General features: G+C 38.6%; 54 protein-coding genes and 1 tRNA gene (1 of these 55 running past the window's edge). 36 read left to right on the top strand and 19 right to left on the bottom strand.

From position 1 onward, the window contains the following. The 8 genes from ACN0TV_RS00275 to clpX all read left to right on the top strand — a co-directional run. Positions 1-1,829: the 3' portion of a M3 family metallopeptidase gene (locus ACN0TV_RS00275; RefSeq protein ID WP_417358953.1), read on the top strand. The gene continues 205 nt to the left of window position 1, outside the view; the window shows 1,829 of its 2,034 coding nt (coding positions 206-2,034); its start codon lies beyond the left edge, outside the window; it ends in the stop codon at positions 1,827-1,829. A 26-nt stretch (positions 1,830-1,855) separates the two neighbouring features. Next, positions 1,856-2,626, top strand: a complete 771-nt coding sequence (locus tag ACN0TV_RS00270) for an alpha/beta fold hydrolase (protein ID WP_417358951.1) — start codon at positions 1,856-1,858, stop codon at positions 2,624-2,626. Between the two features lie 111 nt (positions 2,627-2,737). Further along, positions 2,738-3,988: an OmpP1/FadL family transporter gene (locus ACN0TV_RS00265; protein WP_417358950.1), complete on the top strand. Its 1,251-nt coding sequence runs from the start codon at positions 2,738-2,740 to the stop codon at positions 3,986-3,988. Between the two features lie 21 nt (positions 3,989-4,009). Continuing rightward, positions 4,010-5,482 carry a G-D-S-L family lipolytic protein gene (locus tag ACN0TV_RS00260; RefSeq protein WP_417358948.1) on the top strand — a complete coding sequence of 491 codons (1,473 nt, stop codon included), beginning with the start codon at positions 4,010-4,012 and terminating at the stop codon, positions 5,480-5,482. A 92-nt stretch (positions 5,483-5,574) separates the two neighbouring features. After that, a complete protein-coding gene (locus tag ACN0TV_RS00255) occupies positions 5,575-5,916 on the top strand; it encodes a phage holin family protein (protein WP_417359936.1) in 342 nt (113 codons plus the stop codon). A gap of 186 nt (positions 5,917-6,102) precedes the next feature. Then, positions 6,103-7,425, top strand: a complete 1,323-nt coding sequence (tig, locus tag ACN0TV_RS00250; protein WP_417358946.1) for a trigger factor — start codon at positions 6,103-6,105, stop codon at positions 7,423-7,425. Between the two features lie 88 nt (positions 7,426-7,513). Beyond that, complete coding sequence (gene clpP / locus ACN0TV_RS00245) at positions 7,514-8,191, top strand: ATP-dependent Clp endopeptidase proteolytic subunit ClpP (protein WP_417358944.1); 678 nt, start codon at positions 7,514-7,516, stop codon at positions 8,189-8,191. An 86-nt stretch (positions 8,192-8,277) separates the two neighbouring features. Further along, positions 8,278-9,507, top strand: coding sequence for an ATP-dependent Clp protease ATP-binding subunit ClpX (clpX, locus tag ACN0TV_RS00240; RefSeq protein WP_417358942.1), 1,230 nt, complete (start codon positions 8,278-8,280; stop codon positions 9,505-9,507). A 168-nt stretch (positions 9,508-9,675) separates the two neighbouring features. Here clpX and ACN0TV_RS00235 read toward each other — a convergent pair whose 3' ends face one another. Continuing rightward, positions 9,676-10,074 carry an ankyrin repeat domain-containing protein gene (locus tag ACN0TV_RS00235; RefSeq protein ID WP_417358940.1) on the bottom strand — a complete coding sequence of 133 codons (399 nt, stop codon included), beginning with the start codon at positions 10,072-10,074 and terminating at the stop codon, positions 9,676-9,678. A 251-nt stretch (positions 10,075-10,325) separates the two neighbouring features. On the opposite strand from ACN0TV_RS00235, the gene gpmI reads away from it, so the two are divergent. The 4 genes from gpmI (at position 10,326) to ACN0TV_RS00215 (ending at position 13,524) form a co-directional block, all read left to right on the top strand. Continuing rightward, the gene (gpmI, locus tag ACN0TV_RS00230; protein WP_417358938.1) at positions 10,326-11,846 is read left to right on the top strand and encodes a 2,3-bisphosphoglycerate-independent phosphoglycerate mutase; all 1,521 of its coding nucleotides are present in this window, start codon (positions 10,326-10,328) and stop codon (positions 11,844-11,846) included. Positions 11,847-11,944: 98 nt separating this feature from the next. Further along, a complete protein-coding gene (locus tag ACN0TV_RS00225) occupies positions 11,945-12,532 on the top strand; it encodes a thioredoxin family protein (RefSeq protein WP_417358936.1) in 588 nt (195 codons plus the stop codon). Positions 12,533-12,700: 168 nt separating this feature from the next. Continuing rightward, positions 12,701-12,973 (top strand): Sec-independent protein translocase subunit TatA/TatB, encoded by a 273-nt coding sequence (locus ACN0TV_RS00220; protein WP_417358934.1) that lies wholly within the window; start codon positions 12,701-12,703, stop codon positions 12,971-12,973. Next, positions 12,973-13,524, top strand: coding sequence for a phosphatase PAP2 family protein (locus ACN0TV_RS00215; protein WP_417358933.1), 552 nt, complete (start codon positions 12,973-12,975; stop codon positions 13,522-13,524). The genes ACN0TV_RS00220 and ACN0TV_RS00215 overlap by 1 nt, the downstream gene beginning before the upstream one ends. 10 nt (positions 13,525-13,534) lie before the next feature. Here the strand turns inward: ACN0TV_RS00215 and ACN0TV_RS00210 are convergent, their stop codons facing one another. Together ACN0TV_RS00210 and ACN0TV_RS00205 are read right to left on the bottom strand one after the other, a co-directional pair. After that, positions 13,535-14,176 (bottom strand): O-methyltransferase, encoded by a 642-nt coding sequence (locus tag ACN0TV_RS00210; RefSeq protein ID WP_417358931.1) that lies wholly within the window; start codon positions 14,174-14,176, stop codon positions 13,535-13,537. A gap of 77 nt (positions 14,177-14,253) precedes the next feature. Further along, positions 14,254-14,544 (bottom strand): GNAT family N-acetyltransferase, encoded by a 291-nt coding sequence (locus ACN0TV_RS00205; protein ID WP_417358929.1) that lies wholly within the window; start codon positions 14,542-14,544, stop codon positions 14,254-14,256. A 125-nt stretch (positions 14,545-14,669) separates the two neighbouring features. On the opposite strand from ACN0TV_RS00205, the gene ACN0TV_RS00200 reads away from it, so the two are divergent. Then, a tRNA-Gly gene (locus tag ACN0TV_RS00200) sits at positions 14,670-14,742 on the top strand. Between the two features lie 60 nt (positions 14,743-14,802). Beyond that, complete coding sequence (gene rluF, locus ACN0TV_RS00195) at positions 14,803-15,534, top strand: 23S rRNA pseudouridine(2604) synthase RluF (protein ID WP_417358926.1); 732 nt, start codon at positions 14,803-14,805, stop codon at positions 15,532-15,534. Between the two features lie 8 nt (positions 15,535-15,542). On the opposite strand, the gene pepE is transcribed toward rluF, so the two are convergent. Continuing rightward, positions 15,543-16,244, bottom strand: a complete 702-nt coding sequence (gene pepE, locus ACN0TV_RS00190) for a dipeptidase PepE (RefSeq protein WP_417358925.1) — start codon at positions 16,242-16,244, stop codon at positions 15,543-15,545. Positions 16,245-16,354: 110 nt separating this feature from the next. On the opposite strand from pepE, the gene ACN0TV_RS00185 reads away from it, so the two are divergent. From ACN0TV_RS00185 to ACN0TV_RS00165, 5 genes are all read left to right on the top strand, one after another. Next, a complete protein-coding gene (locus tag ACN0TV_RS00185) occupies positions 16,355-17,107 on the top strand; it encodes a hypothetical protein (RefSeq protein WP_417358923.1) in 753 nt (250 codons plus the stop codon). Positions 17,108-17,225: 118 nt separating this feature from the next. Beyond that, a complete protein-coding gene (locus ACN0TV_RS00180; protein WP_417358921.1) occupies positions 17,226-17,777 on the top strand; it encodes a DUF6702 family protein in 552 nt (183 codons plus the stop codon). Between the two features lie 56 nt (positions 17,778-17,833). Continuing rightward, on the top strand, positions 17,834-20,131 hold the full coding sequence (locus ACN0TV_RS00175) for a M1 family metallopeptidase (protein WP_417359934.1): 2,298 nt from the start codon (positions 17,834-17,836) through the stop codon (positions 20,129-20,131). Between the two features lie 183 nt (positions 20,132-20,314). Continuing rightward, positions 20,315-21,130, top strand: a complete 816-nt coding sequence (gene map / locus ACN0TV_RS00170; RefSeq protein WP_417358919.1) for a type I methionyl aminopeptidase — start codon at positions 20,315-20,317, stop codon at positions 21,128-21,130. A gap of 6 nt (positions 21,131-21,136) precedes the next feature. Next, the gene (locus tag ACN0TV_RS00165; RefSeq protein WP_417358917.1) at positions 21,137-21,910 is read left to right on the top strand and encodes a class I SAM-dependent methyltransferase; all 774 of its coding nucleotides are present in this window, start codon (positions 21,137-21,139) and stop codon (positions 21,908-21,910) included. On the opposite strand, the gene ACN0TV_RS00160 is transcribed toward ACN0TV_RS00165, so the two are convergent. Beyond that, positions 21,907-22,944, bottom strand: a complete 1,038-nt coding sequence (locus ACN0TV_RS00160) for an FAD:protein FMN transferase (RefSeq protein ID WP_417358915.1) — start codon at positions 22,942-22,944, stop codon at positions 21,907-21,909. The genes ACN0TV_RS00165 and ACN0TV_RS00160 overlap by 4 nt on opposite strands. Beyond that, a complete protein-coding gene (locus tag ACN0TV_RS00155; protein ID WP_417359932.1) occupies positions 22,925-23,284 on the bottom strand; it encodes a Na(+)-translocating NADH-quinone reductase subunit F in 360 nt (119 codons plus the stop codon). Before ACN0TV_RS00155 ends, ACN0TV_RS00160 begins: the two co-directional genes overlap by 20 nt. Positions 23,285-23,454: 170 nt before the next feature. Between ACN0TV_RS00155 and ACN0TV_RS00150 the strand changes: the two genes are divergently transcribed. Then, a complete protein-coding gene (locus ACN0TV_RS00150) occupies positions 23,455-25,284 on the top strand; it encodes a YfbK domain-containing protein (protein WP_417358913.1) in 1,830 nt (609 codons plus the stop codon). Between the two features lie 82 nt (positions 25,285-25,366). On the opposite strand, the gene nqrF is transcribed toward ACN0TV_RS00150, so the two are convergent. The 6 genes from nqrF to ACN0TV_RS00120 are packed head-to-tail and all read right to left on the bottom strand — an operon-like array spanning position 25,367 to position 31,294. Further along, complete coding sequence (nqrF, locus tag ACN0TV_RS00145; RefSeq protein ID WP_417358911.1) at positions 25,367-26,659, bottom strand: NADH:ubiquinone reductase (Na(+)-transporting) subunit F; 1,293 nt, start codon at positions 26,657-26,659, stop codon at positions 25,367-25,369. Positions 26,660-26,685: 26 nt separating this feature from the next. After that, positions 26,686-27,300, bottom strand: a complete 615-nt coding sequence (nqrE, locus tag ACN0TV_RS00140) for an NADH:ubiquinone reductase (Na(+)-transporting) subunit E (protein ID WP_417358909.1) — start codon at positions 27,298-27,300, stop codon at positions 26,686-26,688. Between the two features lie 25 nt (positions 27,301-27,325). Next, positions 27,326-28,045 (bottom strand): NADH:ubiquinone reductase (Na(+)-transporting) subunit D, encoded by a 720-nt coding sequence (locus tag ACN0TV_RS00135; protein ID WP_417358907.1) that lies wholly within the window; start codon positions 28,043-28,045, stop codon positions 27,326-27,328. A gap of 6 nt (positions 28,046-28,051) precedes the next feature. Continuing rightward, the gene (nqrC, locus tag ACN0TV_RS00130) at positions 28,052-28,777 is read right to left on the bottom strand and encodes an NADH:ubiquinone reductase (Na(+)-transporting) subunit C (protein WP_417358905.1); all 726 of its coding nucleotides are present in this window, start codon (positions 28,775-28,777) and stop codon (positions 28,052-28,054) included. Positions 28,778-28,779: 2 nt separating this feature from the next. Then, positions 28,780-29,937, bottom strand: coding sequence for an NADH:ubiquinone reductase (Na(+)-transporting) subunit B (locus tag ACN0TV_RS00125; protein ID WP_417358903.1), 1,158 nt, complete (start codon positions 29,935-29,937; stop codon positions 28,780-28,782). Positions 29,938-29,950: 13 nt separating this feature from the next. After that, positions 29,951-31,294 (bottom strand): Na(+)-translocating NADH-quinone reductase subunit A, encoded by a 1,344-nt coding sequence (locus ACN0TV_RS00120; RefSeq protein WP_417358901.1) that lies wholly within the window; start codon positions 31,292-31,294, stop codon positions 29,951-29,953. A gap of 167 nt (positions 31,295-31,461) precedes the next feature. Between ACN0TV_RS00120 and ACN0TV_RS00115 the strand changes: the two genes are divergently transcribed. The 4 genes from ACN0TV_RS00115 (at position 31,462) to ACN0TV_RS00100 (ending at position 35,526) form a co-directional block, all read left to right on the top strand. Next, on the top strand, positions 31,462-32,715 hold the full coding sequence (locus tag ACN0TV_RS00115; RefSeq protein ID WP_417358899.1) for a DUF5103 domain-containing protein: 1,254 nt from the start codon (positions 31,462-31,464) through the stop codon (positions 32,713-32,715). Between the two features lie 251 nt (positions 32,716-32,966). Next, a complete protein-coding gene (apaG, locus tag ACN0TV_RS00110) occupies positions 32,967-33,353 on the top strand; it encodes a Co2+/Mg2+ efflux protein ApaG (protein WP_417358898.1) in 387 nt (128 codons plus the stop codon). Positions 33,354-33,442: 89 nt separating this feature from the next. Further along, entirely contained in the window at positions 33,443-35,074 is a 1,632-nt protein-coding gene (gene pruA / locus ACN0TV_RS00105; RefSeq protein ID WP_417358896.1) for an L-glutamate gamma-semialdehyde dehydrogenase, read from the top strand. A gap of 191 nt (positions 35,075-35,265) precedes the next feature. Next, on the top strand, positions 35,266-35,526 hold the full coding sequence (locus ACN0TV_RS00100) for a hypothetical protein (RefSeq protein ID WP_417358894.1): 261 nt from the start codon (positions 35,266-35,268) through the stop codon (positions 35,524-35,526). Here the strand turns inward: ACN0TV_RS00100 and rsmG are convergent. After that, complete coding sequence (gene rsmG / locus ACN0TV_RS00095) at positions 35,523-36,158, bottom strand: 16S rRNA (guanine(527)-N(7))-methyltransferase RsmG (protein ID WP_417358892.1); 636 nt, start codon at positions 36,156-36,158, stop codon at positions 35,523-35,525. The genes ACN0TV_RS00100 and rsmG overlap by 4 nt on opposite strands. Before the next feature lie 132 nt (positions 36,159-36,290). Between rsmG and ACN0TV_RS00090 the strand changes: the two genes are divergently transcribed. Next, complete coding sequence (locus ACN0TV_RS00090) at positions 36,291-37,397, top strand: fatty acid desaturase family protein (protein ID WP_417358890.1); 1,107 nt, start codon at positions 36,291-36,293, stop codon at positions 37,395-37,397. Between the two features lie 15 nt (positions 37,398-37,412). Beyond that, the gene (locus ACN0TV_RS00085) at positions 37,413-38,606 is read left to right on the top strand and encodes a pyridoxal phosphate-dependent aminotransferase (RefSeq protein ID WP_417358888.1); all 1,194 of its coding nucleotides are present in this window, start codon (positions 37,413-37,415) and stop codon (positions 38,604-38,606) included. Positions 38,607-38,675: 69 nt separating this feature from the next. On the opposite strand, the gene ACN0TV_RS00080 is transcribed toward ACN0TV_RS00085, so the two are convergent. The 3 genes from ACN0TV_RS00080 to ACN0TV_RS00070 all read right to left on the bottom strand — a co-directional run bounded on the left by ACN0TV_RS00080 (position 38,676) and on the right by ACN0TV_RS00070 (position 42,544). Continuing rightward, positions 38,676-40,169 (bottom strand): TrkH family potassium uptake protein, encoded by a 1,494-nt coding sequence (locus ACN0TV_RS00080; RefSeq protein WP_417358886.1) that lies wholly within the window; start codon positions 40,167-40,169, stop codon positions 38,676-38,678. A 3-nt stretch (positions 40,170-40,172) separates the two neighbouring features. Then, complete coding sequence (gene trkA, locus ACN0TV_RS00075) at positions 40,173-41,522, bottom strand: Trk system potassium transporter TrkA (RefSeq protein ID WP_417358884.1); 1,350 nt, start codon at positions 41,520-41,522, stop codon at positions 40,173-40,175. A 113-nt stretch (positions 41,523-41,635) separates the two neighbouring features. After that, positions 41,636-42,544 (bottom strand): DUF4231 domain-containing protein, encoded by a 909-nt coding sequence (locus tag ACN0TV_RS00070; protein ID WP_417358882.1) that lies wholly within the window; start codon positions 42,542-42,544, stop codon positions 41,636-41,638. Between the two features lie 335 nt (positions 42,545-42,879). On the opposite strand from ACN0TV_RS00070, the gene ubiE reads away from it, so the two are divergent. Together ubiE and ACN0TV_RS00060 are read left to right on the top strand one after the other, a co-directional pair. Then, entirely contained in the window at positions 42,880-43,611 is a 732-nt protein-coding gene (gene ubiE / locus ACN0TV_RS00065; RefSeq protein ID WP_417358881.1) for a bifunctional demethylmenaquinone methyltransferase/2-methoxy-6-polyprenyl-1,4-benzoquinol methylase UbiE, read from the top strand. Between the two features lie 33 nt (positions 43,612-43,644). Next, positions 43,645-44,370, top strand: a complete 726-nt coding sequence (locus ACN0TV_RS00060) for a porin family protein (RefSeq protein WP_417358879.1) — start codon at positions 43,645-43,647, stop codon at positions 44,368-44,370. Positions 44,371-44,388: 18 nt separating this feature from the next. Here the strand turns inward: ACN0TV_RS00060 and ACN0TV_RS00055 are convergent, their stop codons facing one another. Then, the gene (locus ACN0TV_RS00055) at positions 44,389-45,108 is read right to left on the bottom strand and encodes a TrmH family RNA methyltransferase (protein ID WP_417358877.1); all 720 of its coding nucleotides are present in this window, start codon (positions 45,106-45,108) and stop codon (positions 44,389-44,391) included. A 43-nt stretch (positions 45,109-45,151) separates the two neighbouring features. On the opposite strand from ACN0TV_RS00055, the gene ACN0TV_RS00050 reads away from it, so the two are divergent. The 6 genes from ACN0TV_RS00050 (at position 45,152) to ACN0TV_RS00025 (ending at position 53,952) form a co-directional block, all read left to right on the top strand. Beyond that, positions 45,152-47,689, top strand: coding sequence for a BamA/TamA family outer membrane protein (locus ACN0TV_RS00050; RefSeq protein ID WP_417358875.1), 2,538 nt, complete (start codon positions 45,152-45,154; stop codon positions 47,687-47,689). A 151-nt stretch (positions 47,690-47,840) separates the two neighbouring features. Next, the gene (gene fbaA / locus ACN0TV_RS00045) at positions 47,841-48,908 is read left to right on the top strand and encodes a class II fructose-bisphosphate aldolase (protein WP_417358873.1); all 1,068 of its coding nucleotides are present in this window, start codon (positions 47,841-47,843) and stop codon (positions 48,906-48,908) included. Positions 48,909-48,971: 63 nt separating this feature from the next. After that, entirely contained in the window at positions 48,972-49,832 is an 861-nt protein-coding gene (gene accD / locus ACN0TV_RS00040) for an acetyl-CoA carboxylase, carboxyltransferase subunit beta (RefSeq protein ID WP_417358871.1), read from the top strand. 310 nt (positions 49,833-50,142) lie between these two features. Next, complete coding sequence (rpsO, locus tag ACN0TV_RS00035; protein ID WP_417358869.1) at positions 50,143-50,412, top strand: 30S ribosomal protein S15; 270 nt, start codon at positions 50,143-50,145, stop codon at positions 50,410-50,412. A gap of 287 nt (positions 50,413-50,699) precedes the next feature. Then, positions 50,700-52,910, top strand: a complete 2,211-nt coding sequence (locus tag ACN0TV_RS00030; protein WP_417358867.1) for a polyribonucleotide nucleotidyltransferase — start codon at positions 50,700-50,702, stop codon at positions 52,908-52,910. Between the two features lie 136 nt (positions 52,911-53,046). Beyond that, complete coding sequence (locus tag ACN0TV_RS00025; RefSeq protein WP_417358866.1) at positions 53,047-53,952, top strand: NAD(P)-dependent oxidoreductase; 906 nt, start codon at positions 53,047-53,049, stop codon at positions 53,950-53,952. On the opposite strand, the gene ACN0TV_RS00020 is transcribed toward ACN0TV_RS00025, so the two are convergent. Together ACN0TV_RS00020 and ACN0TV_RS00015 are read right to left on the bottom strand one after the other, a co-directional pair. Beyond that, positions 53,935-54,735: an aspartate dehydrogenase domain-containing protein gene (locus tag ACN0TV_RS00020; protein ID WP_417358864.1), complete on the bottom strand. Its 801-nt coding sequence runs from the start codon at positions 54,733-54,735 to the stop codon at positions 53,935-53,937. The two genes, ACN0TV_RS00025 and ACN0TV_RS00020, sit on opposite strands and share 18 nt — an antisense overlap. A 174-nt stretch (positions 54,736-54,909) precedes the next feature. Beyond that, positions 54,910-55,899, bottom strand: a complete 990-nt coding sequence (locus tag ACN0TV_RS00015) for a GlxA family transcriptional regulator (protein WP_417358862.1) — start codon at positions 55,897-55,899, stop codon at positions 54,910-54,912. Between the two features lie 120 nt (positions 55,900-56,019). Between ACN0TV_RS00015 and ACN0TV_RS00010 the strand changes: the two genes are divergently transcribed. Then, positions 56,020-56,457 carry an SRPBCC family protein gene (locus ACN0TV_RS00010; protein WP_417358860.1) on the top strand — a complete coding sequence of 146 codons (438 nt, stop codon included), beginning with the start codon at positions 56,020-56,022 and terminating at the stop codon, positions 56,455-56,457. Between the two features lie 58 nt (positions 56,458-56,515). After that, the gene (locus ACN0TV_RS00005) at positions 56,516-57,283 is read left to right on the top strand and encodes a hypothetical protein (protein WP_417358858.1); all 768 of its coding nucleotides are present in this window, start codon (positions 56,516-56,518) and stop codon (positions 57,281-57,283) included. Positions 57,284-57,671: the final 388 nt, after the last annotated feature.

Below are 57,671 nucleotides of genomic sequence, written 5' to 3'. Positions count from 1 at the left end.
GAATCACCTCAATTTTCTTCAATTTGAATAGTGCTGAAACCAATGAAGAGATTCAAAAATTGGCTCAGAAAATATCTCCACTACTCTCAGAATTTGGAAATGACATTCGCTTAAATGAGGTTTTGTTTGACCGCATAAAGAAAGTGTGGGATAGCAAAGATGAACTCTCACTCAATGGAGAGCAAAGTATGCTTTTAGAAAAAACCTATAAGAGTTTTTCCAGAAATGGAGCCAACCTCCCGGAAGATAAAAAAGTAACCCTTAGAGAGATTGACGCTAAGCTTTCGAAATTAAGTCTGACATTTGGCGAAAATGTATTGGCAGAAACCAACGCCTACACCCTTCATATCACGGACAAGGCGAAGCTGAAAGGCTTACCTGAGAGCGCAATAGAAACGGCGCTTGAGGAGGCAAAATCTCAAGATAAAGAAGGCTGGGTGTTTACACTGAACTACCCTAGTTATATTCCTATGATCACCTATGTAGATGACAGGAACCTACGAAAAGAGATGGCTTTAGCCTTTGGTAGTAAAGCTTTCAAAGGTGGAGAACATGACAACCAAGAAATCATCAAACAAATAGTACAGCTTCGTCAGCAAAGAGCAGCATTATTAGGTTTTAAAACCCATGCTGATTTTGTGCTTGAAGAGCGTATGGCTAAAAGTCCTGAAAAGGTAAACAACTTCTTAGAGGATTTGCTTGAAAAGGCAAAGCCAGCAGCGCAAAGAGAATTCAATGAATTACAGAATTTTGCCAAAGAAACTCACGGAATCGAGCAATTGCAGAAATGGGACTCTGCCTATTATACTGAAAAACTAAAACAACAACGCTTTGATCTGGACGATGAAAAGTTGAAACCTTATTTTAAACTTGAAAATGTTATCCAGGGTGTTTTTACCATAGCCGGAAAATTATACGGACTTCAGTTTGAACAAAGCTCAGAAATAGATGCTTATCATACAGATGTAAAAACCTATAAGGTCTTGGACGAAAACGGTGAGCTTAAGGCCATCTTTTATGCCGACTTCCATCCCCGACCAGGTAAACGAAATGGCGCTTGGATGACGGTTTACAAACGACAGTTCCGAAAACATGGAATCGATTCCAGACCTCATATCTCCATAGTGTGTAACTTCACAAAACCGACAGCGACCAAGCCATCCTTACTTACCTTCAATGAGGTAACAACTTTATTCCATGAATTCGGTCATGCCCTTCACGGAATGCTTGCCAACACCACCTACCCTAGTTTGAGTGGCACCAGTGTATACTGGGACTTTGTGGAGCTTCCTTCTCAGGTCATGGAGAATTGGTGTTTTGAAAAAGAAGCCTTAGAACTGTTCGCCAAACATTATCAAACAGGGGAGGTTATCCCTATGGAATACGTCAAAAAGATCAAAGAGTCGTCAACCTTTATGGAGGGTATGCAAACGGTGAGACAGTTAAGCTTCGGTATCTTGGATATGAGCTGGCATGGCATTGATCCAAAAGGTATTGAAGATGTAAAATCATACGAGGAAAAGGCGTTCCAATCCACCAACCTATTCCCGCAAATTGAACAAACCTGTATGAGTACTTCATTCTCCCATATTTTCCAAGGAGGCTACTCTTCCGGGTATTACAGTTATAAATGGGCAGAGGTATTGGATGCTGATGCTTTTGAATTCTTCAAAGAAAAAGGCATCTTTAGCAAAGAGGTAGCGACAAAGTTTAAGAATACCGTTCTCTCTCAAGGCGGAACACAGAATCCAATGGACTTGTACAAACAGTTTAGAGGACAGGAACCTCAGCCTGAGGCATTGCTAAGAAGAGCGGGATTATTAAAATAATCCCATAATCTAAAACTATTGAAACTATGGAGTTACTACATTCAAAAATACTAGGTCAAGGATCCCCGTTAATTATAGTACATGGATATTTAGGCATGGCAGACAATTGGAAAACCCTAGGCTCAAAATATGCCGATGAAGGTTTCGAAGTTCACCTATTGGACATGAGAAACCACGGTCGAAGTTTTCATGCTGATGAATTCACCTATGAACTCATGGTAGAAGACGTCTTAAGGTATGTCAACTCCAAAAACTTAGATAAGATCAATATCTTAGGACATTCTATGGGCGGGAAGGTTGCTATGCTTTTTGCAACAAGCCATCCTGATATGGTGGACCACTTATTGGTTGCCGACATTGCTCCAAAATTCTACCCCGCTCACCATCATCGTATCCTCGAGGGATTAAACGCTCTTGACTTTTCAACAATTTCTTCCCGCTCTCAAGCGGATGAAAAACTCGCTGAATATCTTTCAGATTGGGGAGTGCGTCAATTTTTACTGAAGAACCTCTACTGGAAAACCAAGGAACAATTAGATTTAAGAATCAACCTTGAGGTGTTGAGCAATGCTCAAGAAGAAGTTGGGGAGCCTTTACCTTCGACAAACTCCTTTGACGGGAAAACATTATTTTTGAGAGGCTCAAAGTCGGAGTATATACATCCGGATGACAAAACCGAAATACTGCGCTATTTCCCCAATGCAAGTATTGAAACCATTGATAATGCCGGGCACTGGCTGCATGCCGAAAATCCAAAACAATTTTTTGAAAAATCTATGGCTTTCCTTAATGCATAATGCAAGATTTAAAGGCTTTTTTGTAGTAATTTGTTAAGTATTGTGTGCTTTTTGAGGATTAATGTTATATTTTTGGAAGTACAAAGTGCTAAATCAAACATTTTAATGCCCATGAAAAAAATAATGCCATTAGTCATTGCATTGCTATGCTTTTCGCTGAGCTATGCCGGAGGATATCGAATTGCTCTGCAAGGGCAAAAACAACTTGCTATGGGACACACCGGAGTGGCCGTTATCAACTCTTCAGAATTGGTTTTTTTCAACCCTTCCGGACTTACGTTTCTAAACGAAAAATTCACCGTCAGTGTCGGTGCTAATTTAGTTTTCGCCAATATTAGTTTTCAAAACGAAACCTATGGCTGGCACACCGAGGATAAGAATGGTGCCGCCACTCCTTTTAATGTTTATGCCGCCTATAAAATCAACGAGTGGTTAAGTGTTGGTTTAGGAATTTACACACCTTACGGAAGCGGAGTGGAATATCCAAAAGACTGGGAAGGATCACATTTGATCAACGACATCAGTCTTGCTTCGATATTTGTACAACCCACAGTGGCATTCAAAATCAATGACAAAATCAGTATTGGCGGTGGGCCTATTTTTGCCACCGGTAATGTAAATTTTAACCGAAATATTGACCGGACAACTTCAGATGTCAATGGAAACCGAACCAATGTCACCATTGATAAGAAGGGAATTACAGCTTGGGGTTATAACCTGGGTTTAACTGTAAAACCGGATGAGAAACTAACGTTAGGTATAAATTATCGCTCCAAAATACAAATGGACGCTAAAAATGGAGAAGCAGATTTTCAAAATGTTCCGGAAGCCGGAAACCTTCAGGGGCAATTCGACCATGTCACCTTCAATGCTTCTTTACCACTCCCTGCAGAATTAACAGTTGGTGCTTCATATGCAATCAACGAAAAATGGCTTGTTGCCTTTGATTACAATAGAGTGTATTGGAATGCATATGAGAACTTGGATGTTGAATTCAGCAATGGACAATCTTCCATTAACCCTAGAAACTACAAAAACTCTTCTACTTACCGCCTGGGGGTCCAGTACAATGCTACACCAAGATTGGTATTAAGAGGGGGTTATTATTTTGACGAATCACCTGTTCAATCTGGTTATTTTGCACCGGAAACACCTCGAAATGATTCCAATAACTTCACGGGCGGATTTAGTTTTAAGGTCAGCGATCGATTGGCCATTGATGCTTCGTTCCTTTACATCCATTTTGATGAAATTGAAGAGTCTTATGACTACTACCAAGAAAACGGTCAAAACGTTCCCTTTGGCGGCATCTATAAGAACAATGGTTTTGTACCCGGACTCGGTTTAACCTACGGATTTTAAGCACTCAAAAAAGCGATACAAATGAAAAAATATTTATATACAATCCTTACTGTAAGTTTGATTGTCGGATGTCAACCTGAATTTAACGACCCCGTAAATGAAGTTGATTTCTACACCAGTGGCCAGGCCGATTTCTCGAACTATGTGGCTGTCGGAAATTCATTGACCTCAGGATATGCTGACAATGCGCTTTACCTGGAAGGACAATTAAACTCATTCCCCTCCATGCTGGCAGTTAAATTTGCTTTAGCAGGCGGAGGCGATTTTGTTCAGCCCTTAGTCAATGATAATCTAGGTGGCCTTTTAGCTAATGGACAACAGATACAAGCTAACCGTCTCGTATTGCAGGTTAGTACCAACGAGCAGAATCCTGTTCCTATCGAAGGAACACCGACTACGGACATTGCCAATCATCTCGAAGGTAATTTTAATAATATGGGAATTCCCGGTGCTAAAAGTTTTCACCTTTTAGCAGACACCTATGGGAATATTGGTAATTTACCAGCAGCTAATCCTTACTTTATTAGAATAGCTTCTTCTAACGAAGCTACAGTAATTGGTGATGCAGTGGCTCAAAACCCAACATTTTTCACTTTGTGGATAGGTAATAACGACATTTTAGGTTTTGCTACCTCAGGGGGTGTTGGTGTGGATCAAACAGGAAATCTTCAACCATCAACCTATGGAAGTTCAGATATCACAGATCCTAACGTCTTTGCAAATGTCTATAATGAGCTACTTAAAGCCCTTACGGCTAATGGCGCTAAAGGAGCTGTTGCCAATATCCCTGATGTGACTTCCATACCATTTTTCACAACAGTACCATATAACGCTATTCCCTTAGATGAAGCTACCGCATCTACGCTTAACCAGGCCTATGCCCCGTATAATGGCGGTTTACAACAAGCGGTTTTGTTTGGGGCAATCACCCCTGAAGAAGCGGCTCAACGTACCATAACATTTGCAGCAGGACAAAACCCTGTTGTTTTACTGGACGAGGAGCTGACAGATTTAACCTCTATAAATCCAGGGCTAACCAATATGCGTCAAGCCACAAGTCAGGATCTTATTCCACTTCCGGTTTCTTCGGTACTCGGTACCCTGGCAGATCCTTCAAATCCAAGCTCTGTAATTGGAGTTGGGGTGCCTTTAAATGACAGCCAATTACTTACAGCTTCTGAAATCGAATTGGTAGTTACAGCGCAAACAGCATACAACACTGCCATCAAAGCCTTGGCCCAAGAATATGAACTCGCTTTTGTTGACATTCAAGCTCTGATGAACACTTTAGCCCAAGGGGGCGTGTCTTTTGATGGAGGCACCATCACCAATACCTTTGGAACCGGAGGTGCATTTTCTTTAGACGGTGTTCACCCAACCCAACGTGGATATGCCGTAGTTGCAAATAACTTTATTAACGCTATTAATGCTACATATCAGGCTGATATTCCAATGGTAAATCCGGGAAGTTATCCGACCATATTTGTGAAATAGTAAGGTACACACCTTAGGATATTTAAGCGTCTATATTGATATAGGCGCTTTTTTTGTATCTTTAAGTACAAACCAATAATAAAGTTTTAATGATGAAAATGATTATCAAACTACTTTTGACTGCCGTAGCGGTGGTAATTCTGGCTAATGTACTGTCGGGAATCCAGGTTGACGGTTATGTCACAGCCATTATTGTGGCCGTGGTCTTGGCGTTATTAAATTTGCTGGTAAAACCGCTTCTGGTTATTTTGACCCTACCGGTAACCATACTAACACTGGGGCTGTTTTTACTGGTGATTAACGCCGTGGTTGTTTTAATTGTGGACTTTTTAGTCCAAGGATTTTCAGCGGATAGTTTTTGGTGGGCACTTATTTTTAGTGTTCTTCTCACTATCTTACAATCCATTTTTAACGCATTAATCACGACAGATTAACGGCAAAGCTAGCGATAATAGCACCGCTATATTGTTAGTGAACTTCACGCGCAACCAATATTACTAATAGGCTGAAAAACAAAAAATAAGAATTTGTTTTTCAGCCTTTTAAAAAACTTGGTTAACTTTCTAAAATGTATTACTTTTGCCTGCCCGTTTACAGGGCTATTAAATTTTTTACAGCGCATGGATATTACTAGAGAGCAAATAGACAATTTAAATGCAATAGTTAAGGTTGCAATTACAAAAGATGATTATAGCGACAAAGTTGCTAAGATACTGAACGATTACCGTAGAACGGCAAACATTCCCGGATTCAGAAAAGGGCACGTTCCTATGGGGTTGGTGAAGAAACAATACGGTAAGGCTGTATTGGTTGATGAGGTTAACAAATTACTTCAGGAATCTTTAAACAAGTATCTTACTGAAGAGAAACTTGATGTTCTTGGAAATCCACTTCCAAAGGCTCAAGAAGATTTGGATTGGGATAATGAAGATTTTTCTTTTGAATTTGAATTAGGTCTTGCTCCGGAATTCGATGTGGAGTTAAAAACCAAAAAGCCAATCACTCATTACAAGCTAATTGCTGATGATAAGATGATTGATGAGCAAATCGACAGCATCGCTAAGCAATATGGGAAACTTATTTCTCAAGACGAAGTAAGCGAAGATAGCGAGGTTACCGGAACATTCAGCAATGAAGAGGAAGGAATCGAAAACAAAGCTACATTGAGCTTGGATAAACTTAAAGGAAAGAGAAATCTAAATAAATTTGTAGGCGCTAAAGTTGGAGACACTCTAGAGCTTAAAACTAAAAATCTTTTTGAGGATGATCACGATTTGATGAACTTCCTTAAAGTAGATCACGATAAGGCACACGACTTAGAAATCGATGTGAAATTCACCATCGAAGAAGCGAACAAGAGAGAAGCTGCTGAGTTAAATCAAGAGCTTTTTGACAAACTTTTTGGAGAAGGTGTAGTTACTTCTGTTGAAGAGTTACGCGCTAAGATCAAAGAAGATGCAGAAAAACAGTTTATTCAACAAGCGGATCAGAAACTCTTGAATGATATCACTGAGCAATTGATCGAAGATACTAAATTTGACCTTCCGGCTGAGTTCCTTAAAAAATGGATCCAAGCTACAGGAGAGAATGAATTGAGCAACGAAGAGGCTAGTGAGGAATACGAAAAATCTGAAAAAGGATTGCGTTACCAACTTATCGAAGGTAAAATCATTAAAGACAATGATGTTCAAATCACTTATGAAGAGCTTAAGGATTATGCTAAGAAATACGTAGGTTCGCAAATGGCGCAATTCGGGCAAATGAATCCGGAAGAAAGCGTATTAGAAGATATCGCATCACGTGTGTTGTCAAACCAAGATGAGGCTAAGAGATTATCTGAACAGTTGATGAGCGAGAAGCTAATCAACGTATATAAAGAAAAAGCCAACTTAAAGTTGAAGGAAATGAGCTTTGAAAACTTTGTTAAAGAAGTATACAGCTAATTCCAAGTAAAATATTTTTAAGTATCTTTAAGGCGTTAAAAAGTAAGTTTTAACGCCTTTTTACGTCTTAAAATATTAATAGAATCATATGAATTTAGATAAAGAATTTAAGGCATTTGCCATAAAAGATCAAGGAATCAACAGTATGTATTACGACAAGATCGTAAGTGCAATGACTCCTGTTGGTCTTACACCAAATATTATAGAGGAGCGTCAGATGAACGCGGTTGCCATGGATGTATTTTCCAGACTCATGATGGATCGTATCATATTTATGGGTACCGGAATCAATGATCAGGTAGCCAACATCATCCAGGCACAGTTGTTGTTTTTAGAAAGCACCGATGCCTCTAAAGACATTCAGATCTATATTAACTCTCCCGGAGGGAGCGTTTATGCAGGTCTGGGAATTTATGACACCATGCAGTACATCAAGCCTGATGTAGCTACAATCTGTACAGGTATGGCCGCTTCTATGTCTGCTGTTCTACTATGTGCAGGTGAAAAAGGTAAACGCTCTGCCCTACCACACAGTAGAGTTATGATTCATCAGCCACTTGGTGGTGCCCAAGGTCAGGCCAGTGATATTGAAATCACTGCTAGAGAGATCTTGAAATTAAAGGATGAACTATATCAAATCATTTCAAATCACTCCGGGCAAACGATGGAAAAAGTGATCGAGGATTCTGATCGTGATTTCTGGATGAAGGCTGAAGAGGCCAAATCCTACGGTATGATCGATGAGATCCTTGCTCGAACCAAATAACACCCCATAACTAACCACCACAACAGCGACTTAAAATCTATTTTTAATAGAAAGTGCAGTCATTGCGCTTTCACAAAAAAGGAAAAATGGCGAAAGAAGATTTAGAATGCTCCTTCTGTGGACGAAAGAAACCAGAAACCAACTTGCTTATTGCAGGACTGGATGCTCATATTTGTGATCGATGTATCGAACAAGCTCACGGTATTGTACTAGAAGAATTACAACAATCAAAGAGCCAAGAATTATCTGCGGAACTGGTCTTGAAAAAACCAGCGGAGATCAAAGCTTATTTGGATGAGTATGTCATTGGTCAGGACGTCACTAAAAAAGTAATGTCTGTGGCTGTTTACAATCACTATAAGCGATTGTTACAACCCACATCAAAAGATGATATCGAAATACAAAAAAGTAACATCATCATGGTTGGGCAAACCGGTACAGGTAAAACCCTAATTGCTAAAACAATTGCTAAGATGCTCAATGTACCACTTGCTATTGTTGATGCTACGGTATTAACCGAAGCTGGTTATGTCGGCGAAGATGTAGAGAGCATATTAACACGCTTGCTACAAGCAGCGGATTACAATTTAGAAAAGGCTGAGCGCGGTATTGTCTTTATTGATGAAATTGATAAGATTGCACGTAAAAGCGATAATCCTTCTATAACTAGAGACGTCTCCGGAGAAGGGGTTCAACAGGCCTTGCTGAAATTACTTGAAGGGACCACGGTAAACGTACCACCAAAAGGTGGGAGAAAACATCCCGATCAGAAATTTATCGAGGTGAATACCGAGAATATACTGTTTGTAGCAGGAGGTGCTTTTGACGGTATTAATAGACATATTTCCAAGAGACTCAACATGCAGGCTGTTGGATATAACATCGATAAAAAGGAATTGATTGACCGTGAGAACCTCTTACAGTACATCATCCCTAAGGATTTAAAGGAATTTGGCTTGATCCCCGAAATCATTGGACGATTACCAGTTCTTACCTATATGGATCCTTTGGATGCTAAGACATTGCGCTCCATTTTGACAGAACCAAAGAATGCCATCATTAAACAATACACCAAATTGTTTGAAATGGATGATATCAAGTTTGAGATTAAGGATGCGGCTTTGAACTATATCGTTGAAAAGGCTGTTGAATATGGACTAGGTGCTAGAGGATTGCGTTCACTCTGTGAAACGGTACTTACCGATGCCATGTTTGATTTACCAAGTAGTAAGGAAACTGAGCTCATCGTTGACAGACAATATGTTGAAGAAAAGCTTACTAAAGCTACTGTCAATAAACTTAAGGCTGTTTCTTAATAAGAATAGCTTCATTTTAATAAAAACACAAACAGCAGGGAGATTAAACTTCCTGCTGTTTGTGTTTTAAGGTGTTAAAAGGAATCTCCTATAAAGATCAAAATCCCGCATTACTGCAGGATTTTGACGATCGCTAAATCAAATAATTTTAATACAACGTAGTCCTCTTTAAGAATGCAAGGCTTGCTCGATAATCTGAGCTGCTTCGGTCGCATTGGCATGTTGCGCATACTCCAGGGCAGTAAACTTTTTACCAGTGCATTTAACCTTGAGATTAGCATCATACTTAATTAATAACTTTAAGATTTCTACTTTGTTGTAACGGGCAGCATACATAGCTGGTGTTCTTCCAAGAGATTTTTCATTAACATCTGCGCCTAAAGCGAGTAAACTTTGTACGGTTTCCAAATCACCTTGGACTATAGCCTTACAAAAAGGAGACAGTTCATTTGTTTTTTGGACATGCATTGATTGGATGCATTCAAGATTTTTTTCGTTTTTTGATGAATTTGCGAATGAACTCCCTACTGTAAGTACAAGGATCATAATTAAAAATGCTTTTTTCATAAGTTTATTATTTAGTGGTTTACTATTAAAGGACGCCGGGCGACAAGAATTGTTTCAGTTTAAATCAGCTTTAACGTATCTTTAACACAGCAAAGGCCAACAATAACCCATTCTAACTCAAATTGTTACAAGGAGTTTAATTTTTGTGGTATTTTGTATGATTCAGCACTGCCGTGCACAAAGCTTTATATACTTTTTTTTTAAAAAGTTATTATAGTAGTATCTTTGAGGTATCATAATTTTTAAGAACGATGAATAAAAAAGTAATATTGATGATTTTGGATGGTTGGGGAAAATCTCCTGATCCAAAAATATCAGCGATAGAGAATGCAAATACTCCATTTATAGATTCATTATACACCAAATACCCCAGCGCCGACCTGCTAACAGACGGAATGAATGTTGGACTACCTGAAGGCCAAATGGGAAATAGTGAGGTAGGACATATGAATTTGGGAGCCGGTAGGATCGTATACCAGGACTTGGCTAAAATTAATATGGCGGTGAAAAATAAGACCTTGGCTCAAGAAAAGGAGCTAAAGGATGCCTTTACCTATGCAAAAGAGAATAATAAGAAAGTTCATTTGTTAGGACTCGTTAGTGACGGTGGGGTTCACTCTCATATCAACCACCTCAAAGGTCTTATGACGGCTGCCCATAATTTTGGATTAAAAGAACAGGTGTTTATCCACGCATTTACCGATGGTCGTGATGTGGATCCACACAGTGGTAAAGACTTTATTGATGACTTACTAAAACACTGCGCTCAAACGCATTCTCGTCTTGCATCCGTAATCGGACGCTATTACGCCATGGATAGGGATCAACGTTGGGAACGTGTTAAACTGGCTTACGATCTAATTGTTAATGGCGATGGCGCTCCGCATAAGAATGCACTAGAGGCTATTCAAGAAAGCTACAATCAAGGAGTAACCGACGAGTTTATCAAACCTATTGTACTTCAGGGAGCGGATAGTCACTCACTCGCTAAGGTTGAAAAAGACGATGTTGTCATCTTCTTTAATTTTAGAACCGATAGAGGTCGTCAACTTACTCAGGCACTTTCACAACGAGATTTCCACGAACAAAACATGCACAAATTACCGTTGTACTTTGTAACCTTGACCAACTATGATGAGTCTTTCGAAAATGTTCATGTAGTTTACAAAAAAGACAATATTACCGCGACCCTGGGTGAGACCTTATCAAAGGCTGGAAAACACCAGATCAGAATAGCAGAAACCGAAAAATACCCTCACGTCACCTTCTTCTTTAACGGTGGTAGAGAGGAGCCTTTTGAAAATGAGAGCCGGATTCTTTGTCCTTCTCCAAAGGTAGCGACTTATGATCTACAGCCTGAAATGAGCGCTTATGATATCAGAGATAAAATCATTCCTGAATTGAAGAAAGGAGCTGTAGACTTCGTTTGTTTAAACTTTGCTAACCCGGACATGGTAGGTCATACTGGTGTTATGGAGGCTGCAATCAAAGCTTGCGAAACAGTGGATAGCTGCGCTAAAGATGTGATCACTACAGCTACCGAGAATGGTTATACAACCATTGTCATTGCGGATCACGGCAACTGTGATACCATGATAAATCCTGATGGAACTCCAAACACAGCACATACCACAAACCCGGTACCGCTTATATTAGTGGACCAGGAATTAAAGAACATCAAAAACGGCGTGTTAGGAGATATCGCTCCAACCATTCTACATTTAATGGGCGTAGAACAGCCTGAAGAAATGACAAGACATTCCTTGGTATAATTTCCTTTGAGTACTAAAATAAACAACTTCGCTTTTAAGTCAATCGTTATCCTGATGGCTGATTTAAAAGTGAAGTTAAATGATTAAATTAAACAACTATGAAGCTATTAAAGGGCCAGATAACTCCCCTAAGAACAACAATATTAATCATAGCACTTGGATTTGGTCTTATGGCATGCCAAAGCGGGGCTTCAAAATCTAATAAGCTCGATTATACCAAACAAGCATCAGTAGATCAAGATAAAGACTCTATCTTGGTCGGAAAGCACAGCAGAAAACAGCTTGAACAGGCACCTTATAATCAATGGTTTGATGCTAACTACAAAGAATATCAAGCAAACGCAGAAGTAGTAGCAGAATTAGAACCATTACTAGATGGGATTACTGTCAAAATTTTTATGGGTACTTGGTGTAGTGATAGCCAACACAATGTACCGGCGTTTTTCAAAATCATGGATCAGGCAGGTTATGAATACAACGATTTTGAACTGTATTCGATGACGGAACAAAAAGTAACTCCTGAAAATTTCGAAGAAGGACTTGACGTTATAAATGTTCCTACTATTATTATCTACAAAGATGACAAAGAGGTAAACAGACTCGTAGAATACCCTATTAACAGTATTGAAAAAGACCTTCTGGATATTCTTCAGGGCAAGGATTATAAAAACCCCTATGCGCTTTAATTGCATTAGATTTTAAACTTAATAATATTACTCTGAGTTTAGATATCCACAAGAATTTGTAAAATTTGATACGTTAAAACGTATTATTAAGACTTAAGTATTTCAAATTTACATCTAAACTTCATTATATTTGTGCTGGTGGATTCACCAGGCTAAATAACAAGGTATATGTTTTTATTTATTAGTGGAGTTGAGATTGTCTTCATACTCTTTATAGTCGTTATGATATTTGGTTCAGATAAACTCCCTGGAATTGCAAGAGAATTAGGCAAAGGTATGCGTCAATTAAAAAACGCTACTAATGAAGTCAAATCCGAGATTCAAAAGAGTGCAGAAAAAAACGGGTTAGACTCAGATTTCACAAAAGGAATAGGAGATGAAGTAACCAAAGTTAAAGATGACTTGGAAAATTTTACAGGTTCGGTTAAACGTAAGCTCTGATGCTTGAAAAACTACACGAACTCGATCGCGAGTTCTTGTTATATATCAACAATTTTGGCCTTGTTAATCACGATGGGTTTTGGCTTTTTGTCACCAATCCGATTAGTTGGCTACCCCTGTATTTAGCCATTTTAATTGTGCTGTGGTTTCGTTTCACCCCTTCTAAATTCTATTCCATATTTCTTCAAATACTTCTTGTACTGTTCGCCTGTGGATTCGTAACTTATTTGGTAAAAATCTCAGTAGGACGACTACGACCGGAACATATCGAAAGTTTTAAAGATCAGTTGCGGGTTTTGAGTCACCCGGTCTCCTATAGTTTCTTTTCCGGCCATACTGCAATTTCTTTTGCTGTGACTACTTTTGTGGTTCTGGTACTTGGTGAGAAAACCAAATGGTCCTATCTTTTTTTCGTCTGGCCAATACTGTTTTCTTACAGTAGAATGTACCTCGGGGTACATTACCCGTCAGACATCATCGCAGGAGCGCTTGTAGGTGTCTCCATCGCATTGCTAGTCTATAAATTTGTATACATAGGGAAAAAAGAGTAGCTAAAAGGATCTAACGTTTTCTGCTCAGCGTTAAACCATCTCGAATAGGAAGCAAGATTGTTTCCACCCTAGGATCCTCTTTTAGTTTCCTGTTGAATTCCAACAATACTGGCGTGCTTTTGTCTTTTGGATCCACCGGTTCGACAACCTTACCGCTCCAAAGCACATTATCGGAGAGAATGATTCCCTTTGGCGCTACCTTATCGATAACCAAATCAAAATAGGTTGGGTAATTTTCTTTATCGGCATCTATAAAAACCAAATCAAAGCTCATATCCAGTGTTGGGATAATATCAATAGCACTACCCACATGCTGAAAGATCTGTGATCCATAATCACTTTTATCAAAAAAGCTTCTCTGAAAATCGTAGAGTTCTTCGTTAATATCAATGGTGTGTAATGCTCCTCCTTCAACAAGACCTTCAGCCATACAAAGCGCTGAATATCCGGTATAGGTCCCGATCTCAAGAATATTTTTTGGTTGAAGTATTTTTGACAAAAGACTCAAGAGTCGTCCTTGAAAGTGACCGCTTAACATTCGTGGTCGCAGCACTTGCAGATGCGTTTCCCTAGAAAGTTGTTGAAGTAATTCAGGTTCATCTTCGCTGTGATTTTCCACGTAGGACTCTATGGCTTGAGATATAAAATGCATGTTTGACTTTTTTTCAAATTTACATATTCTTGGCACTTTTAGTTACACCTAATGCCAGTATTTCAGCGATGCGCGAATTAGGGAAGCAACACATCCCTATACTCCTGATGCCTGTCAAATTGTGCCTTGGCAAAAGGACATAGTGGAAGCACTTTTTTTTCAGCCTCTCTAGCGTAATTGACAGCCGCTAAGAAGAGATTAAACCCAACCTTCTTCCCCTTCAAAGATTCGTCCACCTCAGTATGATCAATAATTATTTTATGTGGCCCTGCAATAGAATAAGTCATCTCTGCCAAAGTTTTACCATCGTCTTCAACGTAAAATCGCCCTTTACTAACAGATTCTTCGTGTTCAATTAATATATCCATAATGTGTGTAGTATCTTGATTAAAGGTACTCTAATTTCTACAATTTTACTAATCCAAAAATTAGCGTAAAAAATATTTGGAAAGACTTTAAGACTTTCTGTATATTTGCCCAGCGTAACGTATACGCGGGAGTAGCTCAGTTGGTAGAGCGTCAGCCTTCCAAGCTGAATGTCGCGAGTTCGACCCTCGTCTCCCGCTCTTTGAAGCCCAACCTTTGTTGGGCTTTTTTTTTGAATATGTTGTATCTTGTACATTACAATGGAAAAAGAACTTACCAGAATAAATAAATACTTAAGTGAAGCAGGGTATTGCTCACGAAGAGCGGCTGATAAACTCATTCAACAAAAGCGAATCACGGTTAATGGTCAACTTCCAGAAATGGGAACCAAAGTGAGTAGTGAGGATGAAATCCGCGTAGACGGAAAGCTTATTAACGCACCACAGGAAGATTTTGTATATATGGCTTTCAACAAGCCGATCGGTATTGTATGCACCACAGACACCAAGGTTGAAAAAGACAACATCATAGATTACATCAATTATCCTAAACGTATTTTCCCTATCGGGCGATTGGATAAACCCAGTGAAGGATTGATATTCCTTACCAATGATGGTGATATCGTCAATAAGATTCTAAGGGCGAAAAATGGTCACGAGAAGGAGTACATCGTCGGGGTAAATAAACCCCTGACGGATGAATTTTTAAATCGTATGCGTAATGGTATTCCAATACTGGATACATTAACAAAAAAGTGCAAGGTTGAAAAAATTGACAGTCATACTTTTAAAATCATTCTAACCCAAGGACTCAACAGGCAAATTCGAAGAATGTGTGAATATCTGGATTACAGGGTTACTTCCTTAAAACGAATCCGAATCATGAATGTAAACTTAGACGTTCCGGTAGGAGAATGGCGTTATTTAACAGAACAGGAGCTCGAGGTCATTAACTCCTTATCCGCAGGGTCAAAAAAAACACATTCGAAATAACTACCAGCTCAAAACTTAATCAAACTTTCCGGGTCAATTTCATAGGCATCTTTACCTTGTTCGAATATCCTGGCTGACAAGCTTCCTTTTAATGTAATTTGATCCCCTTGAACTGCTAGCCAGCTCCCCTCTCTAAGTCCGACAACTGGAATGGTGTTGTAGGTATGGAACTCTTGGATGCGGGTCTCTCTAGTTTCCCCCATATGTTTTGAGCCTTCGATGGGATCTAAGTAATGCGGATTGATATTAAAGGGGATTGTACCCAAAGTTTTAAAACTTGGAGGATATATAATTGGCATATCATTGGTGGTTTGCATAGTCACCCCTGTAATGTTGGATCCTGCACTGGTTCCAAAATAATGCATCCCTTCAAAAATACGCTCTCTTAGCACCGGAAGCGTCTTGAAATTATAGAGCTGTGAGACCAGTAAAAATGTATTTCCACCACCTGTAAACACCGCTTTTGCTTCTTTTAATGCACCTATCTGATCATCAAAACGGTGTAAGCCTACCACCTTTTTACCTATACGCTCAAAAGCTTTTTTGGCGTTTGCTGTATAAGCCTCATGTGAAATTCCTCCTGGTCGTGCATAAGGAATAAATACAATCTCGTCTATCCCTTTATAGAACTCTTCTAAATCACTTAATAAATAATCGAGATATGCACCTTGGTACAACGTAGAAGTACTTGCAATTAACATTTTTTTCATAATGCTCAACGTTTATTTTTTTGTAAATTTATAATATATATCACAAAGCAACTATTGAACTACTACTGTAGTTCGGTGTGTTTTGAGACTAAAATCTTGATTATAACTCCATGGAAAAATATCTCATTTTAATATGCATCGCCTTATTTGGAACACAAATATCGAAGGCTCAGTCAGATAACGCTCAACTCATCCGGGGTGTGGTATTGTATAAAAACACTCCTGTGCCTGCTGAAAATGTTATTAACATCAATACTGAAGATGCTACCACAACCAATGAAAAGGGCGAATTCCTAATTCTAGTCAGCGAAGGTGATAAAGTTGCCTTCACCGCACTTAATTTTGAATTAAAAACCGTGACAATTACCGATGAGATTATTGAAAACAAAAGGCTGGTAGTTGAAGTCGATGAAAAAATTACTGAACTAGACGAGGTAATCATTACTCCTGAAGACAGAGAAGCTTGGATACAGAATAAAAATGCACAGTTCAAAGAATACGTATTTGAAAAAGACCACTCTACCCCAATACAAGGGAATATGGCCATCCCGGTGAGCCAAAGAGGGATGGTAAACGGAATAAATTTCGTCAATATTTTCAAAGCACTATTTAAATCAAATTCTGACAAAGATCAGGGTACCCCAATTTTACCAAGCCAAGTACTGCGTCAAGTGTATAATGATGAGTTTTTTGTGATCGATCTAAAAATTCCTCAGGACAAGATTAATGCTTTTTTATACTATGTGGACGACAAGCTGCCGTCCCAGCAGCTCATGAAAAGAGATCACGAATTTGAACTAATTGACTTTCTGGTTGAACAAAGCAGAAACTTTATTGCTGTTCAGAGGACAGAAAATCCATAACAGTTTTCGTTTCCCTTGGCTTGTAATTGAATTTTAAGAGTTTGTGCAACTAAAATTTGTAAAGCAATATGTACATTTGCTTTTCTAAGGACTTCGGTGTAATTTAATATTGAATCAATTGACTTTAACGTTCACTTCTAATAGTACCTTAAATTGGTTTTGTAAACACAAATACCTTCTATTGGTATTCCTTATTCCATTGCTGAGCTTTACGGCATATCACAAATTTTACCTTAGTGTAACTGATGTGAATTACCGAGAAAAGGATCAGGCGATTCAAATGATTTCCAGGTATTTTGTAGACGATATGGAAAAGCTGCTCGTAGAGCGGTATGGGATAGAACCAAGGCTTATGTCCGATGAAGAGCTCGAAGATGTCGACTCCTATATAGAACACTACCTCAGGGATAAATTCATTATATTTATCGATCAGAAAAGAGTGGAGTGGAATTTCATTGGCAAGCAATACGATGTTGATGTAATGAAAATCTATTTAGAAGTTCCACGTATAGCTAAGGATACATTCCATAGTATTGGGGTGAAGAGCACTGTACTTTACGGGGTTTATCCCGAACAGAAAAATGTTATACATATCAAGGTGGACGAACTAAAGAAAAGTTATGTACTAATCAAAGAAAGTGACAAAGCCGTATTAGAATTAGAAGATTAACCGCCCAAAATCTAGTTTATATTTATATTTACAACCTAATTTATTTACAATTCATGATGCAAAAAATTAAACTTTTACTAACAAGCTTAGGGCTACTGGTTTTTGGACTTGCAATTGCGCAGGAAGAGAACAGTGGCAGCCATCAAGGCCATGAAAACAACAACAAGTTCAGACAAATGTATCAGGAGTTTTCTACTCCTAATTTATTTAGAACTGGTTCTGGTGCACCCGGTTCTGCGTACTACCAACAACAGGCAGATTATAAGATGGATATCACACTAAATGATGATACCAAAGAAATTAGCGGTGAACAAACCATCACTTACACCAACAATGCACCTGAATCCCTAGATTACCTTTGGCTGCAGTTAGATCAAAACATAAGAACCAAAGATTCTAAAGCACTGATCAAAGACGGTGAAGGAATGCCTCCGGCCGAGGAAACCGGTAGTTTTGTAAGTAAGCATTACTTACCTGCCTTTGACGGTGGATTTAATATCACACATGTAAAAGACGAAAAAGGAAGAAACCTTCCCTACACCATCAATCAGACAATGATGCGCGTAGAAATGGACGAGCCTTTAAAATCAGGAGAGCAATTTGTTCTTCAAATCAAATGGTGGTATAAGGTGAACAATCATATAACTGACCGCGCGAGAAGCGGATATGAAGAATTTCCTGATGGAAACAGAAATTATGTCATCGCTCAATTTTACCCACGAATGGCAGTTTATAACAATGCGGAAGGTTGGCAAAATCATCAATTCTGGGGTGATGGAGAATTTGCACTTCCATTTGGAAACTTCGAGGTAAATATCACAGTACCTTCAGATCACATCATGGAAGCTACAGGTACGCTAGAGAATCCAGAAGAGGTATTGACAGAGGAGCAGCTTCAAGAATATGAAAGATCTAAATTTTCGTATAAAAGCCCTGTATTTATCGTTACAGAGGAACAAGCAATTGAAAATGAGAAAGGATATTCAACTGATACCGCAACTTGGACCTATAAGGCTGAGAATGTTCGCGACTTCGCGTTTACCACTTCTAGAAAGTATATTTGGGAACGTCAGGCAGTAAAAATGGAAGATGGAAGCACCGTTATGGCTGTATCTATGTATCCTAAAGAAGGGAACCCACTTTGGGAAGAATACTCAACTAGAGCAGTGATTCAAACCCTTAAAACCTATTCAAAACACACCTTCTCCTACCCTTATCCTAAGGCAGTTTCTGTTCATGCTAAAAATCAGGGAATGGAATATCCTATGATTTGCTGGAACTACGGAAGACCTGAAGAAGATGGGAGCTATAGCGATCGCACCAAATTTGGTATGATTAGTGTCATTATTCACGAGGTTGGACATAACTTCTTCCCTATGATTGTGAATTCAGATGAGCGTCAGTGGGGATGGATGGACGAAGGAATAAATACCTTCTGCCAATATTTAACTGAGCAAGAGTTTGCAAAGAACAACCCGGCCGCAGTCCCTGGTGGGGTATATCCTTCGCGACGAGGAGAACCTAGCAAGATTGTCAGCTATATGAAAGGTGACCAAAGCCATATCGCTCCTATAATGTCTAATCCTGAAAATGTCTATCAATTGGGTGCTAACGCTTATGGCAAACCTGCCACTGCACTTAACATTCTTAGAGAGACCGTCATGGGGCATGAACTTTTTGATTATGCATTTAAAACCTATGCACAACGTTGGATGTTTAAACATCCAACCCCTGAAGATTTCTTCCGTACCATGGAAGATGCTTCTGCGGTTGACTTGGATTGGTTCTGGAGAGCTTGGTTCTACACCACTGCTAATGTGGATATAGGAATAGCTAGAGTTAAAAAATTTCATGTCTCATCAAAACCTAACCAACGTGTTAAAGAAATTTTAGAGCAAAGAGGTATGACCGAAGCTGATCTACCTGAACTAGTTTATCTAGTTGCTGAGGAAAGTGACGAATATACAAATGAGGTCGTTAAAAGAACTGAAAAAGAAAATTTTAAAACACTGAACGACTATTTGATGGATAATTTCACCCCTGCAGAGCGGGCAAAATTAAAATCACCTAAATATTTTTATGAGATCACATTCTCAAAACCTGGCGGAATTCCAATGCCTATCCTTGTGGAGTATACCTATGCTGACGGAAGCAAAGAAATGATTACTTACCCTGTGGAGGTTTGGAGAAAAAATGACAAAGAGTCAAAAAGAGTCATTGCAAGCGAAAAAGAAATCACTCGTGTTGAGATCGATCCAAAAGCGCAAACTGCGGATGTAGATACCTCCAACAATATATGGCCTAAGGAACAAACTGATTCTGATTTTGATAACTTCAAGAAAAAAGTACAATAATTGAATTTAAACCTCAAAAATGCGAGTCTGTGGTTTATCCCGGACTCGTTTTTTGTTGATGACTATTTTGAGATTTACACGCCGCTTCTATAGAACTTCCGAAAACAAAAAAATAATAACTATTTTTGCACCTTAGCGGCATTGCTAACCTAGTGCCTTATTAGATTTTTAAAATAACAATATATGATTGAGCTAAAAACGCTTGAAGAGATCGAATTGATGAGAGAGAGTGCGCTTATAGTTTCCAAAACTTTGGGAATGTTAGCCACAGAGCTAAAGCCAGGTGTTACTACACAATATTTAGATAAAATCGCAGAAGACTATATTAGATCTCAGGGTGCTGAACCAGGGTTCTTAGGATTATACGGCTGCCCTTCTACACTACTTACCTCTACCAATGAGGCAGTTGTTCACGGACTTCCTACAGACAAACCTCTTAAGGAAGGTGATGTGGTTTCTATCGACTGTGGAGCGCTAAAAAATGGTTATTATGGCGATCATGCGTTCACCTTTGAAATCGGCGAAGTTGACCCCAAGACTAAAAAATTACTTCAAGTCACAAAAGACTCCTTATACATTGGAATTCGAGAATTCAAAATGGGTAACCGTGTAGGGGATGTTGGATATGCAATCCAAAAATATTGTGAAGATCAAGGCTACGGCGTAGTTCGTGAATTGGTCGGTCACGGACTTGGAAAAAAGATGCACGAAGATCCTGAGATGCCTAATTACGGCAAAAGAGGACGTGGTAAAAAATTCCAAAATGGTATGGTCGTGGCTATCGAACCCATGATCAACATGGGAACGCACCGCATCAAACAACTAAGCGATGGCTGGACCATTGTTACTGCGGATGGCAAACCAAGTGCTCACTTTGAACACGATGTGGCTCTTATAGAGGGCAAACCGGAAATTTTATCCACCTTTGATTATATCTATGATGCTTTAGGTATTAAAAGTAACGAGGAGGAAGAATTTAAAAATCATGTACCAAACTAAATTTTCTTGAAGCGAGCTTTTAAATTTTTCTTAAATAAGGTTCCACGCCCTTTCCTTATAAAGATCAGCTATTGGGTTAGCCCTATAATTGCATTTTTATACAATGGTGACCGCTATACAGATCCCATCGATGGAAAGAGCTACAGGTCATTTCTGCCTTATGGCTACGAAAATCAACGTGAAAATGTATTGGCTCCAGGCACCTTATCCCTTGAACGCCACCGATTGTTATGGTTGTATTTAGTTCAGACTGATTTCTTCTCGAAAGAGTTAAAGCTATTGCACTTTGCGCCCGAACAAGCCTTTTACAAGCGTTTTAAAGTTCAGAAAAATTTAGACTACACCACCACGGATATAGAATCACCGCTTGCTACGGTAAAGGCGGATATTTGCGCCCTTCCATTTGAAAATGATCAATACGATGTGATTCTATGCAATCACGTCTTAGAACACATCCCAGATGACCATAAAGCTATGCGGGAATTGTATCGCGTTATGAAACCTGGTGGTTGGGGTATATTTCAAATACCATTAGAGATGAACCGCTTGACAAGCTTTCAGGATGATAGTATAACGGATCCTAAAAAAAGAGCCGAAATCTTTGGACAGTACGATCATGTTAGGGTTTATGGTATGGATTATTTTGACAAACTCAGAGCAGTTGGATTCGAGGTTGACCAAGTGCTGCTCCAAAACAAATTAACTTCTGAACAAATACAGCGCTACGGCCTTAATCCGCACGAAATACTTCCACTGTGTAGAAAGCCGATAACCAGTTAATTCTGTAGTAAATCTTGAAAACCTTTTGTTTTATACTCACTTAGGTCACCATCTTTGTCGGCGACAATGATATAGGCTTCAATTCCAGAATTCTTTTTTAGAAATGCTTTAGTTTTTTCAAATGGCATAACCATTAAAGCTGTGGCATAGGCATCTGCTATAACACACTGGTCAGCAACTACCGCCACACTTAGGACATTACTCTTTTTGGGATAGCCTGTATGTGGGTCGACGATGTGTACATAATGCTCTTTAGTAATAGGATCTACTCTGAATTTTCTATAGTTTCCGCTGGTGGCCATAGCTCTGTTTTTCAACTGTACCTTGGCTATGAATACATCTTGTTTTTTTGTCTGGATTGGACTCTCGATAGCAACAACCCAATTTTTAATTTTGTTGGCAAACTCCTTATCTCCTTTGACCAACACTTCGCCCCCTAAAGCAATCACATAATTTTTGACACCGTTGCTCTCAAGTACCCGAGCAATAAGGTCCACGGTATATCCTTTTAACAAGGCATTAAAGTTTAATTTGGTGTTGGCATTTTCTTTTATAATCCTATTGTCATTGGACAAATAAACTTTTCCAAAACCAATGTATTCCATGAGGCTATCTACTTCAGAGCTCCCTATACCTCTTATTGGGAGATCAGAACCAAAACCCCAAGCGTCGATTAGCCCACCAATAGTGGGATCAAAATACCCGTCTGTTTGGCGCCAAATATCCTTTGCAGTAATGTATACTTCTTTAAAATACAGGTCGATGACTTTACTGGAGTCACCTTTGTTAATGGCTGATAAATCTGAAGTTGGCAGGTATGTAGACAAGGATCGATTAATATCGTCAAAAATGGACTGTATCTGCTGTTTTACTAGCAGAGAATCTTTGATGGCGTCATAACTTATCTGATACGTAGTTCCTAACACATAGCCCTCCTCGACCTTTATTTCTGAAGTATTGTCCAAAGCGCAACTTCCAAACAATAGTAAGAATCCTAGAAGTGGGGTTAAAGGATTAAATTTCAGTAATTCCATTAAAGTTTATTATATATTTATCACCCTTGATCACTGCCTTCGAATAATCATTTGCATTTGCAATTCCTACTCCCGCATAATATGTCCTTGCTTTAAAGTTCAAGGCATGTTGTTTCACTATTTCCATATAAGTGACATCATAGGTGATTGGGTTTTGGGGATACCTTACTGCCCTGACGATAACAAAATGAAGCTTTTTATTCTTCAAACACACAAATTGAGGATCCTTCTTTAACTTGGAGTTTACAGTCATAAACTCAAAGCCTTCTTTTTCAAGCACTTTACCAACGACATTCATCGCTAAATTATGAAGTTCTTGCTCTGTGAATTCCTCAGGCATCTTACTGTTAATAACGTTAAATTTTTGCATACGCAATCTAACAAAATAAAATGAATCCATAGAAAAATTCATCAACTAAAACTGCGGTCATCCACATACACGGTATCGCATTCAATTTTGTGGCACAGTACTTGTTTTATTTCCTATAAGAATCCATAAATCTATTCAATATGCGAATTGTTCTAATGTTTTTAATGCTGTGGTCTGCCTGGGGTACTGCCCAGTACACCACCATCAGTGGGAGTGTTACGGATATAGAAAGTAACAAGGTCTTAGTTGGTGTATTAGTCAGCAATCATTTCACCAAAGTCACTACCCTAACCGATAAAAACGGGAAGTATTCCATAAAAGCTGAAAAAGGTAACATCCTTAGATTTACTCTAAACGGTTATGCTTCAAGGGAAATTGTAGTCAAGAATAACACCCTAAATGTAGCTATGGAATCTGCATCCATAATACAAGTTGTAGAGGATGCGGAAGAGGTCGAAGAGAAAGTGATTCTTTCAGGGCCGCCTCGCCTAATTCGAGGTATAAATCCAAATGCCATAGCTGTTACCAGGGCATGGAGACCAAACACTTCAAACACGGAGGACTATGCGAAAATTAAGGATAATGGCTTTCTACAAGTGCAATACAAACCGCTTTCCACCTTTTCTATAGATGTAGACAAGGCTTCTTATAGCAACATGAGACGCATGATTAACAATGGTTCCAAAATCCCCAAAGATGCGATCAAAGTAGAGGAATTAATCAATTACTTTAACTATGATTACGATCAACCAAAATCAAAGGATCCAATTGCCATAGCAACAACCTTAGGGAAAGCGCCATGGAATGAGAAGCATCAGTTGCTGAAAATAGGACTACAAGGCAAAGAAGTGCCTTTAGAAGACATTCCTGCGTCTAATTTGGTTTTTCTGATTGATGTATCAGGATCTATGAATTCACCCAATAAATTGCCGTTATTGAAGTCTGCCTTTAAAGTGTTGGTCGAAAAACTAAGACCGGAAGATAATGTATCTATAGTCGTATATGCAGGAGCAGCCGGCTTGGTATTACCTCCTACTTCAGGAGCAGAGAAGCAAACTATCATAGCCGCAATTGACGGCCTCCAAGCAGGAGGTTCGACTGCTGGTAGTCAAGGGATAAATCTCGCTTATGAAACCGCTGAAGAGCACTTTATTAAAAACGGAAACAACCGTGTGATTATCGCCACTGATGGAGACTTTAATGTTGGTCCTTATAAGGACAGTGAAATGGAAGATTTGATTGTGGAGAAACGAAAATCAGGAGTGTTTTTGAGTTGCTTAGGATTTGGAATGGGAAATTATAAAGATTCAAAGATTGAAACCTTAGCAGATAAGGGTAACGGAAATTATGCCTATATCGATACCATGCAAGAAGCACAGCGCGTTCTTGGAACCGAGTTTGGAGGAACTATGTACACCATCGCCAAAGATGTAAAACTACAATTGGAGTTTAATCCGTCCCTTGTTCAGGCGTACCGTTTAATAGGTTATGAAAATAGACTTCTCAATGACGAGGACTTTAAAGATGACACCAAGGATGCCGGTGAGATGGGAAGTGGCCACAGAGTCACTGCCTTTTATGAAATCATTCCTACAGGAGTAAAAAGTGACTATGTAAAGAGTATCGATTCTTTAAAATATACGAAGGTTCAACCAAGCTCAAATTTTAGAAACGAGTTGGTGACCATAAAGTTCCGTTATAAACAACCAGATGGTGACAAGAGCAAAGAATTGGTTCACACCGTTTCTAAAAAGTTAGTTAAAGAAGATTCCGATTTTAATTTTGCCTCTGCCGTTGCCATGTGGGGTATGTATTTAAGAGATTCCAAGTACTTAAATGGGGCGACTAAGGAACAAATCATAGCTTTGGCGGAGCAGAATAAAGCCGAAGACAAGCAAGGCTATCGTGCGGAATTTGTTCGCTTGATGAGGAGTTATCTTAAACCAAGTGGCAATGACAAAGTGGACTAAAATCAGATAAGTAAATAACAATAAAAAAACCGCCTTATGAGCGGTTTTTTTATTGTTATAGTATCAAATTTCAGTTTGGTTATTAACCTCCGAAATCGTCAAATCTTACATTCTCAGGCGGAACTCCAAAATCATCACACATCTTCTCAACAGCCTTATTCATCAATGGAGGACCACAGAAATAGAACTCAATATCCTCTGGTGCCTCATGGTGGCTTAAGTAATTATCAATTACGGCTTGGTGAACAAACCCGACAAATCCATCACCTTCTGCATCCATTGAGTCTTTAACTTTCCAATTGTCTACTTCCAAAGGTTCTGAAAGCACTATGTGGAATTTAAAGTTAGGAAATTCACGTTCAAGCTCTCTAAAGTGCTCTAGATAGAACAACTCACGTTTAGAACGTCCACCATACCAATAAGACACTTTTCTTCCTGTTTTAAGAGTTTTGAAAAGGTGATATAAGTGAGAACGCATCGGTGCCATACCTGCTCCACCACCAACATATACCATTTCAGAATCGCTTGGGTTGATGAAGAATTCACCATAAGGTCCTGAAATAATTACTTTATCTCCTGGTTTTTTAGCGAAGATATAAGATGAAGCAATACCGGGATTTACATCCATCCATCCGTTTTTATTACGATCCCATGGTGGGGTCGCAATACGAACATTCAACATGATTTCTCTTCCTTCTGCAGGATAAGAGGCCATGGAGTATGCCCTTTCTACAACGTCGTCATTTTTCATCACAAGAGGCCAAAGGTTGAACTTATCCCATTCCAATTGGAACTTCTTAGGATCGTCATGCTCCTCAGGATGCGCAGTAATATCCATATCCTCAAATTTAACCTCCCCTTTAGGAATTTCAATTTGAATATATCCTCCCGGTTGGTAGTCCATATCTTCTGGAAGTTTGACTACAAATTCCTTAATAAATGAGGCAACGTTCCAGTTTCTGACAACTTCCGCTTCCCATTTCTTAATACCAAAAACCTCTTCAGGAACTTGTATAACCAAATCTTGTTTGATTTTTACCTGACAGCTAAGACGCCATCCTTCGGCAATTTCCTTTCTTGTAAAGTGTGGTTCCTCAGTTGGAAGTATTTGACCTCCACCCTCGCTAACGATACACTTACATTGAATACAGGTTCCTCCACCTCCACATGCAGAAGGTAAAAATATTTTACTGTTCCCCAGGGTAGACAATAAGGTCCCTCCTGATGAAACTTCTAAATCTTTCTCCCCGTTGATCTTTACAGTCACGGGTCCCGATGGCAATAGTTTAGATTTGGCATACAAGAGCGCCAATACCATTAAAATGATTAGGGTCAGAAAGACTACTAAACTTGCAACGATTACTGAATAATCCATATCCTACTTAACTAATAAGATTTATATTATAATTTAATTCCCATAAAACTCATAAACCCAATGGCCATAAGTCCAGTGATGATAAATGTGATTCCAAGACCTCTTAAAGGAGCGGGAACATTAGAATACGTGATTTTTTCACGTATACTAGCAATTGCAAGAATCGCTAAGAACCAGCCTATACCAGAGCCTAACCCATATACAGAAGCTTCCCCAATAGAAGAAAAGTCTTTTTGTTGCATAAATAATGATGCTCCAAGAATTGCACAGTTAACGGCAATTAGTGGTAAGAAGATCCCTAAAGCCCCATAAAGCGCAGGAGCGAATCGTTCTACAATCATTTCAACAAGCTGTACCATAAAGGCGATTACTGCAATAAATAGAATAAAACTTAAAAAACTTAAATCCAATTCAGCAAAATCAGGACTTATCCATGATAAAGCACCAGGCTTTAGCAAATAATTATCTATTAAAAAGTTCATTGGCACTGTAATGGCCAACACAAAGATCACAGCAGCTCCCAATCCAACGGCAGTCTTTACCGTCTTAGAGACTGCTAAATAAGAACACATCCCAAGAAAATAAGCAAAGATCATGTTCTCTATAAAAATACTTCTCACAAAAAGATTTACGTATTCCATAATTTAATGTTTTTAATGCTATTGCTTATTTTTCGATTAATTTTCTATTCTTAGAACGCTGGAACCAAACGATGACTCCCAACACTAATAAGGCTGCAGGTGATAACAACATCAGTCCATTATTCTCATAACCTAGTGCGTAAAGTCCGGTTGATTCTGCCAGGGTAACACCTTTGTGTCCCAAAACTTCAATTCCAAATAACTTACCAGATCCTAGTAATTCACGGAAAAATGCAATAACAATAAGGGCAAGTGCATATCCCGCTGCGTTCCCAATACCGTCTAGAAAAGATTTCCAAGGCCCATTACCTAAGGCAAATGCTTCCAATCGTCCCATTACAATACAGTTGGTAATGATAAGTCCTACGAATACCGACAACTGTTTACTCACATCATAAGCATAAGCTTTAAGCACTTCGTTTACCAAAGCCACTAAACTAGCAACTACAACTAACTGAACAATGATTCGAATACGGTTAGGAACAAGATTCCTAAGCAAAGAAATCACCACGTTACTCGCTGCCATTACAGCTATTACTGAAATTGCCATAACTATTGAAGGTTCTAGTTGAACCGTAATCGCTAAAGCCGAACATATCCCAAGTACCTGAACCGTGATCGGGTTATCGTCATTAAGTGGATCTGTAAGTAACTTTCGGTTTTTCTTTGAGAATAACGGCTCTTTTTCTTCTGCTACAAAAAGCACAACAGGCTCTTTCTCTTTTTTATTTTTAATATCAGCCATAATACCTTAATTTAAAGCTAAATTAGTGTTCTGTTTCTCCAAATAAGAAATGTAATATTCCAGACGTTCGTGGATCATATTGGTCACCCCGTCACCTGTGATGGTAGCTCCTGATATGGCGTCCACTGCATTATCGTCTTTATCATTACCTCCAGCGTATCCTTTTTTCACGTTTATACCGACAAACTTCCCGCTTGAATCTTTGATTTTCTCACCGATAAAACGTTCTTGAAACCAATCTTGAGTGATCTCAGCTCCAAGTCCAGGCGTCTCCCCAGCGTGTGAGAAAACAGTTCCCTTAACGGTATTACCATCTTCTTCTAGTGAGATATATCCCCAAATTGAGTTCCAAAGTCCGGCACCATAAAGTGGAATGATGTAATAAGTTGAACCTTCTACGTCAGCCACATAAAGAGGAAAGCGTTGTTGGTTAACATCCTTTTTATACTCCTTAGCAAGGTCGATAGCAAAAGCTTCACCACCTTCTAATACAACTTCTCCATTAGGATCAAGTGCAAGTTCCTTTGTAATGTATTTATTATAGGTTTCTTCAGCTTGTTCTTTAGTGGATGTAATTTCAATAGTCGACAAAATGTCCTGCATTTTCTCGATCTTTATATTCTGAGCCTGTAATGGTTGAAGTGATGTTGCAGCAATTGCCAAAGCAGATGCTACTACTATTACCATAATCACGGCGAATATTAATGTATATGCGTTACTCTCTCTATTCATGACTAAGCGGATTTAACAGTTGCACTCGATACACGTTTCTTTCTTCTCTTAATGTTAGCTTGTATCACATAATGATCAATAGTCGGAGCGAATACGTTCATCAATAAAATTGCCAACATCACACCTTCAGGATAAGCCGGATTGAATACGCGAATCAGTATACAAAAAATACCGATTAAAATTCCGTAGATCCATTTTCCTTTTAAGGTTTGTGCAGCAGATACCGGATCAGTTGCCATAAAGACAAGTCCGAAAGCTAAACCTCCAACTAGCAAGTGTTGGTACCATGGGAATTCCATAAGCCCGTTTGCTCCCCATAAATTAAATAGGAAAGACATAAATACAGCTCCAATAACTCCTCCCAACATAATTCTCCAACTACCTACACCAGTGAAGATCAAAATTGCAGCACCCACTAATATCCACAAAACAGAGGTCTCGGCAATAGATCCCGGAATTGCTCCAGAAAACATCTCCCACACACTGTAATGAACATCGTGATTAGCTGCCAACGACCCCAGTACAGTTTCACCTGAAATAGCATCTATAGTAGTCGCATCTGAAACCCATACTTTAGTACCGGACATATACGTTGGATAAGCAAAGAAGGCAAAGGCCCTAGCCGTCAAGGCTGGGTTTAATATATTCATCCCTGTTCCCCCAAAGGCCTCCTTTCCAAGTACTACTGCAAAAGCAACAGATACTGCAAGCATCCAAAGTGGCAAGTCAACAGGCATAATCATTGGAATCAACAAACCAGTTACTAAGAACCCTTCATTGACCTCATGTCCTCTATAAATAGCAAAAATGAATTCAATAGTAAGTCCTACTACATAGGAAACAATAACCATTGGAAGAACTTTTGCAGCACCATGCGCAAAGGCATCCCAAAAGGTGAATTGTTCACCTAGTTGAATAAAATGTTGATATCCTGAATTATATATTCCGTAAATCAAAGCCGGTAATAAGGCAACAACTACGGTTATCATCGTTCTCTTTAAGTCTACAGAATCCCGAATATGGGCTCCCTTTTTAGTGGTGTGATTAGGCACATACAAAAAGGTGTCAAATGCATTGATTGCAGGAGCAAACTTCTCCCACTTCTGCCCTTTTTCAAAAGGTTTTCGTAGTTGATCTAATTTTTTTCTTAAGGCATTCATATCTCAATATTTTTTAACCAACTTCTTTTATCATTAAATCCAGGGCATCACGAACGATAGCCTGAGCTTCCAGTTTGGAAGTATTCACATAGTCAATCAATGCAAAATCCTCTGGTGCTACTTCGTAGATTCCTAGATTTTCCATCTTCTCGATGTTGAAAACCATACATTCCTTCAACAACTGCATTGGATAAATATCCATTGGAAACACTTGTTCCATTTCTCCTGTCACCACTAAGGAACGCTCCTCTCCATTGAGATTTGTATTAACCTTGTATTTCCTATTAGGGAACAACCAAGACAATGAAGTCTTTGACATACTTGGAATGTTGTTATCTTTAAATGGCAACCATCCAAACATTCTATAGGTATCTCCCTCAGGAATCAGGGTCAATGTGTTATCGTAAAAACCAACGAAACCTTCGTTAGAGATTTTAGTACCAGTTAGTACATCACCGCTGATAATTCGAACGTCCTCCGAAATATTTCCAACAATATCTTGGATATTGGATCCTAACTTGAAACGGTAGTATTGTGCTTTAGGCGCCTCAGTTCCCGCTACTGCAAAAACACGTGTTGCATCAAAGTGACCTGTTTTAAACAGCGACCCAATAATAGCGACATCCTCAGGATTGATAACCCATACACGTTCACCTGCGTTAACAGGGTCAATGTGATGGATTTGCACGCCTACGTTTCCTGCAGGGTGCGGTCCTGAAACCTTGTGAAGCGTCACACCCTTAACTTGATCGAAAAAAGAAGCTGACCTCTTATCGACTGAAAGATGGGTTTTTCCAGTAGTTAATTTCGAAATTGCATCGATACCGGCTTGAAAATCCTCTTTTCTTTTCTCAAGTATAAACTCAACATCAGCAGCCAAAGGTGCTGTTGCCATTCCTGAAATAAAAATAGCCTTAGGAGTATCTTCCGGGTTTGCTACAATATCGTATGGTCTTTGCTTCACAAAAGGCCAACATCCACTCTCTAGCAAATGTTCCTTAATTTGTTCAGCAGACATTTTCGAAACATCTTTTTGACCAAAATCTTTAAACGTATCCGTGGCATCAGCACTGATTACCACCTCTAAAATACGACGCTTTGCACCTCTTCTGATTTCCTGAATGGTTCCGCTCACGGGAGAAACGAATTTCACACGCTCGCTGCTTTTTGAATAAAAAATGGTATCACCAGCTTTCACCGTGGCACCTTCTTTAACCACCATTTTAGGAGTAACTCCGTGAAAATCTGTAGGCTTAATTGCGAAGAATTTAGATCTTGGCGCCGCAGAAATCAGTTTCTCCGCTTCGCCTTTCAGCTTAATATCTAAGCCTTTTCTAATCTTAATGTCGTTGGACATGTTATCTATCTAATGAAATTAGTTAACTCAAAAATTCGTGCAAATTTAATAATTAAAACAGAGTTACCACAATAAATCAGTATAATTTTCAGGTACATAAAGCGAATGAAACAACCCTAATTGAATTTGTTTAACTTTACGACAAAATATTCAAACCTTAGGAGCAAGTGAAATTTATTTTTGTATTCTATTGTATCGGTATCCTTCAATTTGGTTTTTCTCAAAATACGGTAGAAAAGGATCCACCGGAAAATATAAAATCCATAGTATTCAAATCTGATACTGAGGGTGATCAATTTCCGATCGTAAAACTCGGTCAAGTCATTCAGCTCTCCTTTGATGATTTGTATGCAGATGAAATGGATTATTACTACCGCATACGCTATTGCAATTACGACTGGACACCTTCGAGACTTCTTAAATCTCAATACTTAGACGGCATTGACGACCAGCGCATCACGAATTATGAAAATTCCTTAACCACCCTACAACCATTCACCAACTATCAATTACAACTCCCCAACAATCAGACAAAATTTAAAATTACCGGGAATTACATCCTAGAAATTACAGATAACAAAGGTGAATTGATGTTCACACGTCGCTTTGTCATCTACAAGGAAGCGATCCAAGTGGGCGTCGCGGTCAAAACATCAAGAGACGTTAAAAATCTTGACCAAATGCAGCGCTTGGAAATCATCATAGATGCTCCTGATTTTGAACTTGTAAATCCGATGCAAGACGTAAAACTTATTATGTATCAAAATGGAAACTTCAACCATAGCATCCAGGGTGTAAAACCGCAGTTCATTTCTGGAAGCCAATTGCTATATAAATATGAAAAAGAGACTTCGTTTGAAGGTGGTAACGAATATTTGTGGTTTGACACCAAAGAAATACGAACTGCCAGTAACTCGATTGCGATAGTGGAAGCAAAAAACAGATATTACCACTATTTGTATCCGGACGAAATTCGAAATGGACAACCTTACACCTACAACCCGGATATCAACGGGGATTTTAAAATACGAACCGTAGATGCCGGTGCGACGAATTCTGATCGCGAAGCTGATTACTCCTTCGTATATTTCAGCCTTCCCTATACCAATGAAATCGGTTTGGACAAAATCTATGTATACGGCAAATTCAACAATTACCAACTCACTGAAGAAAATCGACTTAAAATCGACGACAAAAATATGATGTTGCAAACCCCTATACTTTTGAAACAAGGGTTTTATAACTATAAATATGTCAAGGTCAGTGATAAAGATCAAATCGTAGACTACAACTTTATCAGTGGGAGTCATTGGGAAACCGAAAACAACTACACCGTACTGGTCTATTACAGGGAATTCGGAAAAACCTATGATAGTTTGATTGGAGTGGGAAGTGCAACATCTCAGACGATCTCAAACTAAGCTCGATGAAAGTTACTACCGAATCGCTCTAAAAACTCAAAACAACTTTATTTTAATATTCTAATTTCTTGATTTTACTACGGTTTAATCTACTAAATCGATAGATATTATTGTACATTAGCCCTAACACAGTGAATCATAGGATAAAAAGCTAATCAAACAATTGTTAAAATAGTAAATGATAAGACAATTTTTACTAATTTAGCACCGTTATTGGATCACAACACCCCCATAAAAGAGTTTCACAAGACATGATTACACAAATAACCAAAGGCATAAAAATTACAGTCAAGACTAGTTTTGAAGGAACCTTCTTCAAAAACTACAAGATGCATTTTGCCTTCGGCTATACGATTACTATCGAAAACCAAAGCAAAGACTCCGTGCAACTCACCACCAGGCACTGGCAAATTTTCGACGCTCTAAACCGAGTTGAAATAGTAGATGGCGAGGGTGTAATTGGAAAAAAACCTGTGATTAAGCCTGGTGAATCATACAGTTATAATTCAGGCTGTCTATTAACTTCTCCTATCGGTGCCATGAGAGGTCATTTTAATATGATCAACTTCACATCCACCAGAAGGTTTCGAGTTCTTGTTCCTACCTTCAAATTACATGCTCCTTTTGCATTAAACTAAAGGAAATGCTTTAACAAAAATTTGCTTTTTAAACCAATGGGCTTTTTAGTACCTTTGATTTTATTTTTAATGCTATAAATCATAAGAGTATGGGAAAAGGCTTTTTTCATGTCCCTAAGGCAGTGAACGAACCGGTAAAATCATATGTACCGGGTTCACCAGAAAGAGCAGCTGTGTTAGCGCAGTATGATCAGTACTTCAATAGTACGGTTGACATTCCAATGTATATTGGAAGCGAAGAGGTCAGAACGGGTAACACCCAACCACTGTCTCCTCCACATGACCACCAACATATTGTTGGGACGTATCATTTGGCTGATAAATCACATGTAAGTAAAGCAATTGCCAACAATCTAGAAGCAAGAAAGAAATGGGCAGCCCTGTCATGGGAGCAGCGTGCTGCAGTATTTTTAAAAGCTGCAGAGCTAATTGCCGGCCCTTATCGTGCTAAGATCAACGCCGCAACTATGATTGCGCAGTCGAAAAACATTCATCAAGCAGAAATTGATTCTGCATGTGAATTAATCGATTTCTTGAACTTCAACGTGGAGTTCATGTCTACTATATATCAGGATCAGCCTACATCTGAATCTGGAATCTGGAATCGTGTTGAGTACAGACCCTTAGAAGGATTTGTATACGCCGTTACGCCGTTTAACTTCACAGCCATTGCCGGAAACCTTCCAGCTAGTGCAGCTATGATGGGAAATGTGGTTCTTTGGAAACCCAGTGATAGTCAGATTTACTCCGCCAAGGTTATCGTTGACATCTTCAAAGAAGCTGGTCTTCCTGATGGTGTAATCAACGTAGTCTACGGGGATCCACAAATGATCACTGATACGGTACTTGCAAGTCCTGATTTTGCAGGAATTCACTTTACCGGATCTACTGCTGTATTCAAATCTATTTGGAAAAATATCGGGAACAATATTGATATCTATAAAACCTACCCAAGAATCGTTGGGGAAACAGGAGGAAAGGATTTTATTATAGCCCACCCAAGTTCACATCCTAAACAAGTAGCTACGGCAATTAGTAGAGGCGCCTTTGAATTCCAAGGCCAGAAATGTAGTGCTGCTTCAAGGGTCTACCTTCCAAAATCTATCGCATCACAGGTGTTGGATTTTGTGAAAGCAGATGTTGAATCTTTCAAAATCGGTGCTCCTAATCAGATGGAGAACTTTATCACTTCAGTAATTCACGAAGGATCATTTGACAAACTAGCTAGTTATATTGATCAAGCAAAAGCAGATTCAGATGCAGAAATTTTCGTAGGCGGAACTTATGACAAATCAAAAGGGTACTTTATTCACCCAACAGTGATAGTCACTACAGATCCAAAATACAAAACAATGACTACGGAGCTTTTCGGACCTGTGGTAACCGTTTATGTATACGAGGATTCTAAATGGAGTGAGACCTTAACCTTACTAGATAACACTTCAGAATACGGACTTACAGGAGCGGTTTTTTCTAATGATCGCTACACTATTGAAGAAGCTACAATCGCACTTCAAAACAGTGCCGGTAACTTCTATATTAATGACAAACCAACAGGCGCAGTGGTAGGACAACAACCTTTTGGAGGTGCTCGGGCTTCCGGAACCAATGACAAAGCAGGTTCAGCTCAGAACTTATTGCGTTGGGTTTCTCCACGATTGATCAAGGAAACTTTTGTTTCCCCTGTAGATTACAGATATCCTTTCTTAGGAGAATCATAACAGTATTGCTCATACAAGGAAAAGAGCTTCAATACGACCAATAAAACCTCAGTTTTTTACTGGGGTTTTTTGTTGCTTTAAGGGCAGATACAATAGGAATCATCTCTTTATTAATGTTAATTTAATGTTACCTAATTGTAAAATTAATGTTTCTTTTTTATCTTTGGATAAATCTCTAAAATAGAATTGCGATGAAAGCTGATGACGATAAAACTATAGTGAGTATCAAGTACTCTTTCCTAGATTCAACTACGGATAAAACTATTCAAAAAACTGAAAAAGAGCACTTCTTTGTAGTCACGGATAAGCAAAAGTTGCTTTCCAAAATTAATGCCTTTGAGGCTAGTTTGGAATCCCGGAAATCGCCCTCTTTATTCCGACGCTTTAAGGCCTATCTCAAGCATTTCATAGAAAGCTGGAGATACACTCAGAGGGATATGTTGAGATATTAACCTTTGTATTTTAAAGGAAGATGAACCACTTTCTTGGTTTCGAAGAAGTCTTCTTTAAAGAAGCTCGAGAGTTCGAAGGTTGTTACAGTTTGATACAAGGCAAGCTCCTGGGTTAAATCACCCCCCTTCAGGTATAGAATACCGTTTTTTAACTGGTGCTTAGACTGTTTTTTAACTTTGTTTCGTACCCACTTTACAAAATCAGGCATGGACGTTACAGCGCGACTTACGATGAAGTCAAATTCTCCTTTTACTTTTTCAGCACGTTGTTGTGCTGCTTTCACATTTTTAAGTTCTAGGGCATCTACGACCTCTTGAACAACTTTTATTTTCTTTGCAATAGCATCGATGAGATAAAACTCCGTGTCAGGATACAGTATCGCCAGTGGAATTCCAGGGAATCCACCCCCGGTACCAACATCCATTATGGAGCTACCAGCCTCAAAACCTTGTACTTTAGCTATTCCGAGGGAATGCAGAACGTGTCGTAAATATAATTCATCGATATCTTTACGACTGATGACATTGATTTTACTATTCCAGTCCTTATATAGAGGCTCCAGTAGTTCAAACTGCTTTACTTGTTTTGGCGTAAGAGTTGGAAAGTAATTTTTAATAATTTCTGCCTTCATGCTAGTGCTAAATTTTGACAAAAATATAAAATTAACACGCACTTATGAAGCTATCCGCATGATATTGGAATTAATTATTATACTTTTGCATCTCACATACCTTTTGAATCTAAGGTATTAACACGTTTCATTATGAATACAGATACTACGATTCGATTTTCAAGACAGGATCCGAAAAAGTTTTTTAAAACACTGAACTCTAGAGTAAATACTTATTTCAAAGAAAAGAATATAAAAAAGACAGGGAATTTCAGACTATATCTCAAAACTGCGATCATGTTTGCTATTTTCCTTACACCTTATTTCCTACTCCTCACCACTGAACTAAATCAGTGGATACAGCTGTTACTTACCGTTGTTATTGGTATTGGAATGGCTGGTGTGGGGATGAATGTTATGCACGATGGTAATCACGGCTGTTATTCCTCCAAAAAATGGATCAATAAGGTTATGGGATCCAGTATTTATATTCTAGCTGGAAATGTATACAACTGGAAGGTTCAACACAACGTACTTCACCATACCTATACCAATATCCCAGGTCATGATGAAGATCTAGATGCGGGAAGAATTATCCGATTTAGCGAACATTCTAAATGGCATCGTTTTCACAGATTTCAGCATTACTACTCCGTATTCCTTTATGGGTTACTTACGCTAAACTGGGCGATCACTACGGATTTCAAGCAAATGAAACGTTATTTGTCTCGTAAGCTTTCATATGGTGAGTTTCCGAATCCTGCAAAGGAATGGAGTGTACTTATCATAACTAAGGTCATATACATCATTGTATGGATAGCTATTCCTATGTTCTTTGTTGAACTGGCCTGGTGGAAGGTTCTTATTGGATTTTTTGTGATGCATTATACGGCCGGACTTATTTTAAGTATGGTATTCCAATTAGCTCATATTGTTGATGATGCAGATACTTTTCTACCGGATGAGACAGGGACAATCAAAAATACTTGGGCGATCCATCAGTTATTTACAACAACCAACTTTTCTACCAAAAACAAATTGGTAAACTGGTTTACCGGTGGCTTGAATCATCAAGTTGAACATCATATTTTTCCTAATATTAGCCATGTGCATTACACAAATATTGCTAAAATTGTTAAAGAAACAGCAAGGGAGTTTGATTTACCGTATTATGAGTATAAAACTACCAGAAAAGCTATAATTTCGCATTTTAAACACTTAAAAGAGCTGGGCCAAAAACCAGCTTATGTTTACAATTAATCGAATATCATTTTTATGTCACAACATTTATCGGAAAGAGTTTTGACCATGGCAACTTCTGCAACCCTTGCCATGGCAGCAAAAGCAAGAGAATTACGTGCTGAAGGTAAAGACATCATCGGATTGAGTTTGGGTGAGCCGGATTTCAATACCCCTGATTTTGTAAAACAGGCTGCAAAAGAAGCTATTGATCAGAATTACAGCAGCTATTCCCCAGTGGATGGTTATGCTGACCTGAAAGATGCCATCATAAAGAAATTCCAAAGGGACAATAATTTGACCTATGGCCCTAACGGAATTGTGGTTTCTACAGGAGCAAAACAATCGTTGGCCAATGTCGCAATGGCGGTCCTTAACCCTGGAGATGAAGTTATTCTACCTGCACCTTATTGGGTAAGTTACTCAGAGATCGTAAAGTTAGCTGAAGGTGTTCCTGTTGAAGTTCAGACTTCAATAGAGAATGACTTTAAAATGACTGCTAAGCAATTGGAAGATGCTATTACACCTAAAACTAAAATGCTTTGGTACAGTTCACCTTGTAACCCTAGTGGATCTGTTTACAGCAAGCAGGAACTAGAAGCAATTGCTGCGGTTTTAAGAAAGCATCCAAACATCATAGTTGTTTCCGATGAGATTTACGAACACATCAATTTTGGTGAAGGTCATACGAGTATTGCCTCAATCGACGGAATGTTTGATCGTACAGTTACGGTAAACGGAGTTTCTAAGGCATTTGCTATGACTGGGTGGCGTATTGGATATATCGGTGCTCCAGATTATATTGCAAGAGCATGTAATAAGATTCAAGGTCAAATTACCAGTGGAGCGAATAGTATTGCTCAAAGAGCTACCATCGCTGCTTTAGAAGCGCCAGTGAGCAGTATTCAATATATGATTGACAAATTCAAAGAACGAAGAGATTTGGTACTTTCTTTATTAGGAGAGATCGAAGGTTTTCAGTTGAATGTTCCTGAAGGAGCATTCTACGTCTTCCCTAATGTGTCTGCATTCTTTGGAAAAACAATCAAAGGAAAGAAAATTGAAAACGCTTCTGAATTTGCACTTTTCCTATTAGAGGAAGCTAATGTGGCTACGGTAACTGGTGAAGCTTTCGGAAACCCTAACTGTATCAGAATATCCTATGCAGCATCAGAGGAATCCTTAATAGAGGCAATCAATAGAATTAAAGCGGCTGTTTCAAAGGCGTAAGCTCTAATTCCAAAACATATTACAAAATGAGAAGCATGCCTTAGGGTGTGCTTTTTGCATTTACACCTATTAATATCGTTTCCAAAAATAAGGCGTAAAGAGAATCAATACCGTAAAGAGCTCTAGTCTACCCAGCAGCATTAGAAATGAAAGCCACCACTTCCCTAGTCCTGGTAATACATCAAAACTTGCCAAAGGATTTAGAACGCCTAAGCCAGGACCAATGTTACCAAGAGCAGATGCTGCACCACTAACTGCTGATATAAAATCAAGTCCTAGCATTCCCAAAACCAAGGACCCAACGATAAACACTAGCATATAGATAATAAAAAATCCTAGTATGTTATAGATGATCGGTTCTTGTATGGTTCTTCCGTTATAGCGAACAGGTATAATAGCATTGGGATGTAGCGCACGTTTAAATTCTAGAATTCCGTTTTTAATCATAAGCAAATGACGAACAACTTTTACACCCCCGGAAGTTGAACCTGCAGAACCCCCGACAAACATCAACCCAAAAAATACTAGGGTTAAAAAGGGTGTCCAATTGCTAAAATCCGCACTGATAAAACCGGTGGTTGTAATGACAGACACCACCTGAAAAAGGCCATGTCTAAATGCACTCTCCGCCTCACCTAGAACCATGGGGTGGTAGTCACTTACTGGAACTTCAGCCTTTAACCATATAATCAGACCGGAAATTAGTGAAACTCCAAGTATGAGCAGGGAATAGAACCTGAATTCATAATCGCGAATAACCCTCGATAATTTTCCTTTAAAAGCGTAGTAACTCAACACAAAGTTAGTTCCTCCCAGAAACATAATTAATATGCTTATGTATTGAATCAGTGGAGTATCATTCCAAAAGGCCATGCTGAGGTTTTTTGTTGAAAAACCTCCCGTTGAAATACCCGTCATCGAATGATTTATAGCGTCAAAGAAGCTCATGCCAGCCAAACTTAAGAACAAGGTTCCCGCAGCAGTATACCCAACATAGATATACCATAGACGCTTGGCAGTATCAGTGATACGTGGGTGCAATTTATCAGCGCTTGGCCCTGGCGCCTCGGCAGCAAATAACTGCATGCCACCAATACCCAATAGAGGTAGTATTGCCACCGCCAATACAATAAACCCCATCCCACCTATCCAATTTGTGGTACTCCTCCAAAACAACACCCCTTTGGGGAGGGATTCTATATCATTTAAAATACTAGATCCAGTTGTAGTATAACCACTCATGGTCTCAAAAAAGGCATTAGTAACTCCTGAGATAGCTCCTGTGAAGATATAGGGCAACATCCCTGTAAAAGTCATAAATAGCCATCCCAGACTCACTATGAGATAACCTTCCCTTTTTTTAATTTCCTTTTGATGTGTTTTTGTTGCGAACATCAGAATAGATCCGATCAGCAAAACAAGAACTCCGGTAAAACTTAACTCCAGGGTTACACCATCACTATAAATCCAACTAATTAACGCAGAAAGCAACATAAAGCCCCCATTACAGAGCAATAAAAGCCCCATGAAATAGAAGATGATTTTGGTATTGAGTTTTTTCATGGATTATTTAAAAAATTTCTCAACCTTGGCAATGGCATCAGGTAAGCAACATACAACTATCCGATCTCCTGTTTGAATGACAAAATCACCAAGAGCAATAATTCCTTCACCATCTCGAATAACTCCTCCAATAGTTGCTGTTCTTGGGAAATCTAGATCTTTTATCGCTTTTCCGGCAGCGGCACAGCTAGGTTTGACCACAAACTCTAACAACTCAGCATTTAAATTATTGAGATTTGTCAAGGCAACTACTTCACCTTCTCTAATGTGCCTTGAGATATTATTTGCAGCCAGTAATTTCTTGTTGATCAAAGTGTCTATCCCAATAGAATGGGATAGTTGAAAGTAATCCATGTTTTCAACAAGGGCAATGGTCTTATTTATATTTTTTGATTTTGCCATCAGGCAGGACATAATATTAGTCTCTGCATTTTCAGTAACCGCAATAAAGGCATCCATGGAAGAAAGGTCCTCTTCTTCCAATAGTTCCAGGCTTCTACCGTCACCATTAATAACAAGGGCATTGGGTAACAGGTCTGCTAGGTTCTCTGCTCTTACTCTATCCTTCTCAACTAGTTTTACTCGGAATTTACTTTGACAAAGGTTCAAGGCTGTTTTATAACCAACCTGACTTCCACCAAGGATCATCACATTTTTAATTTTCTTTCTAACCTGTCCGGTTAGTTGGTATAAGTGATCCACGCCCTCGGGTAAGGTTACAAAATAAGCCTGATCACCTTCCTTAAACTCCACATCTCCTCTAGGGATAATGGTATATTGAGTTCCAAAACGTTGAATCGCAATGGGCTGAAAGTGAAGTTCTGGAAAAATACTCGCAGCTTCTTGTATTGTTTTACCGACAAATGGCGCTGTTTTTTGCAAGGTAGTCCCCACCATAATTAGTGCGCCACCCTCAAATTCATAGGTGTCGTTGAACGCGGATTCATCGAGTAATAATTGGATTTCTTGCGAGGCAAGCATCTCTGGGGAGATGAGTTCATCAATCCCTAATTTCTCAAATCCAACCAATTCTTTATTATGGATGTATTCTGTATTAGATATTCTAGCGATGGTTCGCTTACATCCTAATTGTTTTGCCAATAAACAAAGAGTGATATTGGTAGCTTGTGAAGCGGTAACCCCAATCACTAAATCTGAAGTTTCTACTTGAGCTTCTTTTAATATCGAAATTGATGTCGCATCTCCCTTGAGCACCTTAATATCCAAATGTGTATTTGCATAGTTGAGACTTTCCACATCAGGATCAATCAATGTGATATTTTGCGACTCAAAAGATAATAATTTTGCCAAATGAAACCCAACTTCTCCAGCTCCGGCAATGATAATTTTCATAGCTTATTGTAAACAATTTCTTTGCAAAGATATATTAAATACCTATAGCCACTAGAGAATGCCTTTTTAAATTACGGAGGCTAACAAAATAGATCTGGGACATTTCTTTTAAACTACACAACAATCTCCTGTTTACCCTTCTGTGCGCCTGAAATTAACCAATAGGCGTTAGGGCTAGAAATTAATCTTTCGGTGTCCCACACAAACTCATCCAACTCACTTTCTAAAGTGACCTTACTCAACCCTTGTTGCATCCCCTCCAATTCCCTTAAGGCAAGGGTATAACGTTGTTTCCTTTCTAAGTTACTCTGTAACTCAAGCCAACTCACTAGTGAAGAAAGCAGCATAGTTACAAGTGCAACAATACTCCAACCAGCATTTATTTCCAGTACTAAAAACAAAATAGCGCCTAGCGCAAACACCTGTGCAAGGATCAAGTTTAAGGACCAAAGCTTGTATTTTTGGTGATGTTCTATGGCTTTATTAAAGTAGATATCATTTAGGACGAGAATTCGTTCTTGAGCATAAAAGCTCTTTTTCTCCTCAAAAGACGCTTCTCTTAATTCAAACATCTTAGCTGTAAGCAACTCCTGCTTTAGAGCAGCCGAATCTAAATGTGGAATGAGTTCCTGATATTCTTTGATGATATGTTGCATTCGGTTTTCAAATGATCTTTGCAACTCGTCCCTATCTTGCAGGGTAGCGAACTCCCCCACACTCATTACAAACTGCCAAGTAGCTGTTTTGCAAGACGCCTTAAAATTAAGGCACTCTTGCCAAAGTTGATCGTATTTTTTAATCATTAATAACAGGGTCAAAATCAAACTTAGGGCAACTAAAACAGCTATTACGCCATATACTATTGTAAGTCCTTCTGAGTGCTGAAAACTGTAAAACATGACAATAACAGCCAGTATCAGTAGAATAACTGCTGATCGTTTAATCGACTTATAATAACGTTGAAATTTTGCAGATGCTATCGATGCTGCTTTGAAATAATTTGGAAAATCGCTAAAATCCATATCCTCAATACATAGTTTAGTTTGTAGTTTGGTGGTTGTTTAAGGGGACTTGGAGTAAACAACTGCTCATGATCTCAAAACAGCGTAATTCTCCAATTTTTCAAAATAACATAAATAAATCGGAAATAGAGTAAGGAAATCCGCAAACGGATAAAATAATCGTTTTATGACCAATTTCACAAGTACCAAAGCGAATTGAATTCTAAAGGCAATTCTAACGATAGCATATTTTTGATAAGAGGTCACTCCGTTAAAAAAGAAAGTAAATAGTTTTTAAAATCAAGCTTCATTCCACAGAGATGAATTGTAAATAGTATATTTGCAAAAAATTTAGCATGTCAAAAAAGGTTACGCCCTATAAAGATTCTACTTTAGGTAAAAAACAACAGGTTACCAAGATGTTTGACACCATTTCCGGTAATTATGATGGATTAAATCGTGTAATTTCATTCGGTATTGATATTCAATGGCGGAAAAAAGTGGTGAAAATGGTTCATGCCACCAAGCCACAATCCATTTTAGACATTGCTACAGGCACTGGAGATTTGGCTATCAATCTAGCTCAAGAAAACAAAACCGCTAACATAGTCGGATTAGACATCTCAGCTGGTATGCTTGAGGTCGGAAAGCAAAAGATTGCTGATAAAAACCTCACTAATCGCATTGAGATGGTCTTAGGAGATAGTGAACAACTACCCTTTGAGGATGAAAGTTTTGATTCCGCCACTGTTGCCTTTGGTGTTCGAAATTTCGAAGATCTAGAGAAAGGGTTGGCAGAAATATTTAGAGTACTGAAAAAAGGAGGTACTTTTGTAGTTTTAGAAACCTCCGTTCCTACAAAGACACCCTTCAAACAAGGTTACAACCTTTATACTAAAAACTTATTACCTGTTATAGGAAGGCTATTTTCAAAGGATCAGTCGGCCTATGCCTATTTATCAGAATCGGCCTCTGTGTTTCCTTATGGAAAGGCGTTTAACGACATCTTGACCAAAGTCGGATTTATAGAAGTGAAAGATCATCCACAAACTTTAGGCGTGGCTACGATCTACCAAGCGAAGAAATAACTATATTGCAAGCAGAAAAACCAACCCCTAGAAATGAAAACGTTACTTTGCAGCTTAATCCTAATCATTAGTGGACTTACTACACTACAGGCACAGTTCAATGAAGATGTTATTTTAAATCTCGAAACCGAGGACCAAAAGTTATTGAATTGGGGTTATTATTTAGGGTTTAACCAATACGACTTTAAAGTTGATTACGAAAACCACAATCCTTCTACTGTCCCAATCGACGAGATGTTAACCTCAAAAAGCCTCGGCTTTAATGTTGGACTTATTGGTGAACTCCGTTTAAACAACTATATGGATCTTCGTCTAGAGCCGGGATTATATTACAACCAACGTGACCTCATATTCCGAAACAATACAACAAACGATTATTCCGAATTAGTACCTGTTAAATCTACCTATATCCACATTCCTCTTTTATTAAAGGTCAGCACCAAAAGATTGGGTAACATTAAACCCTATATAGTTGGCGGCGCTGCAACATCCTTAAACCTTAGTAGCAATGAAGGTAACTCCGAAGGAATTAAGGAGGGGATTGTCAGTATGAGAAAGAGTAATTATTACTGGGAAGTTGGTTTTGGTATTGATATTTACCTGCGTTATTTTAAATTCTCACCTTCCATTAGAGGGTCATTCGCACTCAAAGATGAGATTTACAGAGGAAAAAATGTGGATAAAGATTACTTCCAAGGTCCAAAAATCTATAACGGAATCTACTCCAGAGCTATATTTGTCAACTTTACCTTCGAGTAATCAATTGGATATTTTGATTTAACTTCTTCGAAATTCACTCAACAGAATTGCTGTCGCTGTGGCGACATTGAGACTTTCGGTTTGCCGGGATCCAAATCGTGGAATACTCAGCGTGTTGGTTACCTTTTTAAGGATTGAAGAACTGATGCCATTGGATTCATTTCCCATGACTAAAATTGCATCTTTTGCAAGTGTGGAATCATATACATTTCCACCCTCCATGATTGCTCCGTAAATTGGTTTATCCGTGCTACCTAAATAGTTTTCTAAATCTACATAATTAATTTGTACCCTGGCCAAAGATCCCATGGTAGCCTGAACTACTTTTGGGTTATAACAATCTACAGTATTTTCACTACACAGCAGTTGAGAAACTCCAAACCAATCGCAAAGTCGAATAATGGTGCCTAAATTGCCGGGGTCTCGAACATCGTCAAGGGCAAGGATTAGACCCTCGCCCTTTTCATTCTTCTCTTCTGGCATATGAAAAACGGCCAATACCTCACTGGGGGTTTTTAGGGAGCTTAGTTTTTTCATCTCACCCGCACTTATTTGTACTGTTTTATCTAGCGGTAATCCGTCAATATCTCGGGTCTTAAATATTTTATAGGGCTGTAGTTCGGAATCCAGGAGTTCTAAAACACCCTTAGCCCCTTCCGCTATAAAAAGTTGATGCTTATTACGGTACTTTTTTTGATGTAAGGACGTTATAAGTTTTAATTCGTTTTTGCTAACCATACAAATAGTGTATTTTTGACCGTAAATTTAATCATTCACCCTCTTGAAACAACATCTTGCAAAAATAGCTGTATTATTTTTAATAGTACTGATGAGTTCATGTAATGCCGTGAAGAGGGTGAAAAGCGGCCAATTGTTGCTGGTGGATAACAGTATTTATATCAATGAGCAAAGGGTTACAGGGGATGAAGTTGAGGGCTTGATAACCCAAAGACCAAATAACAAAATGCGCCTGGCGGTCTATAATATGGCCAAACCAAATCCTGCTCGATACTATGCGAATAAACTAGACTCCAACCTGCAGGATATGAGCTTTTTTGATCGCATGATTTCAAAAAAGCAACTTACTCAAGTTGCCGATTATAAAATTAACTTTAATAACTGGTTAATGAAGACAGGGGAAGCCCCAGTAATCATTGATCAGGAAAAAACAGAGAAATCAGCAGAGCGTTTAAAACTATACTACGATACCAAGGGATATTTCAACAATAAGGTGAGCTATGAAATTGATAGTAGCGATCAAAAAGAGAAGCGTGCGGTTGTAAACTACAACCTGACTACCGGTCCTGCTTACTATCTGGATTCCATTAGCACAAATTTCGAATCTAAAGATTTGGATACCATCTACAATCGCTATAAACGATTCTCAAGAATTAGAACTGGTCAGCAATTTGATTTTGTTTATTTTGATGCTGAAAAGGAGCGTTTGAACAACATTTTTGTAAATTCCGGAATCTATAAATTCCAACCTTCTTCCATTAGCTTCGACATTCAAAGAGATACTGCCCTGGTGGCAGATGACAGAAAAATGCCTGTAGTGATTAGTATTCAAAACGCCTCGGCTACTCAAGGAGGCCCTGAAATCCCATATAAAATTCATCACGTTAAAGAAGTAAACATCTACGCTGATTATTCCTTTAACAATTCTCAGGATAGTTTAAGCTCGATTACCTATGACGGATATACAATTTACTTTAAGGATCAACTAAAATACCGACCTAAAGCCCTAACGGATGTTATTGCTATTTTACCGGATAGCGTTTATAAGGAAGCTGACCGAGCCTTGACCGCCAAACAGATTAACAACTTAAAGGTATTTAAATATCCCAACATCAACTACAGTTACTTAGATGGATCAGATGATCAATTGAGAACGAACATTTATTTAAACCCAAGACCACGGTACTCATTGGGTTTTAGTTCTGACCTTTTGCATTCAAACATCCAGGATATAGGAATTTCTTTGAGCACATCATTGATCGCTAGAAATATCTTTAGAGGTGCAGAGACCTTGGACATTGCCTTTAGAGGCACCTTTGGATCTTCATCTGACTTTAAAAACACTGAAAGTGGCTTTTTTAATATTGCAGAATTTGGCGCTGATATCGGTCTAAATATTCCAAGGATATTTTTCCCTTTTAACACCGATAAGATCATCCCTAAATCGATGACTCCGGACACCCGTTTCTCCCTCGGGACAACCCTTCAAAAAAACATAGGGCTAGACAAGCAAACCTTTAATGGGATACTGCGTTACAAATGGAACCCATCCAACGTACGAAAAAACATATTGGAACTCATCAATATTCAATATGTCAAAAACCTCAACACCGATCGCTATTACGATGTGTATGACAATAGCTATGAGGATTTAAACAATGTTGCTTCAAACTACACTTCTCAAACGAACTCAGATTATTTTGACGAAAATGGAGATCTCAGCATTCCATTGGGAACCGCCGGCTTCACTAATGACGTCTTAAACGGCAACATTAGCACCAATACCAGAGATGCAGGTGAGGTCGCACGAATTGATGACCAAAGACAACGATTAACAGCGAATAACCTCATATTCTCCACCAACTACACCTATTATAAAAACACACGTAGAAATTTTAACGATAATAACTTCTTTCAATTCAGAGGGAAGATTGAATTGGCAGGAAACCTACTCTCCGGCTTAGCTCCAATTCTAAATCTCGAAAAAGATGAGCTCGGAAATAATCTGATTTTTGGTGTACAATATTCCCAATACATAAAAACAGAATTCGATTACATCAAATACTGGCGTCTGTCTCGTAAAGATGTATTAGCCTTTAGGTCCTTTATGGGTGTTGCTATTCCTTACGGAAATTCAGGGAGCATTCCATTTATCAGGAGTTACTTTGCCGGAGGATCTAATGACAACAGAGCATGGCAACCTTATGAACTAGGCCCCGGAAGAACGAAAAGCACTAATGATTTTAATGTGGGTAATTTAAAGCTGGCTTTTAATCTAGAGTACAGATTCCCTCTAATTGGAGATATTAACGGCGCATTGTTTGTAGATGCCGGTAACATTTGGGACTTTTTAGATGATGTTGAAAGCGAAAAAGCAACCTTTGAAAACCTGCGTTCCTTGGAAGAGATTGCAATAGGTACTGGATTTGGTCTTCGTTATGATTTTAACTTTTTTGTATTTCGATTTGATATTGGATTCAAAACCTACGATCCTACTTATGATCAGCGCAGTAAACGATGGTTTAATGATTACAATTTCGGCAATGCTGTATACAACATTGGGATCAATTATCCTTTCTAAGCCGTGTAAATTTATTATTTTTGCAAACACGGTTTTTTGTTAGAAAACTCAAGAGATTTTTCTGTCGAACAAAATGTCGTATTTTTGAATTTTAAAAGCTCAATTGAAGCGAACAACTATATAACGATATAAAAATTAGAAACTTAAATTTATGAGTCACAACATTAAGGCTGGTGTAGCCACTGGGGACGAAGTACAAAAGATATTTGACTATGCTAAGCAAAAAGGGTTTGCGCTTCCGGCAGTCAATGTTATTGGGAGTAGTACTATCAACGCTGTTTTAGAAACAGCAGCAGATTTAAATTCTCCTGTTATCATTCAATTCTCTAACGGAGGAGCACAGTTTAATGCTGGTAAAGGGCTGTCTAACGATCAGCAAAAAGCTGCTGTTGCAGGAGCTGTTGCAGGCGCGAAGCACGTTCATGAAATGGCTGAAAAATACGGAGTCCCGGTTATCCTTCACACGGACCACTGTGCTAAAAAGTTGCTTCCTTGGGTAGACGGTATGTTGGATGCCAGTGAAGAGCATTACAAACAAACCGGAAAACCATTGTTCAGTTCTCATATGATCGATCTTTCTGAAGAGTCAATCGAAGAAAATATCGAAACTTCTAAAAAGTATCTGGCACGTATGGATAAAATGGGAATGACCCTTGAAATCGAGCTTGGTATTACAGGAGGAGAAGAAGATGGTGTAGATAATTCAGATGTTGATGATTCTAAATTATACACCCAACCGGAAGAAGTTGCTTATGCTTATGAAGAGCTATTAAAGGTATCTCCAAGATTTACAGTTGCAGCAGCATTCGGAAACGTTCACGGTGTTTACAAACCAGGAAACGTTAAGCTTACTCCAAAAATTCTTAGAAATTCTCAAGAGTATATTTCTAAAAAATATAATGTTCCTCACAACACAATCAACTTCGTATTCCACGGCGGATCTGGTTCTACTGTTGAAGAAATCAGAGAAGGAATTAGTTACGGGGTAATCAAGATGAATATTGACACTGACCTTCAGTATGCTTACCTAGAAGGAATCAGAGACTATATGAAGTCTAAAGAGGCTTACCTGGGAGGTCAAATCGGAAACCCGGAAGGTGACGACGCTCCTAATAAAAAGTATTATGATCCACGTGTATGGATCCGTGAAGGAGAAAAAACCTTTATCACTCGTCTGAAAAAGGCTTTTGAAGATTTAAACAACGTGAATACGTTATAAATGATATGCAAAGCACTAGGGAAAATCAATTTTCTTTAGTGCTTTTTAATTTTATCTAAGATTATGGCTTGGTTTAAAAGAAAAGAAAAAGGTATACAAACCGCTACCGAACAGAAGAAGGACACTCCAGTTGGTCTTTGGTATAAATCACCAACCGGTAAAATTGTTGAAGCCGATGAATTGGCTAAAAACTTTTATGTAAGTCCGGAGGATGATTATCATGTACGCATTGGTAGTAAGGAATATTTTTCAATATTATTTGACGACAATAAGTTTAAGGAATTGGATCCTAACCTAGAATCCAAAGACCCACTTCACTTCGTCGATACTAAAAAGTATTCAGATCGTCTAAAACAAGCCCAAGAAAAGACCAAACTAAAGGATGCAGTTCGCACTGCAGTTGGTAAGTCTAAGGGTAGAAATCTTGTAATCGCGTGTATGGACTTCTCTTTTATCGGAGGATCTATGGGTAGTGTGGTTGGAGAGAAGATAGCACGTGCTATTGATTATTCAATCAAAAAGAAGATCCCTTTTATGATGATTTCAAAATCCGGAGGTGCACGTATGATGGAGGCAGCTTTATCGCTAATGCAATTGGCAAAAACTTCTGCTAAATTAGCCCAGCTTTCTGAACTTGGAATCCCCTACATCTCATTGTGTACGGATCCTACAACCGGAGGTACTACAGCGTCCTATGCTATGCTTGGCGATATCAATATTGCAGAGCCCGGTGCTTTAATTGGTTTTGCTGGACCTCGTGTGGTTAAAGAGGCTACAGGAAAAGATCTTCCTGAAGATTTCCAAACCTCTGAGTTCTTATTAGAGCACGGATTCCTTGACTTTATCGTTCATAGAAAGGACTTGAAAAACAAAGTAAATCTATATATAGATTTAATACAAAATCAAGCGGTAAGAGCTTCGTAATAGAACTGTATTATTTGCTACAAAAGCTCCAAGTTATGGAGCTTTTATTTTTTTATACCCAATAATCGGTGTAGACATTTCGTCAAATGATGATAGTCGATTTGGATTAATAGCGGATAGCAGCCACAGAATTCGTCGATTTATGATGCTGCTTTTTTAAGGATAAAGAATTAACTGCTAAATAAATAGATTTAAAAACGCTTGAGAATATTTATTTATTTTAGCGGATTAAAAATAAAAATATTACTATATTTGCGCCCTTGATAGATCGACTATCAAATACATAAGAATCATTTAAAAAAATATTGGCATGTATTTATCGAAAGAAGAAAAAGCAGAAATTTTCAAAAAACACGGTGGTAGTGAAAACAACACCGGATCTGCTGAAGGACAAATTGCTTTGTTCACGTACAGAATTAATCACTTAACCGGACACTTGAAAAAAAATCAGAAAGATTTTAACACCGAGCGTTCACTAGTTATGTTGGTAGGGAAAAGAAGATCTCTACTTGATTATTTGATAAAGAAAGATATTGTAAGATATCGAGCTATCATCAAAGAATTGGGATTAAGAAAGTAAATTATAAAAGGGAGCAATTTGCTCCCTTTTTAATTTGGTCTTATATTTTTTCTTTTTTTTCGGACTTTCTATTATTAATGACATACTTTTGAATTTATCATATTGAGAATTCAATTTTCGCTTAACCACAACCTGAGACAGTAAGTGGCTAACAAAAAAGCTTATATAATTAGTTTTTCATTGGGTAACAACAACTACAACACAACTCATCCGTGAAATTCACGGGCACCCATTGTTTAACATTCCGCTGCTATAAACACAGTGAAGCGGAGCAATAAAAAAACTAAATGATTCCTGAAGTAAAACAAGAAATTATTGATTTAGGGGATGGTAGAACCATTTCTCTAGAAACGGGAAAATTAGCAAAGCAAGCTGATGGTTCTGTCGTTGTCCGTATGGGTGACGCTATGCTATTGGCTACAGTGGTTTCTGCAAGAACTGCTAACCCTGGTATTGACTTTTTACCCTTAACGGTTGATTATCGCGAAAAATTTGCAGCTGCAGGACGTTTTCCTGGTGGATTTTTTAAGCGTGAAGCTAGACCAAGTGATCGTGAGGTATTGACCATGCGTTTGGTGGATCGTGTATTGCGTCCATTATTCCCGAAAGATTACCATGCTGAAACTCAGGTGATGATTCAACTGATGTCAAACGACGAAAATGTTATGCCTGATGCCCTAGCCGGTTTGGCTGCATCTGCTTGTATTCAATTGTCTGATCTTCCATTTGAATATCCTATTTCTGAAGTTAGAGTTGCTCGTATTGATGGTGAATTCATTGTCAACCCTAGTAAAGCACAATTAGCTACTGCTGATATGGATATTATGGTTGGAGCATCTGAGGATTCTGTAGCCATGGTTGAAGGTGAAATGCTAGAAGTTTCTGAACAAGAAATGGCAGAAGCGATTAAAGTTGCTCACCAAGCTATCAAACTACAGGTAGAAGCTCAAAAAAGACTTGTTGAAAAAGTCGGTAAGAAAGAAGTTCGTGAGTACGAGGCAGAGGTTGAAGATGAAGAATTGGCAGCAAAGATTCATGAATTTGCTTATGACAAATGCTATACTGTAGCTAAAGAAGATACTTCTAAACAGGAGCGTGGAGAAAAATTCGCTCAAATTAAAGAAGAGATCACTGCTTGGTATGATGAAGAAGAATTGGCTGAAAAAGCAGATCTTATCGGTAAGTATTTTGCTAAAGCACAAAAAGAAGCGGTCAGAAACCTTATCCTAGACGAAAACATTCGTTTGGATGGTAGAAAGACTACAGATATCAGACCAATTTGGTGTGAGGTGAATTACCTTCCTTCAACACATGGTTCTTCTATCTTTACCAGAGGTGAAACTCAAGCGCTTGCTACTGTTACCCTTGGTACTTCTAAACAAGCTAACGTTATAGATCTTCCTACAGATCAATCTGAAGAGAAATTCTATCTCCATTATAACTTCCCTCCATTCTCAACCGGTGAAGCACGTCCTCTAAGAGGAACTTCACGTAGAGAAGTTGGTCACGGAAACTTGGCACAACGTGCATTGAAGAATATGATCCCTGCAGATTGTCCTTACACTGTACGTGTGGTATCTGAGGTATTAGAATCTAACGGTTCTTCTTCTATGGCAACGGTATGTGCTGGAACTATGGCCTTAATGGATGCCGGGGTTCAACTTAAAAAACCTGTATCCGGTATTGCTATGGGTCTTATCACTGATGGTGAGAAATACGCTGTATTATCAGATATCTTAGGTGATGAAGATCACTTGGGAGATATGGACTTTAAAGTAACCGGTACTGAAAAGGGTATCACGGCTTGCCAGATGGATATTAAAATCAAAGGACTTTCTTATGAAATCCTTGAAAACGCTTTAGCTCAAGCTAGAGAAGGTAGGTTACATATCCTAGGAAAACTGACAGACACCATTGCAACACCAAATGAGCAAGTGAAAGCACATGCTCCTAAAATGGTTACTGTTACCATCCCAGGAGACTTCATCGGAGCTTTAATCGGTCCTGGCGGTAAAGTTATTCAGGAATTACAAAAAGCTACTAAAACTGAGATCGTAATCGAAGAGGTTGACGAAAAAGGTGTCGTTGAAATCCTTGGTACTGACCAAGCGGGTATCGATGCTGTACTTGCAAAAATCGACTCTATTACATTCAAACCTGTTAAAGGTGATGTATATGAGGTGAAAGTGATCAAAATGCTTGAATTTGGTGCTGTAGTTGAATATACTGAGGCTCCAGGTAATGAAGTATTATTACATATCTCAGAGCTTGCATGGGAACGTACTAATGAGGTAACCGATGTAGTTAATTTAGGAGATGTATTTGAAGTGAAATATTTTGGGGTTGATCCTAAAACACGTAAAGAAAAAGTTTCTAGAAAAGCGATTTTACCAAAACCTGAGGGTTATGTAGAACGTGATAGAAGCTCTGACAATCGCAGTAGATCTAACAACAACGATCGAAGAGGTGATCGAGAAAGAAAGCCTCGTAGAGATTAAATCATTCATGTTAATTTTAAAGTGTGTGAAAAGTCTGGCCATGTGCCGGGCTTTTTCTTTTTAGAAGGTTACCCTATTCACGTATCCCTTTTGAAAAGTATTACTTACTTTTACTGATTAATTCAAGTCAATTGTTATGTTCAAGAAAATAGTAGGGATTGAGCCGTTAGATCTCATCCCGTCCGCAGAGCTCAAGCTTCAAGAATTTGCAGAAGAGGTTATTTTATTTAGGGATATCCCGAAGGATGATCAGCAGATAATTGAACGCATCTCTGATGCTGATGCCGTGTTATTGAGCTACACCTCAACACTCGATCAGAAAATTCTTGAAAAATGTCCGAATATCGTTTATATCGGTATGTGCTGTTCTTTATATTCTCCTGAAACAGCGAATGTAGATATTCATTATGCCAACAAAAGAGGCATCAAGGTCACTGGAATTCGTGACTACGGTGATGAGGGTGTGGTAGAATATGTCGTAAGCGAACTTGTTCGTGGACTTCACGGTTTTGGCACAGATCCAAGTGGTCATCCCGAAAAGCCATGGGATGGTGTTGCTAGAGAAATCACCGGACTCAAGGTCGGCGTTGTGGGCTTGGGAACTTCAGGGGGTATGATTGCTGATGCCTTAAAATTTTTTGGTGCCGAAATTTCTTATTTTTCCCGTACCGAAAAACAAGAAGCTAAAGCAAAGGGCTATACTTTTCTTCAACTTGATGAGTTGTTAGAACAAAGTGAGGTCATTCTCTGCTGTCTTAATAAAAACACGGTGCTTCTACACGAATCAGAATTCGAAAAGCTAGGTGAGCACAAAATACTTTTCAACACAGGACTCTCCCCTGCCTGGGACATGAAGCCCTTTCAGCAATGGCTGGCAGGAGACAATCGTTGTTACTGTGATACTTTGGGTGCCCTTGGGGATCGAAAACTCCTGGAACACCCAAATGTCCGCTGTATGCAGGTCTCGGTCGGACGTACACGACAAGCTTATATCAGATTAAGTGAAAAAGTACTGGCTAATTTGTCAGAATACAATGGGTGAGGTAATATTTCTTAAGGTATTCACCACACTCCAGCCTGCTATTTTAGAAGTCTTGCTATAGACATCCACAATGGCATGTACTTCCTCATTTTTAATTTCTATTCGGTGATCATCTCCTATATATTCAGGAACGGAGGTCACCGAAACTTTTATGTTTTTAGGACCTACAGAAGCCAGTGATGCTGCAACAGCTACGTTAACTTTTGTTGGAAACAAGGCTATTGCCTCTTTAGCATTCCCTGAGAATACTTGCTTTTTTTGAGTTTCGAGCTCCGTTTCATATACCTCTGTATCGCGTAATGATCTTGGACTTTTCTCAGTAGCGAAAGAAACTTCACTATCTCCCATGAGTGAAGCAGTACGAAGCACATCAAACCCACCAATGGATCCCGAGACTAAATGCACTCTTGTTCCATGTTTTTTTGCGGTTTCTTGTACCTCCAAGTAGAACTCCTCATCTGCTAAAGCACCGATGGAAAGCGTTACTATTGAAGATCCGTTTTTAAGTGCCGGTAAGGCAAGCTCGCGCATAGCAACTGGAGCAGCCGCCTCAACTATATAATCAGGATTAAGTGCTATGATATCTGAAATAGATTCTTGCGCTATACAGCTATAACCAGTATCTGCAGTATTGATCCGCTCTGCAAGTTGCTGAGCTTTTTCAAATGTTCTGGAGTAACTTCCTATTAACTCATAATCATCCAGTATTCCTCCTAATAATGCATCAACAACAATATCCGCTAATTTTCCGCAGCCTACTATGGCTAGTTTTTTCTTTTCCATTTTAATAAAATTCCTAGAGTTAATTCTAACAACACTACCCTCCGTAACGCAAGTAGCCAATGCTTCGCTAGATGTTTTTTAAAAAATTATGTGAATTCGTAAGCATTAGGCCATGGAAATGACCAATGGTCAAAGGTAATGATTATCCCTTCTAAAAGCCAATCTATTACACTTTCAAAACCGGCTTATTATAGCTTCCTTGTTATACTTTGTCTTGTATGCCAGTGGTGAAAGACCGGTGATTTTTATAAACACATTACGAAACGCCTTAACATCCGAGTAGCCTACATCATAAATCACTTCATTAATAGTTTTACGACTGGTCTCCAAGGCCTTTTTTGCCATTTCCATTTTTACACGTTGTGAGTATTCAAATGGGGTGTTTCCAGTGGCTTTAATAAATCTTCTATCAAAATTACGCCTACCGACCGGAAACTTGGAAGATAAATGTTCGATGGAGATTTTTTGATGAACTTGGCTCTCGATATATTCCTGCGCCTGCAGTACCATATCATCCTCGTGTGACTTTTGCCCTTTAAATATCATAAATGTTGATTGACTTTGTCTATCAATTTCAATTTGAAAAATCTTGGAACAATAGACCGCGGTCTCACGGTTGTAATATTTTTCAATTAGATAAATAATGAGATTTAAGAAGGAATAGGCACCTCCATTGGTATAAATTCCACTCTGATCAGTGATTAATTTATCAATTTGTAAATTCACCTTTGGAAACATACTTCTAAAATTATCTGCAACCGCCCAGTTAGTGGAACAACTTTTACCATCAAGTATACCTGTGGATGCAAGTAAAAATGCTCCAGTACATATACTGGCTACCTCTGCCCCTTGCTTATATTGTTTTGCAATCCATTGAATTATCGGCTTATTCCCCTCTAAGGCTGTTTGATAATTATGATTTAAGGAAGGAATAATAATAAGATCGGTCCTTTCCAGATTCTCGATATTCTTGTGAGGTTTTACGGTAAAAAATCCATCATAGAAATCCACAGTTTCACAAAGACCTGCCAATTCAATCTTGAACAATTCCTCCCCTGTAGTGTGCTCCAAATAGGCATTTGCCTTTTTGAATATTTTATAGGATCCCACAATACTACTCAAGTTATTCTGCCCATTGGGTACTATGATCGTAAGATGTTTCATTTGTTAAAAGTAATAATTATATATGTCTAAATCAACCCGTTATGATGTCTATATTACACCCGACAATAATCACTTATAGACAATACCTTTGTTGTATTACGAATTAAAGTCACATAAAAAATGAAATCAAAAAACATCACCACAACCATTTTTGTGGATCAAACTCCTGTAGAAGTTTTCAATGCCATCAATAATGTTCGCAACTGGTGGCCAGGAGAAATTGAAGGAGAAACAGCTAAACTCCATGCTGAATTCTCCTATAATTTGCCTGAAAAACATTATTCAAAACAAAGGATATCAGAATTTATTATTGGGAAAAAAATCGTTTGGAAGGTACTTGAATCCAATCTCGGTTTTATTCAAAACAAGAGTGAATGGCAGGGAACAGACATCATTTTTGAAATTGCTTCAAAAGGCGACAAAACCAAGCTTCATTTTACCCATCGCGGGCTTAGTCCGTTGGCTGAATGTTACCAAGCTTGCTTGAAGGGTTGGACTACGCTTATAAATGACAATTTGAATGCATTAATCGCCACAGGTGACTCTCAAAAACCTTAAGGGTTATTGATAGTGAGACAACACATAATATTAAAAGAATCATCCATAACAAAAGATAATGAAAACAAGCTTGAACAAAGAGGTGAACTCATTTATAGTAATAGCAAGTCTATTAGTTTCACTCACTATTAATTCGCAAAACGACCCCAGTGATGAAATAAAACCCCTACCTCGGGATTTAGAAATTCAACTTGCCCTTAGTGCACTTCCACCCCATCTTAGAGACAGTGCAACGGTTCACACCCTTAAACTAGATAAGGGTTTTGAAATCACTCGAAACGGCAGCAACGGATTTCATGCTTTCGTAGCACGCACCGGCGAAGATGCCATGAGGGGATCTTGGCCACTAACCTCCTTTAGAAATGATATATTGTATCCAATTTCATTTGATCAAGCGGGCGCCGAGAGCCAAATGCAAGTCTTTTTGGATATTGCTGCTATGCAAGCCAACGGAGTTCCACCTCAGCAAGTAAAATTGACTATTCAGCATCGCTACAAAACACATTCCTACAAAGCACCTAAACAAGCCGGTATTTCATATATGTTGTCACCGATATTACGAACATATGTTAATCCTGATAAAAATCCGGAGGTAAACACTCTTAGTATTCCGCATGTCATGTACTTTGCGCCTCACATCAAAAACGAGGATATAGGTGGGTCGAAACCGGGAGGTACATACCCCTTTGTTATACTACATGGAGCACATGGCTATATGGTTCAGCTCCTTGGTGAGCGCGAAAGGAAGCTTGTTAAAACACATTACAAGGAAATGTTGGAGAGGCTTTGTCAAATCAACAGTAAATGGTGTTTGCCAAAACCATAAAAGCCAAAGTATCGACAAATATACCAACCTACCTACAATTATACTTTTGAAATAAAACATTATTAAGTACGGTATATGATTGTAAATAACAAGAACGCAAAATCATACAAGTGGGCAGACAACTGTAGAGCATGGGAATTACTCTAACCTGAGTATGTGGTTATTAAAGAGGAGCTGATGGTTCCACAAACCGAAGAACAACTACATTTTCATGAGAAAACAGAACAATTCTTTTATATTTTGGAGGGTGAAGCAACCTTGACTTTTTGTTTTTCAAAACCATTACTGCCTTTTTGTTTACGAGAAAGATGTTGTTGAGCTTCTTTTAATTTAAGTGCATATTTTTTAGTATATCTATTGTTTTTAAATTTATTGTTATCGGAAGTGA

This window comes from Galbibacter sp., assembly GCF_048266365.1.
GTDB lineage: Bacteria > Bacteroidota > Bacteroidia > Flavobacteriales > Flavobacteriaceae > Galbibacter.
The sequence above is the reverse complement of the archived record's forward strand: the minus strand, read 5'-3'. Positions and strand labels throughout refer to the sequence as shown.

Bases quoted from the DNA above. Each gene is read 5' to 3' on its own strand.
- ACN0TV_RS00155 (WP_417359932.1), bottom strand. From the start codon at position 23,284: ATGCCTGAGGAATTCACAGAGCAAGAACTTCATAATTTAGCGATGAAT.
- ACN0TV_RS00080 (WP_417358886.1), bottom strand. From the start codon at position 40,169: ATGAAAAAACTCAATACCAAAATCATCTTCTATTTCATGGGGCTTTTA.
- ACN0TV_RS00015 (WP_417358862.1), bottom strand. From the start codon at position 55,899: ATGAAACATCTTACGATCATAGTACCCAATGGGCAGAATAACTTGAGT.
- ACN0TV_RS00135 (WP_417358907.1), bottom strand. From the start codon at position 28,045: ATGGCTGATATTAAAAATAAAAAAGAGAAAGAGCCTGTTGTGCTTTTT.
- ACN0TV_RS00175 (WP_417359934.1), top strand. From the start codon at position 17,834: ATGCAAAAAATTAAACTTTTACTAACAAGCTTAGGGCTACTGGTTTTT.
- nqrF (WP_417358911.1), bottom strand. From the start codon at position 26,659: ATGGATTATTCAGTAATCGTTGCAAGTTTAGTAGTCTTTCTGACCCTA.
- ACN0TV_RS00010 (WP_417358860.1), top strand. From the start codon at position 56,020: ATGAAATCAAAAAACATCACCACAACCATTTTTGTGGATCAAACTCCT.
- ACN0TV_RS00030 (WP_417358867.1), top strand. From the start codon at position 50,700: ATGATTCCTGAAGTAAAACAAGAAATTATTGATTTAGGGGATGGTAGA.
- apaG (WP_417358898.1), top strand. From the start codon at position 32,967: ATGATTACACAAATAACCAAAGGCATAAAAATTACAGTCAAGACTAGT.
- fbaA (WP_417358873.1), top strand. From the start codon at position 47,841: ATGAGTCACAACATTAAGGCTGGTGTAGCCACTGGGGACGAAGTACAA.
- ACN0TV_RS00270 (WP_417358951.1), top strand. From the start codon at position 1,856: ATGGAGTTACTACATTCAAAAATACTAGGTCAAGGATCCCCGTTAATT.
- rluF (WP_417358926.1), top strand. From the start codon at position 14,803: ATGGAAAAAGAACTTACCAGAATAAATAAATACTTAAGTGAAGCAGGG.
- ACN0TV_RS00150 (WP_417358913.1), top strand. From the start codon at position 23,455: ATGCGAATTGTTCTAATGTTTTTAATGCTGTGGTCTGCCTGGGGTACT.
- ACN0TV_RS00185 (WP_417358923.1), top strand. From the start codon at position 16,355: ATGGAAAAATATCTCATTTTAATATGCATCGCCTTATTTGGAACACAA.
- ACN0TV_RS00005 (WP_417358858.1), top strand. From the start codon at position 56,516: ATGAAAACAAGCTTGAACAAAGAGGTGAACTCATTTATAGTAATAGCA.
- nqrE (WP_417358909.1), bottom strand. From the start codon at position 27,300: ATGGAATACGTAAATCTTTTTGTGAGAAGTATTTTTATAGAGAACATG.
- ACN0TV_RS00100 (WP_417358894.1), top strand. From the start codon at position 35,266: ATGAAAGCTGATGACGATAAAACTATAGTGAGTATCAAGTACTCTTTC.
- ACN0TV_RS00205 (WP_417358929.1), bottom strand. From the start codon at position 14,544: ATGGATATATTAATTGAACACGAAGAATCTGTTAGTAAAGGGCGATTT.
- ACN0TV_RS00160 (WP_417358915.1), bottom strand. From the start codon at position 22,944: ATGGAATTACTGAAATTTAATCCTTTAACCCCACTTCTAGGATTCTTA.
- ACN0TV_RS00255 (WP_417359936.1), top strand. From the start codon at position 5,575: ATGAAAATGATTATCAAACTACTTTTGACTGCCGTAGCGGTGGTAATT.
- ACN0TV_RS00260 (WP_417358948.1), top strand. From the start codon at position 4,010: ATGAAAAAATATTTATATACAATCCTTACTGTAAGTTTGATTGTCGGA.
- ACN0TV_RS00090 (WP_417358890.1), top strand. From the start codon at position 36,291: ATGAATACAGATACTACGATTCGATTTTCAAGACAGGATCCGAAAAAG.
- nqrC (WP_417358905.1), bottom strand. From the start codon at position 28,777: ATGAATAGAGAGAGTAACGCATATACATTAATATTCGCCGTGATTATG.
- ACN0TV_RS00055 (WP_417358877.1), bottom strand. From the start codon at position 45,108: ATGGTTAGCAAAAACGAATTAAAACTTATAACGTCCTTACATCAAAAA.
- ACN0TV_RS00220 (WP_417358934.1), top strand. From the start codon at position 12,701: ATGTTTTTATTTATTAGTGGAGTTGAGATTGTCTTCATACTCTTTATA.
- accD (WP_417358871.1), top strand. From the start codon at position 48,972: ATGGCTTGGTTTAAAAGAAAAGAAAAAGGTATACAAACCGCTACCGAA.
- ACN0TV_RS00070 (WP_417358882.1), bottom strand. From the start codon at position 42,544: ATGGATTTTAGCGATTTTCCAAATTATTTCAAAGCAGCATCGATAGCA.
- ACN0TV_RS00060 (WP_417358879.1), top strand. From the start codon at position 43,645: ATGAAAACGTTACTTTGCAGCTTAATCCTAATCATTAGTGGACTTACT.
- ACN0TV_RS00235 (WP_417358940.1), bottom strand. From the start codon at position 10,074: ATGAAAAAAGCATTTTTAATTATGATCCTTGTACTTACAGTAGGGAGT.
- ACN0TV_RS00215 (WP_417358933.1), top strand. From the start codon at position 12,973: ATGCTTGAAAAACTACACGAACTCGATCGCGAGTTCTTGTTATATATC.
- ACN0TV_RS00225 (WP_417358936.1), top strand. From the start codon at position 11,945: ATGAAGCTATTAAAGGGCCAGATAACTCCCCTAAGAACAACAATATTA.
- rsmG (WP_417358892.1), bottom strand. From the start codon at position 36,158: ATGAAGGCAGAAATTATTAAAAATTACTTTCCAACTCTTACGCCAAAA.
- ACN0TV_RS00020 (WP_417358864.1), bottom strand. From the start codon at position 54,735: ATGGAAAAGAAAAAACTAGCCATAGTAGGCTGCGGAAAATTAGCGGAT.
- ACN0TV_RS00125 (WP_417358903.1), bottom strand. From the start codon at position 29,937: ATGAATGCCTTAAGAAAAAAATTAGATCAACTACGAAAACCTTTTGAA.
- trkA (WP_417358884.1), bottom strand. From the start codon at position 41,522: ATGAAAATTATCATTGCCGGAGCTGGAGAAGTTGGGTTTCATTTGGCA.
- pepE (WP_417358925.1), bottom strand. From the start codon at position 16,244: ATGAAAAAAATGTTAATTGCAAGTACTTCTACGTTGTACCAAGGTGCA.
- ACN0TV_RS00025 (WP_417358866.1), top strand. From the start codon at position 53,047: ATGTTCAAGAAAATAGTAGGGATTGAGCCGTTAGATCTCATCCCGTCC.
- tig (WP_417358946.1), top strand. From the start codon at position 6,103: ATGGATATTACTAGAGAGCAAATAGACAATTTAAATGCAATAGTTAAG.
- ACN0TV_RS00265 (WP_417358950.1), top strand. From the start codon at position 2,738: ATGAAAAAAATAATGCCATTAGTCATTGCATTGCTATGCTTTTCGCTG.
- ACN0TV_RS00085 (WP_417358888.1), top strand. From the start codon at position 37,413: ATGTCACAACATTTATCGGAAAGAGTTTTGACCATGGCAACTTCTGCA.
- gpmI (WP_417358938.1), top strand. From the start codon at position 10,326: ATGAATAAAAAAGTAATATTGATGATTTTGGATGGTTGGGGAAAATCT.
- pruA (WP_417358896.1), top strand. From the start codon at position 33,443: ATGGGAAAAGGCTTTTTTCATGTCCCTAAGGCAGTGAACGAACCGGTA.
- clpX (WP_417358942.1), top strand. From the start codon at position 8,278: ATGGCGAAAGAAGATTTAGAATGCTCCTTCTGTGGACGAAAGAAACCA.
- ubiE (WP_417358881.1), top strand. From the start codon at position 42,880: ATGTCAAAAAAGGTTACGCCCTATAAAGATTCTACTTTAGGTAAAAAA.
- ACN0TV_RS00120 (WP_417358901.1), bottom strand. From the start codon at position 31,294: ATGTCCAACGACATTAAGATTAGAAAAGGCTTAGATATTAAGCTGAAA.
- map (WP_417358919.1), top strand. From the start codon at position 20,315: ATGATTGAGCTAAAAACGCTTGAAGAGATCGAATTGATGAGAGAGAGT.
- clpP (WP_417358944.1), top strand. From the start codon at position 7,514: ATGAATTTAGATAAAGAATTTAAGGCATTTGCCATAAAAGATCAAGGA.
- rpsO (WP_417358869.1), top strand. From the start codon at position 50,143: ATGTATTTATCGAAAGAAGAAAAAGCAGAAATTTTCAAAAAACACGGT.
- ACN0TV_RS00210 (WP_417358931.1), bottom strand. From the start codon at position 14,176: ATGCATTTTATATCTCAAGCCATAGAGTCCTACGTGGAAAATCACAGC.